51 protein-coding genes (1 of these 51 running past the window's edge) are annotated in these 57,671 nt (G+C 46.4%); 22 read left to right on the forward strand and 29 right to left on the reverse strand.

The window, feature by feature from the left end; genetic code table 11:
* The 6 genes from F3I09_RS19080 to F3I09_RS19105 all read right to left on the reverse strand — a co-directional run.
* Positions 1 to 2,366 carry the start of a hypothetical protein gene (locus F3I09_RS19080; protein WP_149696634.1) on the reverse strand. 5,059 nt of this gene lie to the left of the window's left edge, so the window shows 2,366 of its 7,425 coding nt (coding positions 1–2,366); its start codon is at positions 2,364 to 2,366; its stop codon lies off the left edge, out of view.
* Positions 2,363 to 2,866 carry a hypothetical protein gene (locus tag F3I09_RS19085; protein WP_149696635.1) on the reverse strand — a complete coding sequence of 168 codons (504 nt, stop codon included), beginning with the start codon at positions 2,864 to 2,866 and terminating at the stop codon, positions 2,363 to 2,365. Before F3I09_RS19085 ends, F3I09_RS19080 begins: the two co-directional genes overlap by 4 nt.
* The gene (locus F3I09_RS19090) at positions 2,866 to 3,963 is read right to left on the reverse strand and encodes a DUF928 domain-containing protein (protein WP_149696636.1); all 1,098 of its coding nucleotides are present in this window, start codon (positions 3,961 to 3,963) and stop codon (positions 2,866 to 2,868) included. The genes F3I09_RS19085 and F3I09_RS19090 overlap by 1 nt, the downstream gene beginning before the upstream one ends.
* Before the next feature lie 7 nt (positions 3,964 to 3,970).
* The gene (locus tag F3I09_RS19095; protein ID WP_149696637.1) at positions 3,971 to 6,370 is read right to left on the reverse strand and encodes a hypothetical protein; all 2,400 of its coding nucleotides are present in this window, start codon (positions 6,368 to 6,370) and stop codon (positions 3,971 to 3,973) included.
* Positions 6,371 to 6,439: 69 nt separating this feature from the next.
* Positions 6,440 to 7,147 carry a hypothetical protein gene (locus tag F3I09_RS19100; RefSeq protein WP_149696638.1) on the reverse strand — a complete coding sequence of 236 codons (708 nt, stop codon included), beginning with the start codon at positions 7,145 to 7,147 and terminating at the stop codon, positions 6,440 to 6,442.
* A gap of 20 nt (positions 7,148 to 7,167) precedes the next feature.
* Complete coding sequence (locus tag F3I09_RS19105) at positions 7,168 to 7,881, reverse strand: hypothetical protein (protein WP_149696639.1); 714 nt, start codon at positions 7,879 to 7,881, stop codon at positions 7,168 to 7,170.
* A gap of 819 nt (positions 7,882 to 8,700) precedes the next feature.
* Here F3I09_RS19105 and F3I09_RS19110 point away from each other — a divergent pair.
* Entirely contained in the window at positions 8,701 to 11,859 is a 3,159-nt protein-coding gene (locus F3I09_RS19110; protein ID WP_149696640.1) for a TonB-dependent receptor, read from the forward strand.
* 576 nt (positions 11,860 to 12,435) lie between these two features.
* Here F3I09_RS19110 and F3I09_RS19115 read toward each other — a convergent pair.
* Entirely contained in the window at positions 12,436 to 14,754 is a 2,319-nt protein-coding gene (locus tag F3I09_RS19115) for a family 20 glycosylhydrolase (RefSeq protein ID WP_149696641.1), read from the reverse strand.
* Positions 14,755 to 14,832: 78 nt separating this feature from the next.
* Positions 14,833 to 15,468 (reverse strand): pseudouridine synthase, encoded by a 636-nt coding sequence (locus F3I09_RS19120; RefSeq protein ID WP_149696642.1) that lies wholly within the window; start codon positions 15,466 to 15,468, stop codon positions 14,833 to 14,835.
* A 107-nt stretch (positions 15,469 to 15,575) separates the two neighbouring features.
* Here F3I09_RS19120 and F3I09_RS19125 point away from each other — a divergent pair, with 107 nt between their 5' ends.
* The 3 genes from F3I09_RS19125 (at position 15,576) to F3I09_RS19135 (ending at position 20,226) form a co-directional block, all read left to right on the forward strand.
* Positions 15,576 to 17,981 (forward strand): glycoside hydrolase family 127 protein, encoded by a 2,406-nt coding sequence (locus tag F3I09_RS19125; RefSeq protein ID WP_149696643.1) that lies wholly within the window; start codon positions 15,576 to 15,578, stop codon positions 17,979 to 17,981.
* A gap of 29 nt (positions 17,982 to 18,010) precedes the next feature.
* The gene (locus F3I09_RS19130; protein WP_149696644.1) at positions 18,011 to 18,832 is read left to right on the forward strand and encodes an MBL fold metallo-hydrolase; all 822 of its coding nucleotides are present in this window, start codon (positions 18,011 to 18,013) and stop codon (positions 18,830 to 18,832) included.
* An 86-nt stretch (positions 18,833 to 18,918) separates the two neighbouring features.
* A complete protein-coding gene (locus F3I09_RS19135; RefSeq protein WP_149696645.1) occupies positions 18,919 to 20,226 on the forward strand; it encodes an acetyl-CoA hydrolase/transferase family protein in 1,308 nt (435 codons plus the stop codon).
* 4 nt (positions 20,227 to 20,230) lie between these two features.
* Here the strand turns inward: F3I09_RS19135 and F3I09_RS19140 are convergent, their stop codons facing one another.
* Positions 20,231 to 20,629, reverse strand: a complete 399-nt coding sequence (locus F3I09_RS19140; RefSeq protein WP_149696646.1) for a helix-turn-helix domain-containing protein — start codon at positions 20,627 to 20,629, stop codon at positions 20,231 to 20,233.
* Between the two features lie 98 nt (positions 20,630 to 20,727).
* On the opposite strand from F3I09_RS19140, the gene F3I09_RS19145 reads away from it, so the two are divergent.
* The 3 genes from F3I09_RS19145 to F3I09_RS19155 are packed head-to-tail and all read left to right on the forward strand — an operon-like array spanning position 20,728 to position 23,917.
* A complete protein-coding gene (locus tag F3I09_RS19145; protein ID WP_223233296.1) occupies positions 20,728 to 21,447 on the forward strand; it encodes a DsbA family oxidoreductase in 720 nt (239 codons plus the stop codon).
* Positions 21,448 to 21,504: 57 nt separating this feature from the next.
* Positions 21,505 to 22,569, forward strand: a complete 1,065-nt coding sequence (locus tag F3I09_RS19150; RefSeq protein ID WP_149696647.1) for a winged helix DNA-binding domain-containing protein — start codon at positions 21,505 to 21,507, stop codon at positions 22,567 to 22,569.
* A gap of 19 nt (positions 22,570 to 22,588) precedes the next feature.
* Positions 22,589 to 23,917, forward strand: coding sequence for a S41 family peptidase (locus F3I09_RS19155; protein WP_149696648.1), 1,329 nt, complete (start codon positions 22,589 to 22,591; stop codon positions 23,915 to 23,917).
* A 6-nt stretch (positions 23,918 to 23,923) separates the two neighbouring features.
* Here the strand turns inward: F3I09_RS19155 and F3I09_RS19160 are convergent, their stop codons facing one another.
* The 4 genes from F3I09_RS19160 to F3I09_RS19175 form a co-directional block, all read right to left on the reverse strand.
* Positions 23,924 to 25,090 carry an efflux RND transporter periplasmic adaptor subunit gene (locus F3I09_RS19160; RefSeq protein WP_149696649.1) on the reverse strand — a complete coding sequence of 389 codons (1,167 nt, stop codon included), beginning with the start codon at positions 25,088 to 25,090 and terminating at the stop codon, positions 23,924 to 23,926.
* Between the two features lie 12 nt (positions 25,091 to 25,102).
* The gene (locus F3I09_RS19165) at positions 25,103 to 29,461 is read right to left on the reverse strand and encodes a CusA/CzcA family heavy metal efflux RND transporter (protein ID WP_149696650.1); all 4,359 of its coding nucleotides are present in this window, start codon (positions 29,459 to 29,461) and stop codon (positions 25,103 to 25,105) included.
* Between the two features lie 43 nt (positions 29,462 to 29,504).
* Positions 29,505 to 29,780 (reverse strand): hypothetical protein, encoded by a 276-nt coding sequence (locus tag F3I09_RS19170; protein WP_149696651.1) that lies wholly within the window; start codon positions 29,778 to 29,780, stop codon positions 29,505 to 29,507.
* A 123-nt stretch (positions 29,781 to 29,903) separates the two neighbouring features.
* Entirely contained in the window at positions 29,904 to 30,860 is a 957-nt protein-coding gene (locus F3I09_RS19175) for a YeiH family protein (RefSeq protein WP_149696652.1), read from the reverse strand.
* Positions 30,861 to 31,046: 186 nt separating this feature from the next.
* Here F3I09_RS19175 and F3I09_RS19180 point away from each other — a divergent pair, with 186 nt between their 5' ends.
* From F3I09_RS19180 to F3I09_RS19195, 4 genes are all read left to right on the forward strand, one after another.
* Positions 31,047 to 31,631, forward strand: a complete 585-nt coding sequence (locus tag F3I09_RS19180; protein ID WP_149696653.1) for a TetR/AcrR family transcriptional regulator — start codon at positions 31,047 to 31,049, stop codon at positions 31,629 to 31,631.
* Between the two features lie 60 nt (positions 31,632 to 31,691).
* The gene (locus F3I09_RS19185) at positions 31,692 to 32,432 is read left to right on the forward strand and encodes an SDR family oxidoreductase (RefSeq protein ID WP_149696654.1); all 741 of its coding nucleotides are present in this window, start codon (positions 31,692 to 31,694) and stop codon (positions 32,430 to 32,432) included.
* Positions 32,433 to 32,499: 67 nt separating this feature from the next.
* Complete coding sequence (locus F3I09_RS19190) at positions 32,500 to 34,041, forward strand: DHA2 family efflux MFS transporter permease subunit (RefSeq protein ID WP_149696655.1); 1,542 nt, start codon at positions 32,500 to 32,502, stop codon at positions 34,039 to 34,041.
* Positions 34,042 to 34,134: 93 nt separating this feature from the next.
* Positions 34,135 to 34,782, forward strand: a complete 648-nt coding sequence (locus F3I09_RS19195; protein ID WP_149696656.1) for a class I SAM-dependent methyltransferase — start codon at positions 34,135 to 34,137, stop codon at positions 34,780 to 34,782.
* Between the two features lie 109 nt (positions 34,783 to 34,891).
* On the opposite strand, the gene F3I09_RS19200 is transcribed toward F3I09_RS19195, so the two are convergent.
* The 6 genes from F3I09_RS19200 to F3I09_RS19225 form a co-directional block, all read right to left on the reverse strand.
* Entirely contained in the window at positions 34,892 to 35,788 is an 897-nt protein-coding gene (locus F3I09_RS19200; protein ID WP_149696657.1) for an SDR family oxidoreductase, read from the reverse strand.
* Between the two features lie 17 nt (positions 35,789 to 35,805).
* Positions 35,806 to 36,009, reverse strand: a complete 204-nt coding sequence (locus F3I09_RS19205) for a hypothetical protein (protein ID WP_149696658.1) — start codon at positions 36,007 to 36,009, stop codon at positions 35,806 to 35,808.
* Positions 36,010 to 36,167: 158 nt separating this feature from the next.
* Positions 36,168 to 36,569, reverse strand: coding sequence for a hypothetical protein (locus F3I09_RS19210; protein ID WP_149696659.1), 402 nt, complete (start codon positions 36,567 to 36,569; stop codon positions 36,168 to 36,170).
* 182 nt (positions 36,570 to 36,751) lie between these two features.
* Positions 36,752 to 37,156, reverse strand: a complete 405-nt coding sequence (locus tag F3I09_RS19215; protein WP_149696660.1) for a hypothetical protein — start codon at positions 37,154 to 37,156, stop codon at positions 36,752 to 36,754.
* A gap of 37 nt (positions 37,157 to 37,193) precedes the next feature.
* Positions 37,194 to 37,616, reverse strand: coding sequence for a helix-turn-helix transcriptional regulator (locus tag F3I09_RS19220; protein WP_149696661.1), 423 nt, complete (start codon positions 37,614 to 37,616; stop codon positions 37,194 to 37,196).
* Positions 37,617 to 37,623: 7 nt separating this feature from the next.
* Positions 37,624 to 38,004: a hypothetical protein gene (locus F3I09_RS19225; RefSeq protein WP_149696662.1), complete on the reverse strand. Its 381-nt coding sequence runs from the start codon at positions 38,002 to 38,004 to the stop codon at positions 37,624 to 37,626.
* Between the two features lie 340 nt (positions 38,005 to 38,344).
* On the opposite strand from F3I09_RS19225, the gene F3I09_RS19230 reads away from it, so the two are divergent.
* From F3I09_RS19230 to F3I09_RS19260, 7 genes are all read left to right on the forward strand, one after another.
* Positions 38,345 to 39,064, forward strand: a complete 720-nt coding sequence (locus tag F3I09_RS19230; RefSeq protein ID WP_149696663.1) for a pirin family protein — start codon at positions 38,345 to 38,347, stop codon at positions 39,062 to 39,064.
* An 81-nt stretch (positions 39,065 to 39,145) separates the two neighbouring features.
* A complete protein-coding gene (locus tag F3I09_RS19235) occupies positions 39,146 to 39,724 on the forward strand; it encodes a nitroreductase family protein (protein WP_149696664.1) in 579 nt (192 codons plus the stop codon).
* Between the two features lie 10 nt (positions 39,725 to 39,734).
* Complete coding sequence (locus F3I09_RS19240) at positions 39,735 to 40,046, forward strand: hypothetical protein (protein WP_149696665.1); 312 nt, start codon at positions 39,735 to 39,737, stop codon at positions 40,044 to 40,046.
* Between the two features lie 26 nt (positions 40,047 to 40,072).
* Complete coding sequence (locus tag F3I09_RS19245) at positions 40,073 to 40,933, forward strand: pirin family protein (RefSeq protein ID WP_149696666.1); 861 nt, start codon at positions 40,073 to 40,075, stop codon at positions 40,931 to 40,933.
* 17 nt (positions 40,934 to 40,950) lie between these two features.
* Positions 40,951 to 41,883, forward strand: a complete 933-nt coding sequence (locus F3I09_RS19250; protein WP_149696667.1) for a ring-cleaving dioxygenase — start codon at positions 40,951 to 40,953, stop codon at positions 41,881 to 41,883.
* 19 nt (positions 41,884 to 41,902) lie between these two features.
* Positions 41,903 to 42,208 (forward strand): GNAT family N-acetyltransferase, encoded by a 306-nt coding sequence (locus F3I09_RS19255; protein WP_149696668.1) that lies wholly within the window; start codon positions 41,903 to 41,905, stop codon positions 42,206 to 42,208.
* Between the two features lie 17 nt (positions 42,209 to 42,225).
* Positions 42,226 to 42,846: an alpha/beta hydrolase gene (locus tag F3I09_RS19260; RefSeq protein ID WP_149696669.1), complete on the forward strand. Its 621-nt coding sequence runs from the start codon at positions 42,226 to 42,228 to the stop codon at positions 42,844 to 42,846.
* A gap of 315 nt (positions 42,847 to 43,161) precedes the next feature.
* Here F3I09_RS19260 and F3I09_RS19265 read toward each other — a convergent pair whose 3' ends face one another.
* A complete protein-coding gene (locus F3I09_RS19265) occupies positions 43,162 to 43,743 on the reverse strand; it encodes a Crp/Fnr family transcriptional regulator (RefSeq protein WP_149696670.1) in 582 nt (193 codons plus the stop codon).
* A gap of 118 nt (positions 43,744 to 43,861) precedes the next feature.
* On the opposite strand from F3I09_RS19265, the gene F3I09_RS19270 reads away from it, so the two are divergent.
* From F3I09_RS19270 to F3I09_RS19280, 3 genes are all read left to right on the forward strand, one after another.
* Positions 43,862 to 46,315 carry an MG2 domain-containing protein gene (locus tag F3I09_RS19270; RefSeq protein ID WP_149696671.1) on the forward strand — a complete coding sequence of 818 codons (2,454 nt, stop codon included), beginning with the start codon at positions 43,862 to 43,864 and terminating at the stop codon, positions 46,313 to 46,315.
* Positions 46,316 to 46,433: 118 nt separating this feature from the next.
* Positions 46,434 to 47,603: an MFS transporter gene (locus tag F3I09_RS19275; protein WP_149696672.1), complete on the forward strand. Its 1,170-nt coding sequence runs from the start codon at positions 46,434 to 46,436 to the stop codon at positions 47,601 to 47,603.
* 2 nt (positions 47,604 to 47,605) lie between these two features.
* On the forward strand, positions 47,606 to 48,271 hold the full coding sequence (locus F3I09_RS19280; RefSeq protein ID WP_149696673.1) for an HAD-IA family hydrolase: 666 nt from the start codon (positions 47,606 to 47,608) through the stop codon (positions 48,269 to 48,271).
* 159 nt (positions 48,272 to 48,430) lie between these two features.
* Here the strand turns inward: F3I09_RS19280 and F3I09_RS19285 are convergent, their stop codons facing one another.
* From F3I09_RS19285 to F3I09_RS19320, 8 genes are read right to left on the reverse strand one after another with little or no spacing between them, the layout of a single operon-like run.
* Positions 48,431 to 48,970 (reverse strand): 4'-phosphopantetheinyl transferase superfamily protein, encoded by a 540-nt coding sequence (locus F3I09_RS19285; protein WP_149696674.1) that lies wholly within the window; start codon positions 48,968 to 48,970, stop codon positions 48,431 to 48,433.
* Positions 48,967 to 49,221, reverse strand: coding sequence for a phosphopantetheine-binding protein (locus F3I09_RS19290; protein ID WP_089831408.1), 255 nt, complete (start codon positions 49,219 to 49,221; stop codon positions 48,967 to 48,969). Before F3I09_RS19290 ends, F3I09_RS19285 begins: the two co-directional genes overlap by 4 nt.
* 5 nt (positions 49,222 to 49,226) lie before the next feature.
* Entirely contained in the window at positions 49,227 to 50,498 is a 1,272-nt protein-coding gene (locus F3I09_RS19295; protein WP_149696675.1) for a beta-ketoacyl synthase, read from the reverse strand.
* Entirely contained in the window at positions 50,491 to 50,937 is a 447-nt protein-coding gene (locus F3I09_RS19300) for a 3-hydroxyacyl-ACP dehydratase FabZ family protein (RefSeq protein ID WP_149696676.1), read from the reverse strand. The genes F3I09_RS19295 and F3I09_RS19300 overlap by 8 nt, the downstream gene beginning before the upstream one ends.
* The gene (locus tag F3I09_RS19305; RefSeq protein WP_149696677.1) at positions 50,934 to 51,734 is read right to left on the reverse strand and encodes an SDR family oxidoreductase; all 801 of its coding nucleotides are present in this window, start codon (positions 51,732 to 51,734) and stop codon (positions 50,934 to 50,936) included. Before F3I09_RS19305 ends, F3I09_RS19300 begins: the two co-directional genes overlap by 4 nt.
* A complete protein-coding gene (locus tag F3I09_RS19310) occupies positions 51,728 to 52,780 on the reverse strand; it encodes a type III polyketide synthase (protein ID WP_149696678.1) in 1,053 nt (350 codons plus the stop codon). Before F3I09_RS19310 ends, F3I09_RS19305 begins: the two co-directional genes overlap by 7 nt.
* Complete coding sequence (locus F3I09_RS19315; protein ID WP_149696679.1) at positions 52,777 to 53,490, reverse strand: methyltransferase domain-containing protein; 714 nt, start codon at positions 53,488 to 53,490, stop codon at positions 52,777 to 52,779. Before F3I09_RS19315 ends, F3I09_RS19310 begins: the two co-directional genes overlap by 4 nt.
* Positions 53,480 to 54,622, reverse strand: a complete 1,143-nt coding sequence (locus F3I09_RS19320; protein ID WP_149696680.1) for an NAD(P)/FAD-dependent oxidoreductase — start codon at positions 54,620 to 54,622, stop codon at positions 53,480 to 53,482. The genes F3I09_RS19315 and F3I09_RS19320 overlap by 11 nt, the downstream gene beginning before the upstream one ends.
* 727 nt (positions 54,623 to 55,349) lie before the next feature.
* Between F3I09_RS19320 and F3I09_RS19325 the strand changes: the two genes are divergently transcribed.
* A complete protein-coding gene (locus F3I09_RS19325) occupies positions 55,350 to 56,321 on the forward strand; it encodes a glycosyltransferase family 2 protein (protein ID WP_149696681.1) in 972 nt (323 codons plus the stop codon).
* A 107-nt stretch (positions 56,322 to 56,428) separates the two neighbouring features.
* Here F3I09_RS19325 and F3I09_RS19330 read toward each other — a convergent pair whose 3' ends face one another.
* A complete protein-coding gene (locus tag F3I09_RS19330) occupies positions 56,429 to 57,478 on the reverse strand; it encodes a glycosyltransferase (protein ID WP_149696682.1) in 1,050 nt (349 codons plus the stop codon).
* Between the last annotated feature and the right edge of the window lie 193 nt (positions 57,479 to 57,671).

Below are 57,671 nucleotides of genomic sequence, written 5' to 3' on the forward strand. Positions count from 1 at the left end.
AGATCATTCTTTGAGTATAACCTGATCTCTTTCAGTAATTGCTGTTTAACAGTAGTGTCCTTCACTCCCAACCAATTACAGCCAAGCGCATCCTCACGATCTTCCGTAATGAAATATGCGATCATTGTTTTAGACTCAATGGAATGCAAATACCACAACTCCTTTTCACCATATACGAATGACCCTTTGTCATCGTCCGGATCAGCGTTTAAGCCACGGTTAAATTGCGCCTGGTTAGGATCTTTTCCGTATGGTGTACGCCAATGGAAATCCTTCTCCAGCTTAGAGTAGTTGAATTTGAAAGCAGTTCCCCGATCATCCTCCGTGATACCATCGTCTGTCATATCTACATAATCCGGCGAGAGTATGCCCGTAAGCAGATAAGAGGTGGCATATGCAGGCTGGGATTCCTTATGATAATATTGATCAGTAGCACTTGATGAACGATAATCAATCTCATTGCCTGTCAGACCAAATGTTGCCAGATTAGTGGTTTGATCAACAGTAGATCCTGCGGGCATTGCAAATGTGTATTCATCCTGCCGTTTATTATAAACAGGTATTCCATATACCATTCTCTTACCATCATCTCCTGTAACGGACATTTCAGAAATATGATGTGTTTTACGGACCGTATCTATCCTCGACATCTCCTTGTATGACATAGCATTACAAGGCTTCGGATTAAATTTTCCACTATCCTTTCTATTCAGGTCATAACTTCTGATCACTTTGTCAAGCCCTGCAAAACGTGCCTCTTTGGCCGTCAGATACGTCACAGCAGCACGGCGCACCTGCCTTCCAACCTTTTTATATGCCGAATCAGAGGTTACGGTTCCCCATATTGTCGAAGTTAATTTACCTTCCGCCACTTTTCCTGATAAAGGAACACTGACAGGATCTTCTCCCAGTATTCTGGACAAAAAGGCTGGATCGTCCACATGTTTCTCTCCTACCTGCTGGAAATATGCCGGTTCTTCCTCCAACGTACTTTTTGGGGCAAAATCTCCCTTCCCAAGAAAACCATTATCCTCTGTCCACTTACCGTTTATGTTGGTAATATCCTGCTGATATACGGAGGTTCCACCATGAAAATAAGCTCCCGCCCCATATTCGAGGCTGAAGGACTTATTGTCGGAAATATCTTTTGTTTCGTTATCGAAAACAACGCCACTACTATGCCTGTATAAACGAACCTGTCCTCCTCCCAACTGACTGCTATAAGAAAAAATATCAGGGGTTGTGATTGGTAATGCGAGATTATTCATGTCAGGGATCACAGGATTGTCTTTCTCCCGCGTGAAGTCCATCATTGCATCTGGAATGTTTGAGCCTTTCTCTGCATAAAGAAGGCCATAGGCCCTGTTCGCTTTCGTCCGGTCCAGTACTTCACGTTTTGTTTTATATCCCGTTACGCCAGCCCCAGTGAAAATACCAACGGCCGTGCCACCAATGTCTCCACTATATGTTGAGTTTGTCGACTTAAAAGTAATATTGCTTTTGGGATAAAAAGCTGGCGCATTATAGCTGATAGATGAACTGAAAAGTTCACCTGATGTAGAACCTCTTTCACTGTGCACCGTTATATGGCGGTTTTTATCCTCTAGCCAATTCCTTGTCCCGTTGATGGAATAAGAGGTGCTCAGCGTTAAGCCCTTTAACCCTTCCCTCGTATTAAACCCAAGGCTTAATGACTTTGAAGCAGAAGCCGTGTTCCCTCCGCTCATAATATATCTGAGTGATGCAGAAATATTCGGAGTAACAGAAACACCATCTGCTGTACTGGATGTCAGCCCTACACCCGCGCCAACGCCCGCTGTTAACAGGCCACAGTTCGCTAATGACAATGATGCACCAGCATTGGCCCCAATTTCAGCACCATACCCCGTATAGTTGTCGCAAAATACCCCTAACGATAATGAGCCCTGAATCCCCTTGCCAAAAATTTCGCCCCGCAGTGTCAACTTCCCTCCGCCTGTGATCTTCGGCTTCATGTAGCTCTCGGTTGTTACAGTATCACCATTCGCATCATCAGCAATCCCTCTGATATTACGGTTCATTGCTCCCATATTCAGGTTCCAGCCAAGTCCCACCCAGCTGGCCTCATCATCCATTCCTGACCCTCCCTGATAGTTCAGGTTCACAGGATATCCTCCTACATCAAGCAATGGAATGTTATACTTAAAATCACCTGTAAACAGGTCCACCATATCACTGGTCCCTGCAGCCTGAAACTGTTTAGTTTCGGGTTGCACAGGGCCTGAGGTCAAAGCCCAGGCTACAGTGGGCGTCAGCCCCTGCACTAATAACAAAACAAGAAAAAAGCAAGCGATCCGTACACGGGTACGCGCATTTCTGATCATCATATCTTCTGACTTAAAGAATCAATATGGGCAATAGCACTTCCCTTCAGCGGGAAGGAAATGAACTGGTGTGTGAACAGCCAGTCCCTGAATAAAAGTTTACAATCCGGTTCTGCATATACCTTCGCACGGTCAAAAACCAGCATATATTCTACGCCGTTGACAGTGCCGTTGGCAATACGTGTGATGTCTACAGCGCTAATAGTATCTGCAGCATTTACCAGCGAAAAAAGCGTATCCAGCCCATAGCTGTAACTGAGATCACCTGTTCCCTTCATGGGGACGCCGCCGCTATTAGAGACATTCAAACGGAAGTATGCCAAAGAAGTATCGTCTCCTGCTCCCTGCACAGATGGCATGTATTGCAATCTGAATACATAATCATTGACAGTTTTCTCCTGCACCAGATCATTATCCTTCATGGATTGCACAACTTCCTTCCTGCTGGCGCCACAGGCACAAACTAACAGTATGAAACATCCGGCTATAAAATGCTTTATCATCACTCCTCAGGTTGTTTATAAATAAATCTCAATTGTTTCTGCTCTCCCGATGGCAACTTCACATCCATGATATAGAAATAGCCATCTACAAAACCGCTCTTGCCAGACAAATCGATCACCACCTGGTTCATTCCTCTACCAATCTTCACGGTCGGCAGTTTCTTTATTTGCTGGTCCGGTTTCGTCAGGCAGTGAATACTGTATTGCAGCTTAGTCTCCGCATAGGTATTATTGAATGCAAACAGTAGTTGTCCGCGGGCGATGTAGAAGTTCCCTTTAGTCAGGTCTTCCAGGTTTCTGAATGCATCCGGAACCGGATCAACGGGTGGTTTCTCACACGCTACCGTGAAGTCCCATATTTCTGATTCTACCAGCAGCAGGTCGTTTTTGTACGCAGATACCTGCCAGGCATATTTCTTACCTTCTACCAACTCGTTGGCCAGTGAAGGATATAATAGTATTGGCATTGGGATCTGGCGCTGGTTAATAATAGCCAGGTTCATGCGCAGCGCCTCCGCACGTTGCTGATCTTCTTTTACCTCAACAAGCAATAAGCGGTACATCACACCATTAACAGCAGGCACCAATGGCTGCCAGGAGAATGTGGGACGTTTGTCGCAAAGCTTATCGCCATCGTAAGGCTGTATCAGCTGCATAGCACTGAATGGCTGCAGATTATAACTGAAACATTGTTCCTCAATCGGAGCAGTGTTATGACTGTTACCCTCATACAGCTGGAAGCAATAATCATAGTCGCCTTCGGGGAAGAAACCACTCTGTCTTACCACAGTGGCTATCCTGCTGCTACCAAACGATACACCTGCATTGTACACAGCTCCCGGAGGAACGGTATTCATACCCGGCATCAATTCAAAAGCGTTGGTACGAATGGTTGCCACTGCCCCGGATTTCGCTTCGGTAATATTGATAACAAGATTGACCGTCTGCCGGGCGGCGGGATTACTCATTCTCACTTTATAGACATTCTCCAGTGTGCGTCCCTGGATCTCAGGCATAAACGAAAATGTGATCTGCGCTTTCAGGGGCAACAACACACACAGTAACAGCCCTGTCAATAATATTTTATATCCTTTCATATTGCTGTTAGTTTATCTGGTAATGCAAAGACATTGCGGTATTAAATCTGCCATAGTAATAATTGGCAGTGGTGTTTCTCAGGTTCTGACGACCATCAGCGGAAATGCTCAGGCTCCAACGTTTGAAAAGCTGCGCCGCAACCTGCTGACGGAGGCCGATCTGTGTTACTACATCCTTACTATCCATATAGATGAGTGAACTGTTACAGGATAATTTCCACAGGAGATACTGATAACCCGCTTCTGTATTCAGCAGGTTATTATATACAGCAGCGTTATTTACATCGCGGCTATATAAAGCACTGACCATGACCATACCTGGTCCCGCCATCCACGTTTGCATAGATGTCGCGTTAATGAACAGGCTTTTCACCGGCGCATCGGGCTGCAAATAATTCAGCTGCTGTAGACCCAGGCTGCTGTTATTGCTAAAAGATTTACCGGCTAGTTTACCATTCGCCTGGCTGGTAAAAGATATCTTCCTGTTGAGGAAGGCGGTATACTTTCCAGCATCAGTATTCTCTTTCAAAGTATTCTGCAATACGTTCATGCTAAGCGTAAAGCGGCGGGTAAACCGGTAACGCGCATCCAAAGCATATTGCAGACTTTTACGTTTATTGTCTGTCAATGGTGACACTGCCAGATCGCGGATATCCGTCCGTAAGCTGACAGTAGCACGGTTACGCAGCCAGCTGCGCTTCACAAGAAAACCATACTGTAATGTTCCCCGGCTGGCAAATGGTGCACCTGGATTCACATATCCCAGGCCTGCGTAATTGAAGTAGACTTTATGGGTAAGCCCTATTTTCTTTACATCTCCGTTATATGCCATTCCGATAGAAGCAGTAGCCCATATATCATCCAGGAACTGCCCGGCGGCAGATTTAGAAACTGCTGCTGCGTCCTTGCCACCACTACCAAACTGACTGGAGGATTTGGACAGCTCAAAATCAAGCGTTCCCAATTCACCCAGGCTTAATTGCTGGGAAACAGATCCTACGAACACGTTCCTGCTGATAGCTGCTGTATTGAATCCATATTGTCGCTGTGGTTTAGCATTGGCATTTAACACCGAAACATGGCTTTGTTTGTTACCAATATCTCCGCGGCCAAGACGTAAAAACTGCATGCCGTAACTGCCATGGCCTGTAGCCGATTGCAAACCAACATCCTGGACACCTAATTCATTACTCTTACCTGTCGCAAGCATGATGAACTTATTGCCTTTCAAAAAGGAACCTGCGGCACCCGTCATGAAGAGATCAGATAAGGACCCCTTGCTGGCATTAGCACCAATGCTTCCCACCTTCAAATCTTTCATGTTCATCATCAGCCTTTGCAATGGACTCATATGTAATAAATTTCCTGCTATCCGGGAGGTATTCTCAGGCTTTTGCAGCCATCCTTCAATGTCTCCCTTTACCCTTTGCTGGCCTCCAAGCATCTTGTTCATCTCTTTCACCCCTCCCAGCTGCTTTTTCAAGGCCATGATCTTATTATAATACGTAGCAGATGTATCCCGGTTCCGGATCAGCACATTCCTCAACTGGGCACTATCCAGATACATGAGTTGATCTGCAGATAACTTTCCTCCCAGACTGTCTGTACTACCCTTGATGGCAGACAGTTGATCTGCAGCATATTTTTTCATACTGCTTTTCACGTCAAGATCTTCCAGGAAGTATTTCTTCAGATCATATTTCTTCTGTAATTGCTGATTGATTTTCTCCAGGTATGCCTCACGATCAAAGGATATCTTCATAAAATGAGCATCCTGTAAAGCCGTGTTTGTATAATCATATCCTGACAAAGTGGAATAATTCAGCTGAAAAGGAATACTTCCTACAGAAAAAACATCCTGTATTGTTCCCTCATTCCACCAGCCAGACATCATCGCAGTAGAATCACTGTAGGTCGAGGTCCAGGAGATACCTTTCACTTTGTTCTCTGGTTTACCAGGCAAAGTAAAATTTGCAGGGAGTTGCCCTTCCTTCAATGCATAGAATCCACGCAGCTTATTATCGATATATCGTGTCTGTTTTGTGCTGTCCTTCATACCATCGAAGATCTGCTGCATTTTCGCGATCCCTGTAGCCGTGTTGCCGGCTTTCATATACTGCACAAACTGCATTCTGGCTCCCTGATGAAGACCGGATAATCCCAGCCTGTCAAAAGGAAGTGCAGGCAATGTTGTATCCGGTGAATGGAGATCTGCTACCTTATTATTAATAGCATTTACAACCGCCGATTTTAACACAGGTTGATTCGTCAGGCTTCTGGCAGCCAGATCATTGGGTAAACTATCCTGTAAGATCAGGGGTATGGAGGGGTCAGCAAAAGCGGCAGGCTTCAGCCATGCCATAAGGCACACCATTACAGGCAATGCCCTTTTGTATATTTTATACATAATGATAAAGTTCTTAATAGGTATCAGGAAACAGACATAGGTATACGAGAGAATACTTCCCTCCTCTACTTACTCACTTCCAACTTTTGCCTCCAGCGCTGACAGGCGCTTTTCCCGGTCATTCAGCAATTGCTGCCTTTCCTTTATTCTTTGTTCACGTTCCTCCAGCACTTTCTCCTGATCTATCAGGTATAAGGTCATTTCTTCGATCTTCTGCAACAACTTCGCCTGGTTCTGACCAAGCTCCAGATCGCTATCGCCTACCTCTTTTGCAGAAGGAATATCTGAAAGATGTTTATGTTGTGCAATAAAGCGCTCTACCTCCCGCAATGAGGGTAAATGGTATGAAGAATCGAACACAAAATCTGCCCAGTTATTGGGTGTAACCCTCACTTTCTTTGCCAATGCTTCTCCATTTACAGCCAGTCTCACCTTAGGATCAGTCGTGCCTATTCCAACATTACCGGTAGCTTGCCTGATATAAAACAGGGATTTATTCTGATCTGAATTATAAAACTCCCAACCCGCGGTAGCAGCAGAAGACGTACACTCAAAACGTACAACTCCCGGATCTACAGGAGAACCTTTTAGCCAATGTGACTTGAGTGCCTGATTCACAGGATCAGTGGTAAAGACGAATCCTTCCAGGTTCCTGACCGAAATACTGTTGGTCGTAGTATTACCCGCCGTAGTAACTGCCAGCAAATTAGGAGTCTGCGCGTACCCTGTCAAAGCAGCTCCTACCAAACCAAATATGAAAAGTAACTTGCGATTCATAACTAATCTTTGCGCCCCGCTTATTTATGATCTATTCTTTTTTCCAATTCTTTCAGGCGGTCTTCCTGTGCAGCAAACGTTTTATCCTGTGCTTTCATCAACTCCTCTTGTGCCGTAAACTTTTTATTCTGCTCAATCAGATATAATGTCATCTCTTCTATCTTCTGCAGCAGTTTTGCCTGATTCTGCCCAAGGTCAAGTCCCTGTTCATTTATTTCTTTTGCTGAAGGAATACCTGGAAGATGTTTATGCTCCGCGATAAAACGCTCAAGCTCCTGCAATGAAGGAAGCTCATAAGTGGATTCAAATACGAAATCAGGCCAGTCATCCGGTGTTACCCTCACCTTCTTCGCATAGATGTCCCCATTAACCGCCAGCCTTGCTTTAGGATCTGTAGTACCGATACCTACAAAACCGGAGCTCTGCTTAATAAACATCACAGACCTGGCCTGCACCGCATTATAAAATTCCCAGCCTCCCGTTGTTGTAGTTGAAGTACAATCGAAACGTAGCGTTCTCGTTTCTGTTGGTGAAGGTCTCAGGTAATGCGACACCGTGCTATAACCTGTACTCGCATCAACACCGATATTTAATCCATCTTTGTTCCAGAGGTATATACTCTTTGTTGTTGAATTCCCCGCGTCCGTCACTGCCTGAAGCGTTGGGGTCTGCGCACGGGCAGTCAAAGCAAATACGCCGGATATAAAAAAAGCAAACGCCGATTTACTATTCATAATCATCACTGTTATAAAATCAAATAGTTGTCCTGTTAAAATATATTGTCCCAATTGTTATCTCTTAAATCCCCCCGGGCTGCACCCTGGGCCACCAACATGCAATCCGCCAGGGCGGGCTAATCTATGCACCCCTCCCTTAAGTTTTCGACTTGCTCCGCAATGTCTCCTATCTCAAAATAGCAGGCATTACCATGTCCTCAGGACACACCACTACATGCAATGCAATGCCGTTTGTACATTGTACATCAGATTGACAAAGTCAAAAAAGCCCGGGAAACACACATAGGTATACGAAAGACATTGTCCTTCAGTAATAGATATAGAGTCCCTAACAAAATATTGTAGATCAGCTTATAAGGTTGTAATCCAGGACCTTTAATCCTGTTGCATTGAAGTACGGAAATCCTCAAGCATTCGCATAATACAAATGTGGGTAGTTAACAACGCTTGATAGATACGAACATTATGACTTAACCATAGGTATACACTGACTAACTTACTGCAAAGAAAAATAATATTCTTAATATTAGAAAATTTCTTATCAAATTATCAAGACATTTTTTTTAAAGGCGATCTGATTTTCATGCTGATGAGTGATTATTCAATTAAAGATAAATACCGGGTACGCATTGAATATGCGTACCTGCTGGTGTAATACTATCCCATCTTCCTAACTCCCACGGTATACAGTCCCGGCGCACTTCCCTACTCATTTAAACAATAATTACTTTACCAAAACTTAATACTCCGCTAAAACTCCCATAATATACGCGCACCACCTTTGCACCTTCACATTACTCACCAAAATCCACTACGATGACGAATTGTCAAAGACGGATGTTCTTTACCTTTTTTCTGTGCTTAGCGTCCATTTACTCATTCGCACAAGCCAACCTCGCCGGCATTTCCGGTAAGGTGCGTGGAGCTGATGGCGCTCCTTTACCAGGAGCAATGATCCTGGTAAAAAACGAATCTACCGGTTTTCAGACCAGGGCCATTTCGAATGACAAAGGGGAGTTCCTGTTGAAGGAGCTGCCATTAGGTACACCATATTCCGTTACTGTTGAAGCGATGGGAATGGTGTCACAAAAACAGACGGGATATTCCCTGAACCAGGGCGACCTGCTGGCAGTAGCTTTTAAAATGGAAGAAAAAACCACAGAGCTGCAGGCCGTTGTTGTTACTGCAGGTTCTAACAAAAACAAAATAGAAAATATCGGTGCGGCAACAGCTGTAACAGCAAAGGATATTGCGAAACTGCCGGTGAACGGACGTAATTTCACCTCACTGATGGATCTCTCTCCTTTGAGCAGTGGATCGAACCTCTCCGGTCAGCTCGCTTCTGCTACCAACTTTACTATTGACGGTATGGCAGCAAGAGGTACTATTTCCGGCGGACAACCAACAGGCGCCTATTCCATCTCGATGGAAGCTGTAAGGGAATTCCAGGTGGTGACAAACCAATATGATGTTACCTATGGTAACGCCGGTGGAGGAACTGTTAGTACAGTTACGAAATCAGGTACCAATACACTGACAGGTAACGCCTTTACATTCCTCAGAACCGACTGGCTCTCCAGCAAGTACGGTCTCAACGGACAAAAACGTAATCAGCCATTCTCTACTTATCAATACGGTTTCTCTATCGGCGGACCAATTATCAAAGACAAGGCGCACTTCTTTTTTGCATGGGACCATCAGGCCGATTCCCGCCCATTGAGTATCGCCTATATTCAGTCGCCCGATGATGAAAAGAGATACAATATCACACAGGCAGGCCTGGACCAGTTCCTGGCTATCGCCAGAAGCAAATATGGAGTGGCTAACAGTCCTCAGGTCGGTCAGTTCGACAAAAAGAAAAACACGCATGCCCTCTTCGGAAGAATAGACTGGCAGCTGAATGCAAAGAACCTGCTGACTATCAGGGACAACTTCATCTATGACATGGACGACCAATCCGATGGAGACAATACTGCGATCAACATCTACGAAGTATACAGCAACCGTAAGAGCATCAACAACAGTATTATGGCGTCTCTGCGTACTTCTATCAACTCAGGTGTGACAAACGAATTAAAACTGCAACACTACTGGGAGTATAATAAACTGTTTGCCAACTCACAGCTCCCGGCTGATAACATCCCAAGAGCCATTGTACAGAGTGTGAAATCTTCTTCCAGCGAAGGCTCTTCTCTTAGTACCGCGATTCAATTAGGAGGACAACGTTACGGCGGCGACTACTTCAATAACCACCAGGTACAGCTGATAGATAACCTTTACTGGAACGTTGGAAAATCACACTTTACCTTCGGTGGAGGTGTTACATTTACCAATCAGAATTCTATATATGGCAGCGAGACCAACGGACGTTTTTACTTCACCGGTCTTACTAACTTCGACAACCTGACACCATACCGTTATGCACGTGATGTATATTTAACCGATGATCACAATATCAAATTCAATATACTCGTTCCTAATGTATATGCCCAGGTACAAACAACAGTAGCTCCGGGACTCGACATCACCGGGGGTATACGTGTAGATTACACTGCCTACCTGGACAGGGCTAATTATAATGAAACAGTAGATAGAACACTTGGACTGAATACATCCAATAAACTCAGGACACTGCAGGTACAGCCTCGCGTTCAGGCAACATGGGATGTAGGACAGAACAAACGTGATATCATCCGCGTTGGCGCCGGTATCCTGGGTTCTGCACTCAACCCGTATTCTATGATCAACAATATGCTGTTCGACGGTTCACATATTGTTGGTGTGGATCTGACCGGAAGCCAGGTACCTACACCAGATTTCGTTTCATACAGGAAAAATCCAGCTACAGCACCGGGTATGAACCTGATAAATGATCCGAATATTCCGAAGCTGGCCACCATCAACATGAATGGTAAAAATGCCAAAGTACCTACCGTTTACAAGGCCAATGCATCCTATTCCCACTTCTTTACAGAGAATTTCAGGGTGAGCATCAACGGCTACCTTACACTGGGACGGAACAACTATACTTATGTTGACCGTAACATGGTGGATCAGCCTTATTTCCGTATTGCTCAGGAAGATAATCGCGGTGTGTACGTTCCCGCTAATACTATCAGCGTATCCAATGGCGCGGCCGACTGGACAAAGAGCCGTAAAACCACTGAAGTAGGCCGTGTACTGGAATTACAAAGCACAGGAAAAGTGAACCAGATGGCCTTCGTACTTGATGGAGCCTACCGTTATTTCAGAGACGGAGAAATTGCATTCTCTTACACATGGAACAACAGTAAAGACAATACCTCTTATAACGGTAACGTTGCGAATACAGCAACACTGGTACAGTACGTAAAAGATGATCCCCGCGACCTGAGTAAGATGTCATACTCTGATAACCAGTTCAGGAACAAGGTAGTTGTTTACGGTACTGCTCCAACGTTCTGGGGTATCAGTGTAGGTGTCCGTTTCTCCGGTATCGGCGGTACCCGTTATTCCCTGACCGTGAATGGCAACATGAATGGCGACTTCGTTGCTACCAACGATCTGGCTTATATATACGATCCCAAAGCGGCCAGCACTCCACAATATATAAAGGATGGCATTACTGCTTTGCTGAACAACCCTAAAGTAGAAGAGAGCACCAAGAAATATATCACCAACAGCTTTGGAAAAATAGCTGAGAGAAATGGTGGTGAGAATCCATTCTATGGTGTGTTCGATATCAGGGTGAGTAAGAAAGTAAAGACGTTTAAGAAACAGTTCTTTGAAATATCTGCAGATATGTTCAACGTTGCGAACTCATTGAATAAGTCATGGGGCGTGAATCATAACGTAGGTACCACAAGCCTGTACACCATTACCGGCTTTGATCCGAATACCAATACCTATAATTACAACGTAAATACCAATGCAGGGGTTTCCGGCTTAAGCGGTAATCCTTTCCAGGTACAGATCGGGTTAAGGTATGGATTTTAATTTCACAGGAAATATCAATGGTAATAAACAAAACGGCTTCGCTTAAGCGAGGCCGTTTTGTTTATTACCATAAAAAATCAGATTGCTATGTAAAGCCTAAATGGTGCATCTGTAAAGTCCATACTGAATTTACAATCAGCTGTAAAGTCAATCCTGGACCTCACTATAAAAACTGTAAAGTTTTTATGGACTAATACACCTTACGTTTGAGACTCGTTACAGATTCGTTTGAGATGGCTTTATCTTACGTTTATCTTACGTTCATGAACGTAGGATAAACGTAAGATAAAGCCATCTCAAACGAATCTCAAAGCCGTCTAAAACGAAGTTAAAGCATAATATACCCGTCCCCTCATTTTTGCGTCCTATGCACATGATTTTGCGTCTTGTGTACATTCCTCAAAATCGCTTCGAAATCTTTTCTAACATTGTATCGTAAAGTGCGTAAAAGTACTTCAATATGAGACACTTACAGGTGTTGCCAGAAAACGTTCTTTGACATATCGAATCCTATAAACGATAAAAAAACCGCCTCATTTTTCAATGAGACGGTCTATTCTTTTTACAGTCGATTGCTTATTTCCGTTGGAACCAGGCATCCGGCACTTGCTGGATCTTACCTCCATTCACCCTGTATTCCAGCTTCAGCGTATACCCGCCGCCGCCTTCAACAAACAGCAGTTCGAATGGATGCAGGCCTTTCTGCAACGCTACCTGTCCGCTCTTCTGTACGGGCGCATGCCAGCCGTCATTATCCACGACCTTATCCCCTTCTATGTTGAGAATAGCACCATCGTCTGCTGTCAGGAAGAAGCTGTAAATAGCCGTTTCAGGAACATCGATATAACCGGTCAGTTTAGCGCCAAAGGCTTTACCGCCTTTACCCATACCTTCAGGAATGATCGCGTTATTGACGTTTACGAGGCTATCGGCTGTTGCCGGCAGCTTACCTGCACTCTTGTAAGAGCCATTGAAATACTGCAGTTGCAGGCCATTCTGTAAGCCGCTTACATTTACCGGCGGGAAGAATGATTGCTGACGGTAGTTCAGGGTATAAATATCGCTCATACTACCAGAAGGACTGAAAGAAGCCAGTTTGATAGTACCCGGACCAGGAATGATATATGCTGCCGGCAATTCGGGAGATTTCATCGTAGGTGCTGTACCATCAGTAGTATAACGGATGGTAATGTCCGGCGCTGGTTTCTCCAGTTTCAATACGGTCTTGCCAACAAGCACATTGTCGTCAGTGAAGCCGTCCAGGTCAGGCATACGGTAATGCACTTTCAGCTTGTCCAGTCTTTTATATTGACTGTTCAGTCTTTTCAGATAATTATCATAATCCTGTTTATGCGTCCACAGTACTTCAGCAAGCGCTGTCATACGCGGCATGAACATGAAGTCAGCGCGTTTCTCGGAAGGGATCCATTCTGTCCAGATGTTTGCCTGTGCACCAATGATCACCTTTGCCTCTTCCGGTGTCAGACCTTTAGGGATCGGATCGAAGTGATACACATTGGATACAGCGTTCCGGTCAGGGATACCATCGAAGTACAGCGGATTACCCGGCGTCATGATCACGGTATTGCCGTTCTTTGCTGCTTTCACCGGAGCATCAGGTACCCAGCTACGCCAGTACATGAGAATAGCGGTAGGACTGATACCACCTTCCAGGATCTCATCCCAGCCAATCAGCTTCTTACCTTTCGAATTGAAGAACTTCTCCATCCTCTTTACAAAGTAGCTCTGCAGCTCTTCTACGGTAGACAGGTTATTCGCCTTCATCACAGCTTCACATGCAGGTGATTTTGCCCAGCTGCTTTTCTCTACTTCATCAGCACCAAGGTGAACATATTCTGAAGGGAAGAGTGCGAAGATCTCTGAGTATACATTCTCTGCAAATTCAAAGGTCGATTCGTTACATGGGCAAATAGGCGTGGTGAATAACGGGCCCCAGGTGGAACCGCCTGCACAGCTCAGGAAAGGATAAGCCTTGATAGCGGCCATCATATGACCTGGCATATCTATCTCAGGGATGATGTCTATATGGCGGGCTGCCGCATAGGCAATCACGTCTTTCATCTGAGCCTGTGTATAGAAACCGCCATAGAGGGTTTTACCATTTTTCTGAATGATATGGGATTTGTCGATCTCCATATCAGGATTGGTTTTCGCCTTCTGCATACATACGGAGTCCTGGTTGTTGAATGCACGCCAGGCCCCCTGTTCTGTCAGCAGCGGATATTTTTTGATCTCAATACGCCAGCCCTGATCGTCAGTCAGGTGCAGGTGGAACTTGTTCATTTTGTACAGAGCCAGCAGGTCGATGAACTTCTTCAGGTAATCAACAGAGAAGAAGTGCCTGGATACATCCAGGTGCATACCACGCCAGGTATAGGAAGGATGATCGGTGATCTGTACAGCAGGCACAGTGATCTTAGCCAGTTTTCCGGCTTTAACACCTTCAATAACAGGTGGCATCAGCTGGCGAACAGTCTGTACCGCACGGAACATACCGGTAGGCGTCTTTGCAGAGATCACCAGTTGTTGTGGCGTTACATCCAGGGTATAATCCTCTTCACCTGTCAGCTGATCATTTTGCTTCAGGACGATAGTACCTGTACCAGCTTTCGCAGCAACAGGCAATGTCTTTCCCAACCCCTGTTTTACCAGCGCCTGCAATTGTGCAGCTTCATTACTGAAAAACGTTTTGTTGGCGGGTAATACCAGTTTAGTACTCGCGGTGATCACAAAGTCTCCCTGCCTGGGCACCAGTTCCTGTGGATAGGGAACCAACGCATAACGCGCAGGATCTGCCTCCTGCGCCCTGGCAACGGATACGCCCAATAGTGCGCTGAGTGCCACGACGCCTGTAAGCCTGAATGATTTGAACATAATAGATTCTTTAAGCATGATAAAGGAAGCAGGCAAAATAACAAGAGTCTCAACAGTAAACTGATACCATATTGCTCATTACTGCGGTAATATTGACGCTTCGGGCTGCCAGTTTTCGATCTTCAGCAGGCGGAAAAACTCCGCTTCTTCCATTTCCCTTACGCCTCCCGGTGGCAGGTCGCCCAGCTCCATGTCTTCAATGGAGACACGTATCAGGCGGTCGCAATGGTGCCTGATGGCTGACATCATTTTACGTACCTGGTGATATTTGCCCTCGGTGAGTGTGATCAACAGCCAGGAATGCGGGAGGAATTCCTTCAGCGGATATTGCTCCCTTGGTTTGATATAAGCCGGTTTCTCCACGATCTCTGCCAGACAGGGAGTGGTTACCCAGTCTACACCTCCCTTGATGCGGATGGTCACGCCCTGCTGTAATTGTTCAACTGTCTCCTGGCTCACGATATTCTTTACCATCACCAGGTAGGTCCTTTTATGCGGCTGCTCACTTTCAAATAACAGGCGGGTTACTCTTTTGTTGGTGGTGAGGATGAGCAATCCTTCGGAATGGTTGTCCAGTCTTCCCACAGCATGCGTACCTTCGGGGAAGTCAAAGTCAAGATCTCCCAGCAGCCTGACCTTGTCAGGGCTGATAAACTGAGAGACCATGTTGTATGGCTTATTGATGATAAAATAACGGTGACCGCTGTTACTCATTTTTTAATTTATTTCAGATAAAATCCGCCCAATTCTGATTAATATATTTCCATCAGACTCACATAACTATCTATAATTTTAGCCATCGCCAAAATTATCTTCATTGTATGAAATTATTTGCTTTCATTTTCGCACCATTCGCTGGTTTCAGCATATTGGCACAGGCCCAGTTGAAAAAAGACTATCCCATACAGCCTGTCGCTTTTACCCAGGTGCATGTGACCGATAACTTCTGGGCGCCAAAAATACGGGTTAATGCCGACGTCACAATACCCTATACGTTGGAACAATGCAAGCGCACCGGCAGGATCGATAATTTCAAACGGGCGGCACACGTATTACCGGCCGATACAATGACGGAATATACTTTCGACGATACTGACCTTTACAAAGTAATAGAAGGCGCTTCATACGGCCTTCAAATGAAGAAAAACCCGGAACTGGAACGGTACCTGGATACCCTGATCGCCATTATCGGCGCAGCCCAGGAAAAAGACGGTTACTTATATACTTTCCGCACCATGAATGCTCCTAAACCACACCCGTGGATAGGTACTAAAAGATGGGAAGAAGAGGAAGACCTCAGCCATGAACTATACAATTCCGGCCACCTTTTTGAAGCCGCAGTGGCCCATTACCAGGCTACAGGCAAAAGGAACCTGCTGGACATTGCGATCAAAAATGCAGACCTGCTGGTAAAGACATTCGGCTTCGGAAAAGAAGAACGCTTTCCCGGCCATCAGATAGTGGAAACAGGGCTGACAAAGATGTACAGAGTAACAGGTAACAAATCTTACCTGGACCTGGCGAAGTTCTTCCTGGATGTTCGCGGACCAGGCAAAAAATACAGTGGTGAATATAACCAGTCCTACAAAAAAGTGGTTGACCAGCATGAAGCCGTAGGGCACGCTGTAAGGGCCACTTACATGTACACTGGTATGGCAGATGTAGCGGCACTGACAGGCGATCAACAGTACCTGCATGCTATAGATGACATCTGGCATGATGTGGTAGAAAGGAAACTGTACGTCACCGGAGGGATCGGAGCCACCGGTAATGGTGAGGCTTTTGGTAAGCCCTACGAATTGCCAAACATGTCTGCCTATGCGGAGACCTGCGCGGCTATTGCCAATGTCTACTGGAACAGCAGAATGTTCCTCCTGCACGGCGATGCGAAATATATAGACATCCTGGAGCGTACCCTCTATAACGGGCTACTGTCAGGGGTATCCCTGAGCGGAGACAGGTTCTTCTACCCTAATCCGCTGGCCTCTATGGGACAACACCAGCGCAGCGCCTGGTTCGGATGCGCCTGTTGTATCTCCAATATGACACGCTTTCTGCCCTCTATGCCCGGATATATCTATGCGCAGGATAAAAATAATCTCTACATAAACCTGTTTGCAGGCAATACCGCCGATATTCATTTGCCAGCAGGGAAAGTTACCGTTACGCAGCAAACAAACTATCCCTGGGACGGGAAATTAGAAATCGCTGTTAAACCTGCTCATACTGCTGCTTTTGCACTGCATATCCGGATCCCGGAATGGGCAAAAGGGAAGCCGGTACCAGGAGATCTTTATTTTGATGCAGATAGCGCAGCTAAAAAACCGATCGATATCCTCCTGAATGGTAAATCCGTGAAATATAACATGGTGAAAGGTTACGCTGTCATCCAACGTAGCTGGAAGGCGGGCGACAAGATCAGCCTGGAATTCCCTATGCAGGTAGACAAAGTGCTGGCAAATAACGCCGTGAAGAGCGACACCAACCGCTTTGCGCTCGAACGCGGTCCGTTGATGTACTGCCTGGAGGGGCCGGACAATAAAGACGCTACCGTGCAGAACATCGTGGTAGACAAAAATGCGGCTGTCAACGCTGTATATAAGTCTGATCTGCTCAATGGCGTAACCGTACTGGAAATGCAGGGATCATCCACCAGCAGGCAACTGAACTCAGACCAGTTGATCAGTTCAACACAGACAGTCACCGCTATCCCCTATTACTCCTGGGCCAACCGCGGTCCCTCAGAGATGACCGTATGGATTCCTTACGAGGCTTCCGCAGCGCGGCCTAAGCCAGCACCTACCATTGCCTCAAAAAGTAAGGTCAGCGCCTCAGTGGCGAATAAACGGATGTACCTCGCCCTGAATGATCAGTATGAACCACTGGACTCTCATGATAATAATTCCATGTACCTCCACTGGTGGCCTAAACACAATACAGTGGAATGGGTGCAGTATGATTTTGATCAGGAATATACCGTATCGGAGTCACAGGTTTACTGGTACGATGACAGTCCGTTCGGGGATTGCCGTATCCCGGCTTCCTGGCGCATCCTGTATAAACAGGGCGACCAATGGATACCGGTGAAGAACGTTACGCCCTATACGGTTACGAAAAATAAATACGACAGTGTGCAGTTTGAACCCGTGAAAACTACAGCGTTGAAGCTCGAAGTACAGTTACCGGCAGAAAATGCTTCGGGCATTCATGAATGGATTGTTAAATGACTAAAATTTTTAGCTAATATTGCAGTGCTATGTCACTGCAAATTACATCACTCAATTCTGGCAGCAACGGAAACTGTTATTATATCGGGAATGCAACAGAGGCCGTCCTGATAGATGCAGGCATATCCTGCAGGGAGACGGAAAGAAGGATGAAACGCCTGGGATTGCGTATGGACAGTGTCAAGGCCGTCTTCATCTCTCATGAGCATTCCGATCATATCCGTGGACTGGAAGTCTTGTCGAGAAAGTATAGCCTTCCCGTATACATCACGGAAAACACCATGCAACATGGTAACCTGAACCTCGATACGCTGCATGTACGAAGATTTGACGAATATGCACCCGTAGCAGTAGGAGATCTCAGCGTGACCGCATTTCCGAAGTTTCATGATGCCATAGAGCCCCGTAGCTTTATGATCAGCAGCCAGGATATCAGGATAGGTGTATTTACAGATATCGGCGCTCCCTGCGATCATCTGATCCGCCATTTCCAGCAATGCCATGCCGCTTTCCTCGAGGCCAACTATGATGAACAGATGCTGGAAAAAGGCAGATACCCTTTCTATCTGAAAAAGCGTATCCGTGGAGGGAAAGGTCACCTGTCCAATACACAGGCGCTGGAATTGTTCAAAGCGCATAAACCACCTTACATGAGCCATCTCCTGTTATCTCACCTTTCCAGAGATAACAATAACCCTGAGCTGGTACTCGAACTCTTCCGCCCGCATGCAGGACGGACACAGGTTGTTGTAGCTTCCCGTGATGTGGAAACTGCTGTTTATCACATCAATGCTACTCATCAGCCGGCAGCTCCCAAAGTTGAATATATACAGGGACAACTCTCCTTCTAACAAATATCATATTCTGCACTAACCATTATCATATTTCCTCTCTCTTCCAGGGCGTACCTTTGTAGTATCGATTAAAAAATTATACTATGATAAATATGCCATATATCACAGCTGCAGAAGCTGTAAAATGTGTTCAATCCGGTAACAGAGTGTTTATTCATGGCAGCGCGGCGACTCCGGTTCATGTTCTCAGGGCCTTGCAGAACAGGCATGCAGAACTGAAAAACGTGGAACTGGTAAGCATTACTACCCTGGGAGATGTAGATTTTGATAATCCTTTATACAGAGAAAGCTTTTTTATCAATTCGTTGTTTGTTTCCGCCGCCAACCGGAATGTTGCAAATAGTGACGACGGAGATTATGTGCCTGTTTTCCTCAGCGAGATCCCACAGTTGTTCAAGAGGAACATCCTGCCGCTGGATGTGGCCATTGTAACAGTGTCTCCCCCTGATGATCATGGTTACTGTTCCCTTGGTACTTCGGTTGATATTGCCCGCGCGGCAGTGGATACAGCTAAATACGTGATTGCACAGGTTAATCCACTGATGCCACGTACACACGGACAGGGCTTTGTCCATATGTCCAGATTCCATGCCGCGGTATGGCAGAAGGCCACTCTTCCTGAACTGGATTATTCCAGGCAGGCAAATGCAGTTACGGAACAAATAGGCCGTAACATTGCCCAGCTGGTGGAAGACGGCGCTACCCTGCAATTGGGTATTGGCGGTATTCCTGACCAGGTGCTGAAGAACCTGACCAATCATAAGAATCTTGGTTTACATACTGAAATGCTGTCTGATGGGGTTATACCGCTGATTGAAAATGGTGTGATCAATAATAGTCAGAAAAAGCTGAATACCGGCAAATCAGTGACTGCCTTCATGGCGGGAACCCGTAAGCTGTATGATTTTGTGAATGATAATCCAGCTATACGTGTAATGGACATCAGTTATGTGAATGATACCTCTATAATAAGACAAAATCAGAAGGTAACGGCTATCAACAGTGCAATTGAGATAGACCTGACCGGCCAGGTATGTGCGGATTCTATCGGTACCTACCAGTATTCCGGTATCGGCGGACAAATGGACTTCATCAGAGGAGCATCCCTGTCAGAAGGAGGTAAACCCATTATTGCCCTGCCGTCTGTTACCAATAAAGGCATTTCCCGCATCGTACCTTTCCTGAAAGAAGGCGCCGGTGTGGTAACCACCAGGGGCCATGTACATTGGGTGATCACTGAATACGGTATGACAGACCTCTTCGGAAAAAGCCTGAAACAACGCGCGAAGGCGTTGATAGAAATTGCGCATCCGAATCATAGAGAAGAACTGGAACGGGCTTATTTCGACCGTTTCGTCAAAAACAAAGAAGTAGTCCCAGCATTGATATAGTATGTTAAAGATGGCTTAGTGCATCCTGTAGGTCTAACTGATTTACGGGATGCATAATCCTTTTGCGGTGTGCCCGTCCCCAGTTAGCCATTTCATCAATGATGGTCTCCAGCGTCTTACCGTATGGCGTCAGCTCATATTCTACGGTCACCGGTTTGGTGTCATAAACAGTCCGTTTCACCAGCTCATTCAGTTCCAGCTCCCGCAATTCCTTCGAGAGCATTTTGGAGCCTACCCCTTCCACTTCACGCTGTAATTCCATAAAGCGCTTTTTACCAAAACGCAGAGAGCCGATAATGGCGATCTTCCACTTTCCATTCAACACGTCCAGGGTGTCGTGGATGGCACGGAGGTGCTCCGTACATACTTCTGATTTTTCTGATGTTCCTGGTTTCTTATTCATAATCAATATAGTTTCCCCAGAGAAACCACTTTCCTCCGGGATACCACTTTCGAAAGTAAAGCATCTTTCGGAACTTTACAAGCGAAAAGAGAACTATTATGAGTAATACTAATAAGATGAAGGTAGAGATCTGGTCGGACATTATGTGTCCATGGTGTTATATCGGTAAGCGGAGATTTGAGGCTGCCATGGCCCAGTTCCCCGATGCCGGCGCTGTGGAGATAGAGTGGCACAGTTTTCAGCTGGACCCTGCGATACAGTCCGGCCATGGAGATAACCTGTATACCTATCTATCAAAAAGGAAGGGCATTCCTTATGAGCAGGCAGAACAAATGAATAACCAGGTGACAGCCCTGGCAGGTACCCTGGGATTAACCTATAACCTGGACCAGGCAGTAGTGGCCAACTCTTTTGACGCACACCGGCTGATCCAGCTCGCAAAAAAGCACCAGCTGGGCGATGCTGCTGAAGAACGTCTTTTCAGGGCTTATTTTACCGAAGGAAAGGATTTTAGTGATCCAGCTACCCTTGTCGCCCTCGGTAAGGAAATAGGCCTGCAAGAAAGTACTTTACAGGAACTGGTAAGCGGACAGGCTTACGCTGGCGAAGTACGTAAAGATATTGCCGAAGCTGAAGCCCTGGGTGTCAGAGGTGTTCCGTTCTTTGTTTTTGACCGCAAATATGGCGTTTCCGGCGCCCAGGCAGCTGAAACATTCCTGGAAGTGCTCAATAAATCTGTCGGGGAATGGAAACAAACGCAGCCTTCCGGACTGGAAATAATAGAAGGACAAACCTGCGGTCCTGACGGAGACTGCTGACATACTGTTGTCATCTTCGTATCTTTCCTTTGTACTGTTAAAAAAACAGCACTCCGGATGACAGCAAAAAACCTCCTTCAGCAAAGACTGGCAAACCAGCAATTGATAGATCCTGCCTTTGGTTCCGCACCTGAACTGGTACACTGGTGCGGGGCCATACAGGCGCAGGATTATGAAATGTCAAAATGGGCAGTGGGCATGCGCCTGCCGGCCGGCACTACCGAACAGATAGAATCCGCCATCAGCAAGGGTGAACTTGTCCGCACCCATATTTTGCGCCCTACCTGGCACCTTGTACATCCGGAAGACGTACGCTGGATGATGACGCTGACAGCACCTTACATAGAGCAACCAATGGGCACCTATAACCGGAAACTGGAACTCGATGACACCCTCTTCCGGAAAAGTAATAAAGTGTTTGAAAAAGCGCTGAGAGACGGCAAACAACTAACCCGGTCCGAACTAACAGATATTCTGAATAAAGCAAAGATTCCCACCAATGACCTCAGGATGAATTTCCTGCTCATAAAAGCCGAACTGGATATGGTGATCTGTAACGGGGGTAAACGGGACAAACAGATCACATATTCGCTGTTTGAAGAGCGTGTACCTGCTACGAAACCATTAACAAGAGATGAATCACTGGCAGCATTGGCACTCCGCTATTTTAAGAGTCATGGCCCTGCTACACTGAAAGATTTCACCGGCTGGAGCGGCTTGCCAATAACTGCTGCAAGACAAGGGCTCAACCTGGTAAAAGATCAACTAAATAAATATGCCGTTTACGACCTGGAATACTGGGGCCTAACCAAAGTACCAGATATAAAAGGCACTGATAGTCAGGTCCGTCTGCTACCGAACTATGATGAGTACCTTGTCGCCTATAAAGACCGGGACATTATCTACGACGGTCAGCACGACAATCACCTGAGCAGGGAAGGCAATCCTCTTTTTAATAACATCATCCTCATCAAAGGACAGATAGCAGGCGTATGGAAACGTACTATCAAAAAGAAGGAGGTTGCAATGGAGTTACAAACATTTACTCCTCTCAATAAAACGGAGCAGGCTAAACTGGATAAAGAGGTGGCAAGATATAAGCAATTCATCCACTTACAATAATATGCGTTAAATTGGGTACATGTTTACCCGTTTAATCAAACTATTACCTGCGGTTATCATTATCTGCAGTTCTCAGGTCGTATCAGCGCAACGCGGTGATTCACTGAAAGCTGACCTGCAACTACTGAAAACGAAACTGGAAACGATTCATCCCGCGTTATATGCTTATACTTCCCAGGTGCGGATGGAACAGCTGTTTGACAGTTGCTACCAGCAGCTGAATGACGATACGGACGACAGGCAGTTTTACGGCATTATCAAAGTACTGCTAAGTGCTGTAAGAGATGGACATCTGTCATCAGGCGCTTCTCCCCGCTTTTCTCAGGTCATTCATTCGGGAAATACCTATATCCCCCTGATCACGTATTTCAAGGGTGACAGCATCTTTATTATCAACAGTATTGATAACAAAATACCAGCAGGCAGCCGGTTAGTCAGTATCAATTCTCATCCTGCCACTGCCATCCGGCAAAAGTTGTATGATTACCTGATGTCGGACGGTTACAGTACAAGTAAGCAGGCGCTGATCCTTAACCAGATCTTTTATTTTTATTACTACCTCGCCTATGGTTATTCGGCTGGATTTACTGTTGAGTATATTTCCCCCTCCGGGGAATCCGCAACTGTGGCACTGCCTGCCAGTGAAGAAAAAACTATCAATGCATTGAAGACACCTGAAGAAGAACAGCCTTTATTATCCGCCACTTTTACGGAAGACCATATATGTATACTTGGTATCAGGACATTCAATGCAGCAGATCTCCAACAGTCACGGCTGAATTACCCTGCCTTCCTTGAAAAGACCTTCCGGAAAATAAAACAGGACGGGGTCCAAAAACTTATCATTGACCTGCGCGACAATGGTGGTGGCAGGGATGAATATGGTGTTATGCTGTATGCTTATCTTACAAAGCAGGCATTCCGTTATTACCGTTACCTGGAAAAAGATAAAAAGAAATTGTCAGGCAGACCGGGGCTGGGCAAACAACAGCCAGCCAAATTATCCTACAATGGGAATCTCTGGGTATTAACAGGTGGTTATACCTTCTCTGCTGCTGCAGAATTCTGCTCCGTTGTTTATAGCAACCACAGGGGTACTTTCATCGGACAGGAAACCGGCGGCGCTTATGAAGGGAATCACTCCGGACAATTGATACAATTCGAATTACCTTCCAGTAAAGTCACTGTCTGGATACCGACTACACAATATGTCATGGATGTGATTCCCGCTAAATATCCTGGTCATGGCATCATTCCACATCTGCAGGTACAGGCATCAGTGAGCGAATACCTACGCCATGAAGACAGGGTGCTACAGGAAGCCCTGCTACAGGCCCGTTCAAATTAGTTGCCACTAATGCTCATCTTCCTCTCCTGCGTTCCTTAATTTGGAGAACAACGCATAAGCGCCCTTTACAACTACATCTGCCCCTTTGCTATCAAAGCCCGGCGGCATGATAACTTCTGTATAGCCTAATTCGCTGTTTCCCTTTTCAATGGGCAACATCTCATAGAGATAATTTCCTTCTGCCCCTGCTTCCCGGCCTTTCGCGATAAAGATGCAGGGCTTACCCTCAAACTGGATAATCGCCTCATCCGGCAAGGCATTTACCATGGCATTGCCTGTCTCGATCCAGGCAGTCAGATACATACCGGGCAACAGCTCCCGGTCTTCATTGTCCAGATGACAATGCACCTGCACGGTACGCTCATTGCTGATCTCGCGACCGATGAGGTATACCTCGGCGCTACGTTGTGTGGTTTCATTGGCCAGTGTGAAGCGTACACGCTGCCCCAGTTTTAGTTTTGGAATGTCCTTCTCAAAGACAGTCAGTTCCGCATGCAGGTGTTCTGTATTGACAATCTCAAATAGTTTATCAGTCGGATTCACGTAAGCGCCAATGTTGGTATTCACGGCAGTCACATAACCTGTAATGGGGCTATACAACTGGATCGTGCTCTGGATATTTCCTGCATCCAGGGCCGCCAGGTCAATATTGAGCAGCTTCAGTTTCTCCTGTAATCCTTTGATACGGGCTGCATTGGAGAGATAGTTCGCTTTCGCCTGTTGGAACACTTTCTGTGCATTGACATTCTCTTTCGCCAGCGCTTCCTGCCGCTGATATTCTGCCAGCAGGTATTCCTGCTGGCCTTTATTTTCCAGGTATTCCTGCTGTAACTGGATGAGATCAGGATGTTGCAGGGAAACAACTACCTGTCCCTTACGGATAAAGGAGCCCTGCAACAATTCTGTATTCTTGACAAAAGCCCCGAATGGCGCAGAGACACTGATCATACTCTGCGGAGGCACATCCAGTTTACCGTTGGCGCGGATATTACTGCTGATCTGTTTAGGTTCGATCTTGCCCGTTTTCACTCCGACGGTGGCATACTGCGCAGGCGTTAATTCCGTAACCATTCCTTCAGCTGCGGCATGTTTTTCTTCCTGCTCCGCTTTTTCTGTTTTATTGCCGCAGGCAGTTAAGGAAATGATCAGGGCACTATATATGAGATACTTCATGATTTCTGTTGATTATTGTTGAGCATTCAGCATTTGTAAGGACAATACCGCATTGTTATAGTCACGGATGGTTTGCAGGTAGGCCTCCCGGATGTTAAATACTTCCTGCAGACTTAAGAGATAGGTAGTATATCCCACATCCCCTTTTTCATATCCCAGCAATGCCTGTTTTTCGATGAGCATAGCATTGGGTATAGCCGTTTCCCGGTAATAATCCAGACTGCTCTTATAGCGGGAGAACTGTGCAACTGCCTGCTGCCATCTGCTTTTCAGTTCTACATTTGACTGCTGATAGTTGAAGTCAGCCTGTATCCTGCGTTGTTCTGCAGCCTTCACTCTTGCGCGGAAAGGTCCCAGCCATAAAGGAATGGAAACCCCGGCATGCCATCCCTGAAAACGGTCGCCACCTTTGGCGATAGCCGTTCCTGTACTGTTGAGAGAAGTACCTGTCAGCGACTGGTTAAAATAACCAACTGACAGATCAGGCAATAGTGCGTTCGCTTCCAGCTTTTTCTCTTTTTCCTGGATGACCACCTGCTGCTGTTGCCACTGTAACGCAGGATAATGCTGCAGTTGGGCAGAATCGCCGACAGCGCCAACGGTTAAAGGCTCCAGTGTTTGTTTGACGATAACCAGTGGAGTATTGCTGCCAGACAATCCCTGTAAGCCCGCCAGTAATACCTGTTCTTCCGCAAGGCTTTGCCTGTTGAGATGTTGTATCTCAGCTAATCTTGTCGCTGCGGAGGTTTTCTCCAATAGCCCTGTCTCGCCTGTTTTGAACTTCAGGTCGGCAGCTTTTACAAAGCGCTGGTAGATACTATCCTGTTGTTCCAGCAGCTGCCTGTATGCATACAGGTATTGCAGCTCGTACCAGCCTTGCTTTACATGGAATACCAGTTCGTGTTTAGTGGCGGCCTGTTGCAATTTGCTACCCTGCAGCTGTGCATCGTATAGTGAGGCCTTTGCACCAAATACAGAAGGGAAAGGTATCTTCTGGGTGACCGTAATATTATTATCGCTTTTGACATAGCTGTTATACTGACCATATTGCAGCCCTATATCCGTTTTAGGCAGTTCTCCTGCTGTGCGTTTCAGTTGTTTATAATAGTCCACACCAGCTCCTGCAGCCTGTAGCCCTTTATTCTGCTGTAGTGTGAGCTGTATCAGCCCGTCCAGGGTGAGCGGCTGCTGTGCATGTGACAGCATAGGAGCACTTGTCAGCAGCAACAGGATCATTACTGTTTTACTCATGTTTCCGGCGCCTTTTATTTTTTCAGATAAGATGTACAGGCAGGGCAATACAAACAAGGTGAGCAGGGTGGCAGTTATCAGTCCGCCGATGACCACTGTGGCCAGTGGCTTCTGTACTTCGGCGCCACTGCCCTGCGACAAAGCCATGGGCAGGAAACCCAGAGAAGCTACTGTAGCTGTCATGATCACAGGGCGTAAACGGGTGCCTGTACCCCGTATTACGATTTCCCGCAGATCAGTCAGTCCTTCTTTACGCAGGCGGTTAAACTCAGCAATGAGCACAATACCATTCAGTACGGCCACACCAAAGAGCGCTATAAAACCGACAGCGGCTGAAATGCTGAATGCCATTCCCCGCAACCATAAAGCAACAATACCACCCACTGCAGATAAAGGAATAGCTGTATAAATGAGTAAGCCCTGCTTTACCGAACCAAAAGAAAAATACAGCAGAATGAATATCAGCAGCAAGGCTACCGGTACTGCTACCTTCAGCCGTGACCGGGCCTGTTGCAGATTTTCAAACGAGCCTCCATATGTTACATAGTAGCCGGGAGACATCTTTACTTTCTGACCTACTTTCTGCTGCAACTCATTCACGATACTCTCCACGTCTCTGCCACGCACATTAAATCCTACTGTGATACGCCGTTTGGCATCATCGCGCTGGATCTGGTTAGGTCCTACTTTCAGGCTGATATCCGCCACCTGGTTCAAAGGCACCTGGTTGCCATTGGGCGTTGTGATGTATAATGCAGATACATCTTCCAGGCCTGCCCGGTTCTGTTTATCCAAACGGACCACCAGGTCATATCTTTTCTCTCCTTCATAGATGATACCTGCACGTTGACCGGCGAAAGCCGTATTGATCACCGTATTGATGTCTTCTATATTCAGACCGAACCTGGCAATCTGGTCACGGTGATATTGTACCACGATCTGCGGCAGACCGGAAGATTGTTCTACATAAACGTCCGTCGCGCCACGTATGCCACTCACTACACTCCCAACCTTGTGGGCATAGGTGGCAAGCCTGTCCAGGTCTTCGCCGTAGATCTTTACAACCACATCCTGCCGGGCGCCGGTCATCAGTTCATTGAAACGCATCTGTATAGGCTGTTGGAAGCCAAAGCTGACGCCGGGGATCGCCTCCAATGCTTCCGTCATTTTATCCGCCAGTTCATCCCTGTTCTCAGCCTTCGTCCATTGGGAGCGGTCTTTCAGGACAATGATCAGGTCACAGGATTCCACCGGCATAGGGTCCGTTGGGATCTCAGCGCTACCTATCTTGCCTACCACTTCTTTCACCTCATCCGGGAACTGCTTCAGGAGGATATCTGCCCCCTTACCTGCAACATCTATTGTTTCATATAGGCTGCTGCCTGTCAGCAATCTCGTCTCCACGGCAAAGTCTCCTTCATCCAGGGAAGGAATAAATTCTGCCCCCAGCCGGGTGAACAGTAGCAGACTGGCGCCAAACAACAGTATTGATACTACGATAACAGCACGCTTAAAGCCTAGTACAAATATTAAGGCCCTGGCATAAATACGATGGAAAAAATCCATGATCCTGTCGGACAGCGTACGTTTATGCGTGGCCTTTTTACTTAAGAACAATGCGCTGGCCATCGGCACATAGGTCAGCGAGAGAATAAAGGCCCCTAAGATGGCAAAAGAAACCGTCTGCGCCATTGGACGGAACATCTTCCCTTCCACGCCTGAAAGCGCCAGAATAGGCAGATAAACGATCAATATGATGATCTCGCCGAAAGCAGCGGAGGTTCTGATACGGCTTGCCGCAGTATATACTTCCTCATCCATTTCCGACTGTGTAAATGCGGTGCCTGTTTTCCGTAATCCCAGGTGATGCATGGTAGCCTCCACGATGATCACTGCGCCGTCCACGATCAGGCCGAAGTCGATGGCCCCAAGGCTCATCAGGTTGCCGGATACATTGAAGAGCTGCATCATGCATATGGCAAACAACATGGCAAGCGGGATGACGGAAGCCACGATCAGGCCTGCCCTGAGGTTTCCCAGCAACAATACCAGCACAAATATGACGATCAGCGCACCTTCAGCCAGATTGCGCACCACGGTTTCCACGGCATTGTTCACCAGTTTAGTCCTGTCCAGGAACGGTTCTATCAGCACACCTTCCGGCAGGGTCTTCTCTATCTGTCTGATCCTTTCTTTTACATTCCTTATCACAGCAGAAGAGTTGGCACCTTTCAGCATCAGCACGATGGCTCCTACCCTTTCCCCTTCCACGTTACGCGTCATGGCGCCATAACGGATAGCGTGTCCATAACCTACTTTCCCTACATTATCGATCAGCACAGGAATACCACTGCTATGTGTTTTTACCACTACGTTCCCGATATCTTCCAGACTGCCTATCAGTCCTTCGCTACGAATGAACCAGGCATTGGGCCTTTTATCAATGTAAGCGCCACCTGTATTCTGATTATTCTTTGCCAGGGCATTGAACACATCAGTGATGCTGAGGTCCATACTACGTAGCTTTTCAGGATCGAGGGCAATCTCATATTGTTTGAGATATCCACCGAAACTGCTTACATCCGCCACACCGGGTACGCCCAGCAACTGCCGGCGGATGATCCAGTCCTGTATGCTGCGCAGCTCCATGGCATTGTATTTCTTTTCGTAGCCCGGCTTTGTATGGACTACATACTGGTATATTTCTCCCAGCCCCGTGGTGACGGGCGCCAGTTCCGGGTTACCTACCCCTGCGGGTATCTGGTCTTTGATAGTCGACAGTCTTTCGCTGACCTGCTGCCGGGCCCAGTATACGTCTACATTCTCCTGGAAAACTACGGTTACTACACTCAGGCCAAAGCGGGAAAACGAACGGACTTCCGTGATATCGGGAATGGAAGCAACAGATTGTTCCACCGGGAAAGTAACAAGACGTTCTATGTCCTGTGCAGCCTGTGAAGGCGCAGTTGTGATGATCTGCACCTGGTTGTTGGTAATGTCGGGCAACGCGTCTATAGGCAATCTCGTGACGGCATATATGCCCCACGCGATCAGCCCGACGACAAAGAGTATAACGATCAGTTTATTCCGTACGGAAAAACCAATGATCTTATCGAGCATGGATTTAGTTTAAATGATGAAATAAAGGGATAATATGGACGTATTATGCCCTGGGAGGGTTCCAGCATTTCGCTGTATAACCGGGTAGAGAGATGGCCCGGTATTCAGTATAAGGGGTGTAAATAATGTTCGTAACAGGCTCTATCTGTACAGTTTTTTCCAGTACCACAGGCACTGAGCAGTTATGACAACTGAAGAAAGGAGAACATATACCTTGTGGCGCATCATGCCTGTCACCTTCGCAATTATCAAAATTGCAACAGGGAATGACTGCCATCAGCAGCACATAGATCGATATGATCAATGTAAATACTTTCATAATGCCGGGTCAAATATAGTTCAATCATCAGATTAAATTGTAATGAAAGATTGCAACACTGTTGTCAGTCGGTATGAAAGGCTCATAAATGTCCCTGTCTTACAGACATCTATGGCCTCCTGATTACTTTGTCAGCTGCAGTACTGCCCACAAAGCTGCACCGGAAATGATCATCCATAAGAGGAGCCCCTGTATCAATGGTTTTATGCCTACACCTCTGAGCACCGCGGCGGACAATCCTGCACCGATCAGGAACAGGGTCAGGGTCAGGCCGGTCTTTGCAACATTTACAATCACATCGCTGACAGGCTGCATAGGTATATAGGTGTGTATAATCATAGCCAGGATAAACAACCCGATGAAGTACGGCACTTTCACTTTCTGCTTACCTGTCTTGAAACAAAATGCGGTCAACAGCACAACCGGGATGATCCAGAGTGCACGGGCCAGTTTTACGGTAGTTGCTATTTCGAGTGCCTCAGGACCATATTTGCTGGCTGCCCCTACAACAGAGCTGGTGTCATGAATGGCAATTGCGCTCCACAGACCGAACTGTGTCTGGGTCATATGCAAAAGGTGACCAACAAAAGGGAACAGGAACAGTGCGGCAGAGTTTAGAATGAAAACCGTACCCAGCGCTACTGATAATTGCTTCTCTTCCGCCCTGATAACAGGGGAAATTGCAGCGATAGCACTTCCTCCGCAGATGGCGGTACCACAGGAGATCAGGTGTGATGTCTTACTTTCTATTTTCAGTAACTTCCCTGCTATATAACCAATGACCAGTGTGCCTGTAATAGAGGCCACAGTAAACAGGAAACCTTCGCTTCCAGCCTTCACTGCACTTTGGATATTCATGCCAAAGCCCAATCCAACAACGGAAACCTGTAGTAATATATGTGTGGCCTTATGATTAAGATGAAGGAATGGATGACCTATAAATTGTGCGATGACCAAACCTATTACCAATGCCACGGGTGGAGATACCCAGGGCGTCAGGCAGGCGGTAAGCGCTATTACAAATATCACTTCGCGGGTAGTGATACGAACTGTTTTTCCATTGTGCTGTATTGTATTCATAGCCGATCTTTTGATGGCACAAAGTTGCGCTACATCTTCTGCTAAAGGAAATCACCATTCGTAATATCCAATAACCTGAAGTTATAGGTTCATAGTCCTGAAAGTTATCTATCCGTCAGCAGGAAAAGATTTATTTGGGAAATAATACCAATTGGTATATTTTTACATCGTCTTAATGAAAGCGATATGAGTAAGGCAGAAAGAACGAAAGAGTTTATAGTAGAGAAAACCGCTCCCATCTTTAATACGAAGGGGTTTGCCGGTACTTCTCTTTCTGATATGACGGAGGCGACGGGTCTTACGAAGGGTAGCATTTACGGCAATTTTGCGAATAAGGATGAAGTGGCCCTGGCCTCGTTTGATTATAATCTCCGCAAGCTGAGAGCATATGTCTATGCAGAGGAGGAAAAAGCGAAAACCATCAAGGAAAAGCTGATGGTACGCACCATGCTCTTTGGAAAAGAGCGCCCGATAGCTTATCCGGTGGGTGGTTGTCCGCTCATCAATACCGGTCCGGAAGCAGACGATACACATCCTGCCCTGAAAGCAAGAGTCGCAGATGCGATTGAAAGCTGGAAAGAAAGGACTGTTAGCATGATAGAAGAGGGGATCAGGAACAAAGAGATCTCTCCGGATACGAACGCAGAGCAGGCAGCGCTTACACTGATCTCCATGATCCAGGGAGCGATATTCGTTGCCAGGTCAACCAGTAAACTGGAATATGGCAGAAGTGTCATGGAGATGGCCAGAAAATACATAGCGTCACTCTGACTATTTTTTTAACTATAAATATACCAATCGGTATAATTCACAAAGCATAAACTGAACATCATGAAAACGAGCAACAATACTGTCCTTATAACAGGCGGTGGAGCAGGTATCGGCTTTCAAACAGCCAAACTATTATCTGAAAAAGGCAATCATGTCATTATTACCGGCAGAAATGCAGGCACTTTAGAAAAAGCAGCGGCACAGCTGAAAAATGTAACACCGATAGTTTCGGATGTATCAAAAGAAGAAGATGTAAATGCACTGGTAAAAAAGCTTAAAGCAGAATTTCCAGCCTTGAATATTGTGATCAACAACGCTGCGGCAGCGGAAGTATACAGACTGGAAGCTGGTGCGAATGCTTATGATAAAGCATCTCAGGAGATTCATACCAATTTTCTTTCTGTAATAAGACTGAATGAATTGTTACTGCCATTGCTGGAAAAACAGGCAGCATCAGCGATCGTGAACGTTTCTTCTATCGTAGCCTTCTCTCCAGGCGCAAGACTCCCTGGTTATGCCGCCAGTAAAGCAGCCCTGCACTCTTATACACAGGTATTGAGACATACATTGTCTGATACCAACGTGAAAGTATTTGAACTGATGCCTCCATTAGTCAATACGGAATTTTCAAAAGAGATCGGCGGTGAGAATGGTATGCCTCCGGCAGCAGTGGCAGAAGCATTCGTGGAAGCGCTGGCTACAGATCATTATGAAATACATGTAGGAAATACCGCTGACTTTTATAAATTATTCCTTTCCTCTCCTGCTGAGGCTTTCGCAGTAATGAACAGCGGAAGATAAATCGTGCTTTTTTTTGACAGTTATTATACCGATTGGTATAATAACTGTCTTCATATAATTCTTTTACATGAAAAGGACTATACTGCTGATCACCGTTATTGCTGCTGCGGTAATGGAGCTGATAGACACATCCATCGTCAATGTGGCATTATCGCATATGAGTGGTAACCTGGGTGCTACACTGGAAGACACTTCCTGGGTCATCACCGCATATGCTATCGCCAATGTGATCATTATTCCTATCACCAGTTTCCTGTCGAATAAACTCGGCCGGCGAAATTATTACATCGGTTCCATCATCGCATTTACCTTCTTTTCATTCATGTGTGGCCAGGCCTCCAATATCTGGGTACTGATCATCTTCCGCTTCCTGCAGGGCATCGGTGGAGGCGCCCTTTTATCCGTTTCACAGGTTATTGTGTTTGAACTTTTCCCTAAAGAGAAACAGAATGTGGCCAGCGCCTTATTTGGCATCGGCGTATTCGTTGGTCCTACTATTGGTCCTACCCTGGGTGGTTACATCACGGAGTTCTACGACTGGCCATGGATATTCTTCATTAACGTTCCTATCGGTATTGTTGCTGCAGCCATCTGTTATGCACTATTGAAAGAACCGGAGGAGAAAGTAACAACAAGTAAAATTGACTGGGCAGGTATCATCCTGCTGGCGATTGGTATCGGATCCCTCCAGACAGTGCTGGAACGGGGTGAGACTGACGACTGGTTTGAAGCAGGATACATCATTTTCCTCAGTGTTACCGCTTTCTTTGGATTATTACTGTTCATATGGTGGGAACTCACTACGCCAACACCGGTCGTTAACCTCCGGGTACTTAAAAGCAGGAACCTCAGTCTGGCCGCCATGCTGACCTTTGTCTCGGGCGTGGGCCTGTTCAGTTCTGTATTTCTGACGCCCGTATTTGCGCAAAGACTACTGAATTTTACCCCTACACAAACAGGCCTGCTATTGCTGCCGGGCGCCATACTCGCTATCGGGGGACTGATCATCTCGGCCAGATTGTTACAAAGAGGCGTCTCTCCCATCGTTATGATCACCGCTGGCATGCTGATGTTTGTCGTCTTTAGCTGGCAGATGTCTGGCTATAACCTGGATGTCAGCGCCGGCAGTCTGACAACTACGCTGATCTGGAGAGGTGTTGGACTCGCTATGACAACGGTGCCGTTGTCCGTATTAGCGGTATCATCGCTTGCTCCGGCCGACTTTGCACAGGGAGCTGCTTTGAATAATATGATGCGGCAGCTGGGAGGTTCTTTTGGCCTCGCGATGGTAAATACTTATCTGGCCAACCGTAATGCGGTACACAGGTCAGACCTGGTATCAAATATTACAGCCGATAATCCGCTGGCGGTAAAGCGGCTGGCCGACTATACACAATTCTTCATATCAAAAGGCGCAGGCGTGGCGGACGCTCATGCCAAGGCATTGCGGCTCGTGGATGCTGGTATTACCAAACAAACTTCGATGCTGAGCTTCGATGATGCTTATATGTTAGTAGGGCTGGTGTTTTTGTGTTCATTGCCCTTATTACTCATGGCATCACCGAAGAAGAAAGGCGCAAAAGTACAGGTGGTACTCGCAGATCATTAGGGATGTTCTCGCTTTGTCAAGTATACCAGGGCTGGGGAAGTATTTGGCTCCCTGGCCCTTTTCGGCTAATTTACAGGCCATACCTGCCGGTGAATGAAGAACAACTACGACAATATTGCCAGATACTATGACTTCCTCAGCCGTATGGTATTTCGTACCACACAACAGGATGCACAGACGGCTCTCCTGCCCTATATTGAAACACACAGTACAGTACTGATTGCAGGTGGAGGGACAGGCTGGATACTGGAGGAAATGGCAAAAATATGTCCATCGGATTTACACATTTATTATGTGGAGATCTCTGCGAATATGATAGCGCTTGCAGAACAGCGGAAATATCAGCATGAGGTAACGTTTGTCAATATGGCGATAGAAGATTTCAACAACGATCTTTCTCATACTTTCGATGTCATCATCACACCTTTTCTTTTTGACAACTTTTCCCGGGAGAGAGTAACCCCTGTTTTTCTTCATCTTCATAACATGCTCAAACCGTCCGGCAGATGGTTATTTACCGATTTTCACTATCAAAAACAGGCGCCGCTGTGGCAGCGCGCATTACTGCGTAGCATGTACGTGTTCTTCCGGATATTATGTCATGTGGAAGCTGATGCACTGGCAGACATTGAGCCCTTATTCAAAGAGCACCATTACACAGGTATTTTCGAGGCATTCTATTTCAGCAGGTTTATCCGGACGGCCGTTTACGGCAAGGAGGGACATGTTAATAATTGTTAAATAACAGCTACTGCGAAACCGTTTCATGGATGATTCGTGAGATTTAATAAAAATTTCATGCATTCTATCCTGAACAACCACTAATAAAAAAGAGGGATAGGCTTATTGCCTATCTCTCTTTCAAATCTCCAGACTCCCGGCCTATAGATTCACGTTCTTTGTGGGAAGCACTATGGCCAGAAGCCGTTCTCCCATCTTCTTTCTCTGACGGCTCCATGAGCTTACGCATGTTCACGGCATTTGTTTCATCACTCAATAAATTCGCCATATAAACATGCATCTTTGTTTTGCCGCCGGATATTACACGACTTTCCCCACTCATTAGTGCTTCATAACCATCATGGGCTACGTCTTCCGGTGTTTGCAGGGACTCTTCACGATACGCCTTTGTATACTCCATATTCGCTTTATGGAAAAAGTCCGTATCTGATGCCCCTGGCAGTAGTACAGTAACATTTACACCGGTTCCTTCCAATTCATTACTAATGGCGGCGCTGAATGAAATGACAAAAGCTTTTGTGGCTGCATAAACTGACAATAATGGCATAGGCGCTTTACCAGCCTCAGAACCCAATTGCAGTATATGCCCATCACCTCTCGCTGCCATATCAGTAGCAAAATATTTTGTCAATGCTACCAGCGAACAAATATTCAGCTGGATAATATCAAGGCTGCGCTGCAGATCAATATCTATGAAACGCCCCCACTCTCCCTGTCCGGCGTCATTCACCAGGTAATTCACCACGATACCCCGAGTCCGTACTTCATCATATATCTCTTTCGCTGCAGTCGGCCGGAACAGATCACTGGAAATAGGTGTCACCTCGATATTATATTGCTGCTTCAATTCATCAGTCACTTCCTGTAGCCTTTCCTGCGATCTCGCAACGATCACCAGGCTAAAGCCATCCTTTGCAAACAACTTTGCCAACTCATATCCGAAACCGCTCGTGGCGCCAGTGATCAGTGCATATTGATTACGGTTGTTTACATTAATTACTGGCATACATTTCAGTTTAAATATCAACGGGAATTCTTAAGACTCTCCGGAGCTTCTTTCAGTTCGTCCTTTCGTTTTTTTGCTTCAGGAGTTACATCTTTTGCGCCTTTATTATCACGTTCCCATTCGGTCTGCTCTGGAGATGCTTGTGAAGCCTCAGCTGCTTCTGATTGTTCAGCTTTGCCGGTAAGGTCTTCTTTTGTCATCTTTACTTTATCCTGTCCCATAACTTAAAATTTAAGCGTGAAGAATAATTTATAAAGATCAAACAACAAGCCATGTATGCTGTTGTGTGGGAGCAAGCGTAGTCAACCGGCATATTTGTATACATGCTGGTACAGCAGTGTGGAAATAATTACTGGGTAACAAACCTGCGGCAATCTCTTCAATCGGCAGGCTGAACAGGCGCTTCTTTCTCTGTTCCTGCAATCAGGCTTTCCCTTCCTATCAGGTTCTGTTCTCCCAGAGACAGGTTATCTGTACGTGTGGTTTGCAACCAGCCTGTCCTGGAGCGTCTGAATATCTGTATGGCAAGGCCCATGTCCCTATAAAAGTCTCTTTCTACTTCTGCTACAGTACGGTGTTCGCTAATATCTATCCAGCCAAAACTATGGATCAGACGGATCTCCTCGATAGGAGTATCGCCAGAAAGCTTTTTATTGTTTGCGGTGCCTTCCCCCTGTTCATGCGGACAGAGATAACATTCCAGTTTCAGGTAAGGATACACCTCGTGAAACTTATTCTGGATGTTACGCAAAACATCTTCTTCACTGATATATATTTCCATCTTGTTGCGTTTTAATGAGTTAATGATACACCCGTCATCCTTTCCTGTGCATTCCCTTTTTTGTAAAACAAACAGGTGAATTATTAGTTGCAGGAGTGTGACAAGATGTTTCAAAGTTAAAGCGCCGGAGATGGGAGGGCAATGATGGAGGTTATAAAGAAAGATGTTTATAATCAGGGCAATTATTCTCCCGGCAACAGCGGAAGAATACAATCCTGCAGGTAAGAACCTCTCAACTGACTGTAAAAGATACCACGGGTTATGCCGGTGGCAACCCTGGAAACGGCCTGCCCGATGTCGGGAGATATCAAATATTCTCCGCTTGTTTGACGCGTCAGTGTTCCGTCAAACGAAGAAATACCGAAGCCACATGCCGCCGTTACGGTAGCAAGAGGGAGGGTATAACCGGATTGTATTACTGTTATAGTGGTGAATACGATGACCAGTTGTTTGTCGACGTTTGTCTTTTGTTCCTGTTGAACATTGAACTCATAACTAAGCTGTTTTTCCTTGCTTCCGGCTGGCGGTTCCGGTAACAGAGAAAAGGAAAGCAGTTCAATGCCATGTAAGTTAAAGGAGGTTTCCAATTTGAGCCTATTATATTAAAGAAAAAACAGCCTATGCTCAGGCATTAACAGGGGTGCCGCTTTGATCGGCTATTTTATACAATGGTCCCTGAATAGCATCCTTTAAGGATGAAGGGACCACCGGAACAGTAACATTGACTTTCAGTGGTGACCGTGTGGTTGTCATGTCGGCATCCAGTAGCCTGATACCCAGTACCCGCTGAATATCTACTAATGTATCCATGGTAAAATTGTGGGTACCACTCAACCATTTAGATACCAGGGACGGGCTTTTTAGGTGGAGCTCCCTGGCGAGATCAAGGCTTTTCCAGCCCTTGGCTTTGAGGCCCGCGTGGATCTTGGCGGCCATCTTCATTTTGTGATCTATCTGATCTTGCTCTGTGGGAGTGATATGACTCAGTAAATTGTTTACCAGATCACTGGTGTAGTCAGTCTTGTTTGCATCAAAGTTTTCCATCATGTTGTTTTTAACGAATAAGTAATAAATCTCCTTCCAGTTTTAACCGGTTGAGGGATATTCTTAAAGTATTATCCTTTAGCCGGGTACGGATTATTTTCGAATAATGCATCATCTCATTCACTTCCCGGGCCAGCTTGGGATCATCCTGCCAGGCCCGTACCTTTTTAGGGCCTCCGCCTCCCACGATAATCATCTGCTCACTCAGGCGAATACAGTACAAACGCAGATGCTTATCAGGAATATCATAAAGGGCACAGACCTGGTCATTCCATTCAAGTCCTTCATCCAATTTAAAATAAGTACTGACTGCCCCGGTTACATTGCCAATACTCTTTAACCGCCCCATAATACTTAGCAGATCCTGAAAGAACTCTTTTTGGTATTCCATTACAAACCGGTCTAAAAAAGCATGCTGACTTTCTTCAGTGACAATGCTATAGACCGAAGCCTTCCTACCTGAAAGATTAGTCAGGTAAACCAATTTTGATTTCACTTAAAGATGAACTTTTACGAAGTTAACAATATTAAATCACTTTTGAGTGATTTTTTACCAATTTTTTTTTACCTAAAAGTAAATTACAACATATATCGGTAATTTATCACTTTGGTACTCATACTTTCTTTTTTCCTTCTCTTAAACCGGGTCGCTTTCTTTTCTTAAGCTAGGTTAATGGATTGCTCCTCTTTTCCGGCGTATATTTGTTGCAACATATAAATACAATCTGATCATGGCAAAAACAGTATTACATAAGGCAGCAACACGTGGACATGCAGACCACGGATGGCTAGACAGCCATCATACCTTCAGTTTTGCCAACTACTACAATCCTGAAAGGATGCAGTTTGGCGCCCTGCGGGTACTCAATGATGATATAGTAGCTGGTGGAAGAGGTTTTGATGCTCATCCTCATGATAATATGGAAATCATCAGTATTCCCCTGGAAGGAGCCCTCGAACACAAGGATAACCTGGGAAATACGGTGATCACCAAAGCAGGTGAGATACAGGTAATGAGTACAGGAACCGGTGTTTTTCACAGTGAATACAACGCCAATACCGATATACCTGCTGAATTCCTGCAGATCTGGCTATTTCCCAATCAGCTGAACGTCACTCCAAGATATGACCAGGTAACAGTGGATATTAACAACAGGCCTAATCAGCTGCAACAGCTGATCTCCCCTGATCCCAATGGAAAAGGTACCTGGTTGTACCAGAACGCATGGTTCCATATGGGCCGGTTTGACAAAGGTGGAGAGACGACTTATGAAATTAAAAAACAAGGGAACGGTGTCTACTTCTTTGTTATCAAGGGAAAATTCATCATCAACGGGCAGGAACTGGATAATAGAGACGGATATGGGGTGGAAGACACAAGTCAATTCACCATCGTTTCACAGGAGGAAGATGCGCAGCTGCTGGTGATAGATGTACCAATATTCAGTTGAATTTGACAACTTATTGCTGAAAAAACATTCGTTGTTACATATACCTTTGCTTAACATAAACATTAATATAAATCAAAACATATGTCTCCAATTAAGATTGCCAACACACAAAATGAAGTACTGGATCTGATCAAAAACAGGTGGAGTCCCCGTTCATTTTCCACCAAAGATCTGAGTACGGCAACAGTTGAGACCATCCTTGAAGCAGGATCATGGGCGCCCAGTGCAAACAATTCACAACCCTGGCGCTTTATATATGCATTACGTGGTACCCCGGGTTTTGACAAGCTGCTTTCAACACTGGCTCCCGGTAACGTACCCTGGGCTAAAAATGCGGCTGCACTGGTGGCTTCTGTAGGCATCCGTGAGCTACCTGACACCCAGCAGAAAAATCATTATTACATGCACGACGTTGGTATGGCTACATCTTTTATGCTGTTACAGGCTTTAAACATGAGTGTTTATGGGCACGTGATGGCAGGATTCAATAAACAGCATGCTGCAGAACTAATGGGTTTATCTGCCAATGAAGAACCAGTATCCATGCTGGCGCTGGGATATATTGACAGCGCGGAAAAACTGGATGAACCTTACAAAACAAGGGAATTAACTCCCAGAAGCCGCAATCCGATATCTGCGATTGCAGCCCACCTGGACTAAATCGTGTTATATGGAACCAACGCAACTGCGTATACTCGCTGTAGGTAGAAATGCCGAGATCATGACGGTGATGCATAGATTGCTCAATGCTCCCGACAACTGGACAGGTATAACCGTTACGGCAGACGAAGCTGCCAGGGCAGCTTTTGAAAAAGAAGCGTTTGATATTGTGTTGATCTGCGCCGGCGTTAGTACTGAAGAAGAAGCAGTGCTTACTGCTTATTTCAAACAGCATTCGCCAGCCGTCATTGTCAAAAGACATTATGGTGGAGGCAGCGGTTTACTGAAAAATGAAATATTATACGCGCTGGAGAACAGATGAAACTCCGGTATTATAAAAGACCTGGTATGAAAAAGAATATTGCACACATCCTTGCGGGAAGAGCAAAAAACATCACCCCTACCCAGACGGTATTACAACCTTTACCACATGCAGACTTTCGTTTCGCTAATCCGTTCATTGTCCTGCATCACGGAGGACCGGATACCGTAGCGGCGGGATCGGATGACAGGATACATCCCCATCCACACAGGGGTTTTGCTCCCGTTACGTTCCAGTTACAGGGACAGGCACATCACAAAGACACTGCCGGCAACGATCAGTTACTGAATGCAGGTGATGCACAATGGATGTTTGCAGGGAAAGCCATTCTCCACAGTGAGGGGCCTTCCGCACAGATGCATAAGAATGGCGGCATATCAGAAATATTACAACTATGGGTAAACGTACCTGCGGCCCATAAATGGGATGATCCCCGTTACCAGTTTGTACGGAAAGAGGACATGCCCGGAATACTTGAACAGGACGGTGTCAACCTCCGCCTCGTAAGCGGACAATTCGACGGTAAAACAGGACCGGTGAACATTTCTTTTACCCCCGTTATTTCAGCGGTAGGTGAAATTGCGGGTGGTAAGGAAGTGGAGTTCAATGTAACTGAAGATTACTGGACCCTGCTATACGTTGCACACGGCCGGGTGACCATCGATGACATCACACCGGTACCGGAACATTCCCTGATCGTCTTCAAAAGAGAAGGCACTACTTTCTCAGTGGCTGCCAATGAAGACAGCCAGGTACTTTTCCTCTCAGCTGAAGTCATTGACGAACCGGTAGCTGCCAAAGACAATTTCGTTATGAACACCATGGCAGAAGTAGACCAGGCAATAGAGGATTACAAGAATGGCCGCTTTGGCATATTAGCTTACTAAACATTAAAAACTTTTTTATGGAAGATAGAATCTTAGGCCTTCATCACATTACGGCCATTGCAGACAATGCTAAAAGAAACCTTCAGTTTTATACAGAAACCTTAGGTCTTCGCTTCGTGAAGAAGACTGTGAACTTCGACGATCCCGGCACTTATCATTTTTATTTTGGAGATGAACATGGCACTCCGGGTACTATTCTGACCTTCTTCCCATGGGAAGGCATAGGCCGCGGCCGTACCGGAACAGGTATGGCTACAGAGATCGGTTATTCCGTACCTGCAGACAGCCTTGATTTCTGGACAGAACGCTTCAAAGCTCATAATGTCACTCATGGTCCGGTGGCCGAAAGGTTTGGCGAGCTGTATCTTCCTTTCGAAGATCCCGATGGCCTGAAACTGAACCTGATCGTGCCTAAAACTGCTGACAACCGTCAGGCATGGGAAACTGCTGAAGTGAAAGCACCCCACGCTACCAAAGGGTTCCACAACGTTGTGCTGAACCTGAGAAGCATAGGCCCAACTGCCAGCATCCTGACAGACGTACTTGGCTATAAATTCCTGGCGCAGGAAGGCGATCGTCACCGCTTTGTTACCGACGCCATTCCAGAAGCGTCTATCGTAGACCTGATAGAATCTCCCAAGGAATCTGCCGGCAAAGGAGGTGGTGGTACCAACCATCACGTGGCTTTCCGTGTAGAGAATGAAGAAGTCCTCATGAATTTCAGGGAAAAGGTGGCAAAGAAAGGGCTCAATATCACCCAGAAGATAAACCGCGACTACTTCTTCTCCCTCTATTTCCGGGAACCAGGAGGCGTACTGTTTGAACTGGCTACCAATAACCCTGGCTTTACAGTAGACGAACCGCTGGATCAGCTGGGACAACATCTTAAACTGCCGGTACAGTATGAATCTATGCGTGCCGACATTGAAAAAGTATTACCTGTACTCTAATAGTAACCTACACATGGATATGGATGAAGTAGTAATCAGGCTCAATGCCAAAAACCACGGTGCTTTCTACCTGATGCATGAAGGAGAACAGTCCGGTGAAATGATCATCAGCATTGCTGATAATGTACTCACCGTTTATCACACGGAAATAGATCCAAAGTTTGAAGGCAAAGGCCTCGCAAGGATACTCCTGAATGGTATGGTGGCCTACGCCCGTGAACATCAGCTGAAGGTAAAACCATTGTGCGCTTATGTACATGCACAGTTTAAGCGGCATCCCGAGGAGTTTGCCGACGTCTGGCTGAAACAGGAAGCGGAGCAATGATCACACAAACACAATTTATGCATAGCAAGAAGATAATAACAGCAGGGAAAAAGACAACAGAAGCAAAGAAGGCGCTGATTATGATCCATGGGCGCGGAGGGAGTGCGGAAGATATCCTTACTCTCTCCAACTACCTGGAGGTCAAAGATTATGCACTGGTAGCCCCTCAGGCTACAGGAGGTACCTGGTACCCTTACTCATTCCTGATGCCTCCTGCACAGAATGAGCCATGGCTCTCATCCGCCCTCTCTGTGCTGAAAGAAATAACAGCAGATGTAGTGGCTGACGGTATCTCCCACGAAAACATCTATTTCCTGGGATTCTCGCAGGGCGCCTGCCTTACCCTGGAATTCGTAACCCGCAATGCCGATAAATACGGCGGAGTGGTTGCCTTTACCGGAGGGCTGATCGGCGACAAAATCTATCCGGAGAACTATACGGGCAATTTTGGGAATACCCCGGTCTTTATCGGTACCAGTAATCCTGATCCTCATGTGCCGGTGGAACGCGTAAAGGCCAGTGAAAAGATGCTGAAGGAAATGGGGGCAGATATTAAGGTCAATATTTATAATAATATGGGTCACACTATCAGCCAGGATGAGATCAACCTGGCCAATGAGCTGGTGTTCCGTAAGTAATATTTCCGCATCCGGCTATAGACACTTACTGTCCGGCTATTTACATGAACGTCAGGTCTTACGTAGCGTTTTTGTCTGCTAAATGTTGTAACTTTAATTGACTTCTCTAACATGGCTTTGGGATTTAAAGTGATTAAATTTGCTTTCTATCCCGAAGCCTTTGTTTACAAACATACCAACCTGTAAATCAAATCCACCTCTTCTTCGTCCCTTCTTCGTCCCTTCTTCGTCCCTTCGCCGTCCCTTCTTCGTCCCTTCTTCGTCCCTTCGCCGTCCTTTCTTCGTCAATATGAGGCGCTTAAAGAAGTCTATAACTCAATGCTTTCTGTACATGGTACTCCTCACCTTACTCAGGAATTCGGGTGATACGCCAATATACCTGGCTATATGATGCTGGGGGATACGCTGCACGATGGCCGGGTATTTCTCTATAAAGGCCAGGTACCTCTCTTCTGCCGTCTGGGAAATGGAGGCATATATCCGCTGCTGCATTACGCCAGCTGTGCGCTGCAGCAGCATACGGAAAAGCTTCTCGAACTTCGGCACCTTCTGGTATAAGGTATTCTTATCTTCATAAGAGATCGTCAGCAATTCACAGTCCTCCAGTGTTTCAATATTCTGCCGGGAAGGCTGCTGTTCAGAAAAACTGGAAATATCCGCCACCCACCAATCTTCCACAGCGAAGGTCAGATTCGTTTCTACTCCCTGCTTGTCCACATAGAAGGTACGCACGCAACCTTTGAGTATATATGCTTCATAATCACATATTTCTCCCTCTTTCAGGAGAAAGCTCTTTTTCTTTACCTTCCTGAATTGCAGAAGGGAATGGAAGATCTCCAGTTCCTCCGGGGTAAGCTGTATATACCTTGCAACGAATTGGTCAATTGGGCCGAACATAGTAAATTGATGGGCGGTTGTCTTAAATTTTGCTTAAAAGCTTACTTTCAACCGCAATAATAAGCAAAGCACGTATCTTTTGATAGTAAATTAGATAAGTATTAATAAATCGTCCCGCATGGAATTTTCATCTCTAAAAAAGTACACCCGGCTGAAATGGCTTATCCCTGTCTTTTCAGTGGGCATGCTTACTGCATTCTCCCTGGTGCCGGCCGACGACTGGCAGGATAAGGTTACAAACGCTCTGGCTATTTTCGGCAAACGCTTCCCGCAGGAAAAGGTATACCTGCATTTTGACAAAGACTTTTATGCCTCCGGTGAAACTATCTGGTTCAAGGCATATATCATGATACAGAACCAGCCCTCTCTGACCGCCTCCAACCTGTATGTGGAGCTGCTGGATAAAGACGGCAACGTGGTAATGAAAAAACGTCTGCCTGCAGCCGGTGCTGCGGCAGCAGGGGATTTTGAACTACCTGAAACACTGAAAACCGGCCAGTACCAGATAAGGGCTTATACCGCCTGGATGCTTAACTATGACCCGGAATTCCTGTTTTACAAGAACATAGAAATCTTCGACCCGGCCAAAAAGAACACCCTTCCTTCACGGGACACAGCCATTGCACGTGACTTTGCCGTGCAGTTCTTCCCAGAGGGTGGCAATATGCTGCAAAATGCGCCAGGTGTGGTAGCCTTCAAGGCCATAGACCAGAATGGTTATCCTATTGCCGTTGCAGGTACAGTACAAAACAGTAAAAAAGAGACCGTTGCCGAGATCAGGACTGCGCATGATGGCATGGGCTCCTTTGAATTGACACCCGCCGCCGGGGAAAACTACCGGGCAATAGTAAGAGTAGCTACCGGACAACAGAAAGAAATAGCACTCCCGGCAACACAGACACAAGGAGCTGTGCTTAAAGTATATAACCGTGGCAGCCGTATCTTCTACCAGGCCGCCCTTGCCAATGCTGACGATTCAACCTACTATCGCATGATGGTGATAGCCCAGGTACAGAACCAGATGGTATATAAGGCCGTACTGGATGCCGGCGAAGGCAGGATCAGCGGATTTATTCCCACACAGTCCCTTCCCTCCGGTATTATACAGGTGACCCTGTTCAGCGATAAAGGTCTGCCGCTCTCCGAAAGGCTCGCGTTCATCAGGAAGAGTGACCAGATCGACATCAGCTTCATGAATGCGGAAATAAGCAGTGCTCCCAGAGGCAAAAGTTCTATCGAGCTGTTTGCTCCGGATAGTGTACAGACCAGCATGTCCATCTCTATTACCGATGCCGACCAGGTGCTGAAAGATCCGGATGAGCACAATATTATTTCCAATATGCTGCTTACCTCTGACCTGAAAGGGTATATCTATAATCCGGCCTGGTATTTCCAGGACACTACCAAAGAGAAGCTGCAGGCGCTTGACCTGGTGATGCTGACTAATGGATGGAGAAGGTTCAGCTGGGAGAAGATCCTCAACAATGATATGCCGAAGATCAGGTTCCCGTATGAACAGGGCATGTCACTGAAGGGAACAGCAGTGACCAATACCGGCCGTTATCCGCTGGTAGGTGGCAAAGTGGATTTCATCTTCAAACAACCGCTGGATAGCAGTACCTCTTTCGCCTCTGCCCCTACCAATGACAAAGGTGAATTTGAAGTGCCCAATCTCCAGTTCATGGATACGGTATTGGTATTCTTCCAGGGAAATGACAAACAAAAAAGGTGGAAAGATGTACAGGTTACCTTCGAACCACACTTCTTTGATAAATCGCCCCAGGTTACATTACCCTACCCTATGCGGGTGCCGGAAGGTCTGGACAATGCAGCTATGACCCGTTTCCTGAACACAGCGAGTGAAAGTAATAAGGTTAACCGTTCCATGAGCAACAAGACGGTTTACCTGAAAGAGGTGAACATCCGCGACAAGAAGATCACTCCTCAGCAAACTACAGAGCAGCGTTATACTTCCGGTATGTTCTCTTCGGGCGATGGTTATACTTTTGACCTGACGAAGGAAACACCTTACCAGACGAACGTGTTCCAATACCTGCAGTCCAAAGTTGCCGGTTTGAACATTGCCGGGGATATCAATAATCCAAGTATGTCATGGCGCGGAGCGAAACCCTCCCTGTATCTGAATGAGATGCCGGTAGATGTCAGCATGCTGGCCAACGTCAATATCAATGACATCGCCCTGGTGAAAGTATTCCGTCCTCCGTTCATGGGAGGCTTCGGCGGAGGCGCAGGTGGCGCTATCGCGGTATACACCAAAAAAGGTGGCGATAACAAAGGAGATGAAACGATCCGTGGCTTCGAGCGTATGAAGAAAGCAGGATACAGCCTTGTGAAGGAGTTCTATTCTCCGGATTATGCTGTGAAGAAAGAAGTGCATGCGTTGCCTGACAAGCGCCTTACACTTTTCTGGAGCCCATATATCACCGTGGATTCCATCACCCATGCTTCTACCATCCATTTTTACAACAATGACTTCTCTAAACATTTCCGTATTGTGGTAGAAGGTATTGCTGCAGATGGCCGCGTAGGACGCGCGGAGCAGGTGTATTAAAGACCTAATCTCAGTTAAACGATAGGGATTAAATAACAAGGAATTGGGAAAAGCATCCGGAAGTATTCTTCCTGATTCTTCACACCCAATTCCTAATTATTTTTAGCTTTGAGCTCTTATGAGCAAACCACGATCTGCGCGTATAGCAACAGCGGTATTCTTTTTTATTTCAGGCTTCAGTTTCTCCAGCTGGGCGTCCAGAATTCCGGACATTCAACGCCGGCTTTCCTTAAATAAGGCAGAGTTAGGCTTCTTTCTCCTGGCTTTGCCTACCGGACTGGTACTCACTCTTCCCGTTACCGGTTACCTCTTACAGCGATACAGCAGCAGGAATATCATGATGATAGGAGTATTGGTATTCAACCTGATGTTGAGTCTTATCGGGGTTGTGACCCTGCCCTGGCAGTTGGGTCTGGTGCTTTTCTGCTTTGGTTCCTCCCGGAACCTGATGAATATTTCTGTAAATGCTCAATCTGTTGCCGTTCAGGCATTGTATAAACGGTCAATAATTACTACTTTTCATGGCGTATGGAGCCTGGCCGGTTTTGCAGCGGCGGCACTCGGAGCTATTATGGTGGATTTCAGGATGGCGCCTTCCCGGCATTTCTTTTTCGTGTCCCTGGCCATGACCATTATGGCGATCATTGCCTTTCGCGACAGCCCTCACCTGCCTCCATCCCGGGAGGCCGATACCAAACGCTTTATATGGCCTGACAAGCCTTTGCTGAAATATGGGTTAATATCGTTTGCCGTAATGGCTTGTGAAGGGACAATGTACGACTGGAGTAACATCTACTTTCAGGAAGCAGTACACCCTCCTGAAAAACTCATTGCAGCCGGATATGTTATCTATATGATCGCTATGACCAGTGGACGGTTTACCGGCGACAGTGTGGTGAACAAGCTGGGTGTTCCAACCATGATCAGGTACAGCGGTATACTGGTGCTTTGCGGATTTATGGTGGCTGCCCTGATGCCTTATACAGTATCCACCAGTATCGGTTTTTTAATGATCGGGTTTGGCGTATCGTGTGTAGTACCATTGGTGTTGCGCATGGCTACGCAAACAAGCAGCATGGGTAGCGGACCTGCAATAGCGGCAGTGTCTACCGTTGGATATATGGGCTTTCTGATAGTACCGCCTTTAATAGGCTTTATAGCTGAAGCGGCAGGATTGCGCTGGGCATTTGCATTAATGGCCTTGTTCGGCTTACTGATCACAATTTTGATCTTACAGGTAAAGAAATCAACACAAATAACGACTCTAAAAGAAAGTATAAAAGCATAAGTATGAGAAAGCCAGGATGTATCATATTTGATTGTGACGGTGTATTGGTAGATAGCGAGGTATTAGGTGTAAAAGTATTGCTCGATATGGCATCCCAGTATGGCGTTACTATGGACCTTCAGGAGGCCGTGGAGGAATTTAGCGGCATCCGCCTGAAAGAAGGTATCAAGATCCTGCAACAGAAGGCCAGTAGTCCGCTTCCGGAAGACTTTGAACAGGCCTTTCGCACCCGCTCCTATGAGATCTTCAAAACAGAAATGCGCCCGGTAAATGGCATTAAAGAGATCCTCGATAATCTGACCATTCCATTTTGCGTAGCATCCAGCGGACCGGTAGAAAAAATGAAGCTGAACCTGACCGTTACAGGACTGATCTCTTACTTTGAAGAAGGTAACAGGATATTCAGCGGCTACGAGATCAACAGCTGGAAACCAGATCCTGGTATTTTCCTGCATGCCGCCGAAGTAATGGGCTTTTCTCCTGCTGAATGTGTAGTGATTGAAGACAGCAAAGCGGGCGTTATTGCCGCACATAGAGGAGGTTTCCGGGTATTTGGATATGCCAAACCTTTTAACGGCGAGGAACTCAGAAAAGAAGGCGCCACTGTTTTCTATGCAATGAAAGACCTCCCTTCGCTTCTTTCGCTTAATAATACTGGCGAACTTTAGTGTACACAGTGAAACACTGTAAATACCCACAGGAACGGGGCAGCCCATTGCCCGATAAATAAACTGATATGCGCGCACGGCAAAGCCAGGGAGAGTTCCATAGCTCCTACGGCTGCCTATACCAAACATACCATACTTTTGGGACATCTTTTCCGGCCTTTACAGCACAGCTTTCTGCTGCACCAAACCGACGTAATTACCATGATGACTGATAGAAACAGGTATTGGGGAATACGTGAAGCAATTCATAAGATAGGGTATGCCATCCTGGTTTTTCACCAGTGATTTATTGGTAAATAAATCCAGTGGCAGGCTGCCCCCTGTATAAACATCAATACTGCTGAGGAAGATATCGTGAGAGACTGCTACCGTATGGATGCAACTACTATTGCGATAGCTGATGAAAGAATAGGTCTGGGCTTCATGCAGTACGCTGCCTCTGACAGTATCACCCTGGTCGTCCGGGAGTGAGCAGCTAAACTTTGCGGGATTATATATTCTTACATTTGTAAGGCGGTTAACAATCTTGTAGGCAGCTTCTTTACAGCTCCAGAGCAGCCATACCATATCTGAAGGTACGGAAGCCTGACAGATCATCTCCTGCTCGGCAGCTGTAAAGATCTTGCTGAGGTATCCTTTTCTTTGCCAGTTACTTTCCTGGCCTGCAAGATGGAGATCTATGATATCGTTACCGATCATTGCGCGCCTAATTTGGCTTCTATGATCTCTATTGCAGATTTTACATTCAGCATACGCTCCATTGATTCATTGTCGATCACAATATTGAATTGTTCTTCCACATCCAACACCACATCTACCAGGTTGGCAGAGTTGATCTTGAGGTCATTAACAAAATCTGTGTTTTCATTAATGTTCAACAACGCTTCCTCGTTCTTCGCATAGGGTTTTACGATTTCCTTTAATTGTGTTATCAGCGTTTCTTTATCCATTGGTTTTATTTATACTTCTTTAATATCACACAGGCATTCACATCTCCAAAGCCAAAGCTGGCTTTCGCAATCAAATTTAATTCTTTATGAAGCAACTCCTGAGGTATTTTTTCCGGATCAATAATAGCAGCTATATCGGGATGCAGGTCTTCGCAATTGATATTAGGGAACAGGAAGCCTTCGTGCAGTTGTAATACAGCAGCTACCAGCTCTATACTGCCGGAAGCGCTGAGGCAATGCCCGATCATACATTTCAGGGCATTGATATAGGGGAAGTCCTTTCCTTTTCTTCCCAGTGCTATACTCCAGTTCTCAATTTCCAGTGCATCCTTTCCCGTAGCTGTCAGATGTCCGTTAATGGCATCTATCTCCTGCGGCGCTACGCCTGCGGCTTTAATGGCCTCACGAATACAACGCTGTACAGCTGTGCTGTTGGGCGCCGTCATAGAGCCATCGCCTCTTTGTGCACCTGCGTTAATATGTCCGCCCAATACTTCTGCGTAGATAACCGCGCCACGTTCCAATGCACTGTCCAGCGATTCCAGTACCAATGCTCCTGCTCCACTGCCCGGAACAAAGCCACCGGCGGAAGCGCTCATAGGACGGGAACCAGCAGCAGGATGATCGTTGTGTTTAAAAGTGCAGACTTTCAGTCCATCGAAACCACCCCAGATATAAGGCCCCGCATCACTGGTACTGCCAGCCAGCATCCGCTTTGCATATCCATTACGAATACGCTCATAAGCCATCAGCACACTTTCCGCCCCCGTAGCACAGGCAGATGAATTGGTGGTCACCTGGTTAGCAAGGGCCAGCTTACCTCCCAGCCACGCACTAATACCACTAGCCATCGTTTGAGGTACTACCGTACTACCCAGCCGGCGTACCTGCAGCGCGTCTACTTTATAAATAGCCTCACGCATTTTATCCACCCCGGCCGACCCTGCGCCAAAGATAGTACCGCTATCCCAGTCAGGGTCCAGGTCAGCGCCCACCGGTAGCTGAGCATCTTTCCAGGCATCTATGCCGGCAATGAGCCCGTAAAGGATGCCATTGCTGTTGAAATTCCTCAGTTCGAGCGCCTCCAGGTATTGTAACTGCAGTGATTCCGACACTTCAGGTTTTCCTGCTATCTGGCAGGAGAACTGTAAAGCTGCCAGCTCATTATCATGGCGGATACCGGAAGTACCTGTTTTGATAGCTTCTGCAAAAGCGGGAATGCCAACACCATTTGGAGCGGCTACACCGAGGCCTGTTACAACTACTCTTTTATTCATGTGGTTTGCTAATGATCATTCCGGCAATAGTACCGGTGCATACGTCCTGCTGTGCTTCGTTTTTCAGTGTGACCCGGCACTTCAATTTTCCGAAACGGAAATACACCTTTTCTGCATAGACCGTCACTTTCTCTCCGGGAAAAACAGGGCGCAGGAATTCTATTTCTGTGGATGTCAGGCCAAAGGTCATACTTTCCGCCAATACTTCATCGCCCAAAAGATAAATACCCAGGCAGACCAGTCCTGTCTGTGCCATTACTTCCGTTAGCAGTACGCCGGGAGTAACGGGATATCCTTTGAAATGGCCTTTGTAACAGTCCATATCTTCCCTGAAGATAAAGTGTCCCTGTACTTTCTCACTGTCGATATGGTCCAGTCCATCTACAAAGAGGAAGGGTGGCGCAAAGGGTAATTTCTGCAGAATCTCTTGTATTGTCATGCCTGACTGATATGTTCACCACCATTCACCGGAATCACCGCCCCATTGATCCATGCTGCTTCATCTTTACACAAAAGATAAACGACATTAGCTACATCTTCAGGGGTAGTAAGGCGATGAAAGGGGTTACGCTGTTTTGTATATGCGATAATGTCTTCACTGCCGGGTATCAGTTGCATAGAGCGGGTTTCAGTTACACCTGCCTGTATACAGTTCGCCCTCAGACCCAGCGGTGCAAATTCCAGGGCAATATGACGGCTGATCGACTCAAGTGCCGCTTTGGCTGCCGCTACGGCGCCATAGTGTTTCCATGCCTTACTGCTGCCTTCACTGGTAAAAGAAAGTACTCTTGCATCAGGCGCAAAGAGCTGTTGCTGTACCAGCTCCTGTGTCCAGTCGTACAGGCTGATAGCCATGTTGTCAAGCGTAATGTGAAAGTCGTCGTTGTTTAGTCTGGCCTTGTCACTGTTCATAGCTTTGAGATTACCTTTTGCAATACTATGCACGAGCGTTCTGACGCGGCCCTTTTCGCCCATGGCAGACTTCAGCGCTGTCAGTACTTCCTGTCGTTTAGCGGGGTTGACAGCATCAACATTGAACGCAAGCACCTGTACACCGGAAGCGCTGATAGCGTCAAGATCTTCGCTGATGCGCTCCATATCCACCCGCGTGTCCCTGTGTACAATACAGACATTCATGCCATGCATTGCAAGCTTACGGGCCGACGCCCGCCCTAAACCACTGCTACCGCCAAGTATTAAAGCCCAGTAATGATGTGATGCAAATTCCTTTACCATTGTAACAATATTCGCTGTGCGGAAAAGCCCGGGCCAAAACTCAGCAGCAGTCCCTTCTCACCGGCCGGCACACCTCTGTCCATAAAACGTTCCAATACATACAGCACGGTAGCGCTAGACATATTGCCGTATAAACGCAGCACTTCTTTTGTATCGTCAATATTCTTTCCCATTTCTCCGAACAGTTCTTCCACGGTCTGGATGATCTTCTTTCCCCCGGGATGGAAGATCAGGTGGTCAATGTCTTCTATACGGTAACCATATTTATCCAGGAACGGGTGTATAATAGCCGGAAAATGGGCTGCAATTGTATTTGGGACCTCTACATCCAGGACCATCTGCAAACCGGTATTAGTGAGCTTAAAACCCATTAAATGTTCGGCTTCATAGAAATGGTACATCCCATCTCCGATTATCTGCGGACCATTGTCATCTTCATGGGAAGAAAGAATTGCACAGGCGGCGCCATCCCCGAAAATAGCTGCGCTCACAATATTGGGCATGGAGTAGTCTTCCAGCTGGAACGTAGCGGTAGGCGACTCTATGGCTATCACTGCCGCCCTTTTACCCGGATTAGCTTCCAGGAACTTGTTAGCGTAGATCATCCCGGAGATCCCGGCAGCACATCCCATCTCTGTTACCGGCAAACGCACAATATCCTGGCGTAGCTGCAGAAGGTTGATCAGGTATGCATCCAGTGAGGGGATCATGATACCGGTACAACTGACAGTGATGATGTAGTCCAGGTCCGTTGCTTCAAGACCTGCTTTTTCCAATGCGTTCACCAGACACTGGCTACCCAGTTTAATCACTTCTCTTACATAAATGTCGTTCTTTTCTTCAAAGGAAGTGCTCGTAAACACTTCTTCAGGGTTCATAATAGAGTAGCGTCTGTCAACAGCTGCATTCTCAAAGATCTTTTTAACTTTTCTGGCAAAACGGTCTTCCTGGCCGGACAACCAGATATCAAGAAAGGGCATGATCTCTTCCGTGCTTCTGGTATATGGAGGTAAGGCTTTCGATACTGCTGTTATTTTAACGCTCATACATTAGTAATTATCCACTGATAACGGAAAGCCCATTTCCATCTGAGTGTATATTGGTTGAAATTCAATTTTCGTGACAGTTCCTGTATTTCTTTTCTTTTAAATCCGCGCAGGATGGATACCAGTCCATCTTCCTTCGGCATCCTTCCCATTCCCGTCAGCCTGCTGAAAAGCTGGAACAGACGGTATGCCAGTGCGCTTCTGTGCAAGTCATTAATAACAATCCCGATAGTAGCATTCCTGCGGAAAAGTGACATCAGTTTTATGATTTGCCGGTCTTCAAAGTGATGCAGTGTAAGCGTACATAATACGATATCGTATTGCATTTCCCTGAATTTTTCGCCCAGGATATCCATACAATAGTAAGTGATTTCCGGGTATTGTGCGGATAAAACGCCCGCATAATTAACAGTATATGCGTTAGCATCGACACCGACAAGCTTTATCCGCCAGCCTTTTTTACCAGCCATCTTAGCCAGTGCGCGCAGCATGTCGCCATTCCCACAGCCGATATCAACGATAGTCACTTCCTTTCCCGGCGGCACATTCTCCATCAGCAGGCTTATACCTTCCAGTGTGATGCTGTTTCCTCCTAACAGCTGATTAATATCTGCGATCTGGTTCAGCGTGTTCCTCAGCTCCTCCCCCTCCATTTGGAGGTCATCCATGATCTCGGGTGCAAGAGTTCTCTGATTGGTATTAACGAACATACGTAGTTTGCATTTTAAAAGGTTTTCCATGTGTCTGCCTGATTATGACAGGCAGCAGCGCCGGGAAGAGCACCAGGCCACTCATAATACCTGCTGCCAGCTCCTGTTTCCGGAAAACAGCAGACAGTATCTTGCCTGCCTGCATCCGTTTATTAAATTCTTTTTTCCAGGCCCTGGCATAATTCATTTCCAGTTCCTGCCTGGAAGGCAGCTGACCTGAAAAGAAGGCCAATATCTGTTCTGCGGCGATCTTTGCACTGTGTATAGCCATCGCCATGCCGTTTCCGCAAAGCGGATGGATAAGACCTGCTGTATCGCCTGTCATCAGGATGTGCTTGTCCACTTTCTGCTTTTCCGCAAACGATACCTGGCTGATGCTAATCGGGCGCTCAAACAGCGGCCGGCTATGTTCCAGGATTTCTTTCAGATGCGGATTACGGTAGAGCACTTCCTGCTGATGTGCGGTGATATTTTTAAACCGTCTGAAACTATCATAACTGACGAGGTAGCAGATATTGATGATATTATTCTCCACTTTGGATACACCGCAATACCCACCCATGAAATTATGCAGTGCTACCAACCCGTCCGGAAAATCGCCTTCATAATGGCTCTTAACTGCCAGCCAGGGGGACTTTTGAGAGGAGAAGTCCCGTAACAGCTGTTGATCCAGTCCTGACCTTTTCCCATAGGCCCCTATTACAAAGCGGGCAGCCAGCTGCTGGTCGAGGGCTGTATTAACCGTAAACCGGTCATTTTCAAAGGAGATGTCAATCACCGTGTCTTCCAGCAGTATCCCTCCGGCTGCCACCATCCGCTGCATCAGGAACTGGTCCAGCAGGTAGCGGCTGATACCAAAACCACCCAGGGGCAACCCGGCTTCCACGCTTTTACCGGAAACTGCCGAGATCCTGACCCGGTCGATCCTGGCAGGTTGCAGCACCGCAGGATCCGCTCCCAGCCATTGCAGGTAAGGCAATACCTCGTTGGAGATATATTCTCCGCACACCTTATGTCTTGGAAACGGGTATTTTTCAATAACAGTAACCCGCAGCCCTGCACGCAGCAGGTGCAAGGCGCCGGTTAAACCGGCTAATCCTCCTCCTACAATAATGACGTCAGCCCCCGGCATTTATTAACTAATTGATTTTAAGCACCTGAATATTAAATATCAAACTACATGTTGCAACAAGTGTACGTTATTTTCCTGATATGAAAAACCAAATATTATTCTTTATATATGTCGTTATGATACAACTGTTGCACTTAAAAAAATGTCGCTTAATCACAGTCATGATCAGCAGATAAAACCGGAAGCGCCCCTTTCCGGCTTTAAGTACAACCCTGCTGATCGCGGTTGCTGAGACAGTATTAACAAGATTATTTACGCCATTGGGACCCATGTCCACAGAACGCAAAAACGAGGGAAGGGGAAATTATAAATGGCATTAAGCGGGTCTGATAAACCATTGCCACATTCTCTACATGAGTACGTTGTTGCCTTAGCCTGTCAGTAACGTTCATTTCTGCTCACCAGATTTTCTTCCGGCTATAAACATGCCATATAACACTTCCTTCAAGTGTTTCACGATAACTGTTTCTCATTTTACATACGTGTGTAGATAACCTTTCCCTTTCACCGGAGCAGACAACGCATTCTTTACGGACGGGCGTCATGGCGTAATCTTTGAACGCTGTCAAATGTACCCTTGATTTGTAATTTATCACTTCACTAAACAGATCCGTATGCAAAAGACAAACATCTGGATATTCCGTTAAGACAACCATCGCAATTTGTACCGAAAAGTGGGTACCTCCATGGGACCCGCTTTTTCTTTCTGCTCAAAAATAACCCGCCAATGGAAAAGAAGATCACTGTGGTAGTACCCACTTACAAACGTCCGGAATTACTGTCCCGTTGCCTGAGGGCATTAGAGGAACAGGAGTTTGACAAAAGCGCCTTTGATGTAATTGTGGTCAGTGATGGTCCGGATAAATACACCCGGCAACTGGCCTGTAGCTGGAAATATGCCGGGCTGATAGAAGTAAAGTATCTGCTGCTGCCTGTTAAAAGAGGTCCCGCTGCTGCAAGAAATGCGGGATGGCGTGCTTCTGATGCGCCAATGATCGCATTTACTGATGATGATACTATTCCTGATCCATACTGGCTGCAGAACATCTGGCAGGCATGGAAAGGTGAAGCTGCCGCAGTTTATACAGGGCACATAGTAGTACCTATAAAAGGGCGCCCCACGGATTATGAATGGCATACAGCTCAACTGGAAAAAGCAGACTTTGTGACCGCCAATTGTGCCTGTACAAGACAGGCTTTAGAAATGGTTAATGGTTTTGATGAATCTTTTGAAACAGCCTGGCGGGAAGACAGTGATCTTGAGTTCAGGTTATTACAACAGCGCATTCCCATTTATCATCTTAAAAACGCCATCGTGCTACATCCTGCACGGAAAGCCCGCTGGGGAATAAGTATACGTGAACAGCGTAAAAACATTTTCAACGCATTGTTATATAAGAAATTCCCCAAACTGTACAGGGAAAGGATCCAGCCGAGGCCTGCATGGAATTACTATCTGATGATCTGTTGTTTTGTACTGGCTGTCATTTTCGCGCTGTATGCTGCATACACCGCATCAGTTGTATTACTTGGTGCATGGTTATTGATGATTGGTCTCTTTGCAGGTAAGCGGCTGAAACATACTTCGCATGCCGCTTCACATGTTCTTGAAATGATCATTACATCAGCAGCCATTCCCTTTGCGGCTACTTACTGGAGCCTCTACGGGGCATGGCGTTACAAAGTATTTTACCTGTGATGCCTCAATCATCATAAGATAGCGGTTTTCCGCGCATTACAATTGGGAGATATGTTGTGCAGGCATGTTCACTGATGAACGCAATCCTCCTTCCCATATACTTATTTTCAGATCAGTTTATCGCTGGCAATAGTGCTGTGATCAGACTCTATTGCCGGCTTTCCAAATAGTTGGTCTGTATAAATAATCTCGTTCATGTTTCCACTACAGACTGTCTCAAACAATCTTTCCCAGTCTGCTGTAAAGCGATCTATATTAAACCGTTTCATTGCGGCAGCTCTCGCTACCTCCCCCATTTGTGCTGCCAGTTCCGGCTCATTCAGCAACAGCTTCATTTTTTTGATCAGATAATTAATATCTGTGTGAATGAATCCATTCCTGCCATTTTCGATCACTGTCACCAGCTCGGTGGTTGCCAGGCCTACAACAGGCATACCTTGCATCATCGCTTCACAAACAGCCAGCGCCAGGCTGGTATGCCTTACAGGATGGAAATAGAACCGGTACCTGCTTCTGACTGATGGCAGTTGCGGATATAATACCTCTCCAAGACCATCCTTCCCGTTGCCCATTCCTACGAGGTCGATGGGTAATATATTACGGACATGCTGGAAGATGTCCCAGCCCAGCCCTCTGCCCCGCTGCGGCAAATGATTGATGGCAACAAGTCCCTTGGCCAGTTCTCCTGTGTATGGCACATCAGGCATCGTCACACCATGTTCGATCACAGTAGCCGGTGTGCGATTATTATCCCACATCAGCCGGTTGTAGTGTGTTACATGTACCAGGCAAATGCGGCGGTCATTTACAACGTGTCTTGTAGTGACAGGATTCTTGGCAGGTGTATTGTGTTCCAGGTAGACCCTTGGCAACCTGCGCTGGGCGGGAGATAAAATATCATACTGCTCCACCAGGTAATCTTTTGTAGACTGATAAAGGATGACATCAAAGTCTAAATCTTTCACCATTCCCACCGGGACCTCATGTACATTATCACCGAATGGAAACGTCTTTCCTCTACCATAGTACCCTGGAGTACGTTGATCGTTGATAGGAATATAAATGTCAAAATTGCCTTGAGAAAGGTAATACAGGTAGCTTCCATGGATATGCCAGGTAAAGATCTTCAGCCTTGGCTTTTGTTGTGTAGTCGTCATATATGTCATTAAATAGGATTGACTTTTATAGTAACAAAATGTGCTCATAACCTTTTTATCATTCACCAGGCAAACTCTTTCTCACGCTCGTCCTGGTGCAAGATCAATAAACAAACCAAAGATGTGATGCTGGAAATAATTGATTTTTAGACAATTATTTTCTGCTACCGTCAATTCTGTGTAAGTGCTGCAT

The sequence above is a fragment of the Chitinophaga sp. CF418 genome (genome assembly GCF_900142925.1).
In the GTDB taxonomy this organism is placed as follows: domain Bacteria; phylum Bacteroidota; class Bacteroidia; order Chitinophagales; family Chitinophagaceae; genus Chitinophaga.

Bases quoted from the DNA above. Each gene is read 5' to 3' on its own strand.
- F3I09_RS19135 (WP_149696645.1), top strand. From the start codon at position 18,919: ATGATAAATATGCCATATATCACAGCTGCAGAAGCTGTAAAATGTGTT.
- F3I09_RS19190 (WP_149696655.1), top strand. From the start codon at position 32,500: ATGAAAAGGACTATACTGCTGATCACCGTTATTGCTGCTGCGGTAATG.
- F3I09_RS19270 (WP_149696671.1), top strand. From the start codon at position 43,862: ATGGAATTTTCATCTCTAAAAAAGTACACCCGGCTGAAATGGCTTATC.
- F3I09_RS19140 (WP_149696646.1), bottom strand. From the start codon at position 20,629: ATGAATAAGAAACCAGGAACATCAGAAAAATCAGAAGTATGTACGGAG.
- F3I09_RS19185 (WP_149696654.1), top strand. From the start codon at position 31,692: ATGAAAACGAGCAACAATACTGTCCTTATAACAGGCGGTGGAGCAGGT.
- F3I09_RS19090 (WP_149696636.1), bottom strand. From the start codon at position 3,963: ATGAAAGGATATAAAATATTATTGACAGGGCTGTTACTGTGTGTGTTG.
- F3I09_RS19260 (WP_149696669.1), top strand. From the start codon at position 42,226: ATGCATAGCAAGAAGATAATAACAGCAGGGAAAAAGACAACAGAAGCA.
- F3I09_RS19100 (WP_149696638.1), bottom strand. From the start codon at position 7,147: ATGAATCGCAAGTTACTTTTCATATTTGGTTTGGTAGGAGCTGCTTTG.
- F3I09_RS19275 (WP_149696672.1), top strand. From the start codon at position 46,434: ATGAGCAAACCACGATCTGCGCGTATAGCAACAGCGGTATTCTTTTTT.
- F3I09_RS19295 (WP_149696675.1), bottom strand. From the start codon at position 50,498: ATGAATAAAAGAGTAGTTGTAACAGGCCTCGGTGTAGCCGCTCCAAAT.
- F3I09_RS19235 (WP_149696664.1), top strand. From the start codon at position 39,146: ATGTCTCCAATTAAGATTGCCAACACACAAAATGAAGTACTGGATCTG.
- F3I09_RS19160 (WP_149696649.1), bottom strand. From the start codon at position 25,090: ATGAAGTATCTCATATATAGTGCCCTGATCATTTCCTTAACTGCCTGC.
- F3I09_RS19305 (WP_149696677.1), bottom strand. From the start codon at position 51,734: ATGGTAAAGGAATTTGCATCACATCATTACTGGGCTTTAATACTTGGC.
- F3I09_RS19250 (WP_149696667.1), top strand. From the start codon at position 40,951: ATGGAAGATAGAATCTTAGGCCTTCATCACATTACGGCCATTGCAGAC.
- F3I09_RS19310 (WP_149696678.1), bottom strand. From the start codon at position 52,780: ATGAGCGTTAAAATAACAGCAGTATCGAAAGCCTTACCTCCATATACC.
- F3I09_RS19265 (WP_149696670.1), bottom strand. From the start codon at position 43,743: ATGTTCGGCCCAATTGACCAATTCGTTGCAAGGTATATACAGCTTACC.
- F3I09_RS19095 (WP_149696637.1), bottom strand. From the start codon at position 6,370: ATGTATAAAATATACAAAAGGGCATTGCCTGTAATGGTGTGCCTTATG.
- F3I09_RS19195 (WP_149696656.1), top strand. From the start codon at position 34,135: ATGAAGAACAACTACGACAATATTGCCAGATACTATGACTTCCTCAGC.
- F3I09_RS19145 (WP_223233296.1), top strand. From the start codon at position 20,728: ATGAGTAATACTAATAAGATGAAGGTAGAGATCTGGTCGGACATTATG.
- F3I09_RS19175 (WP_149696652.1), bottom strand. From the start codon at position 30,860: ATGAATACAATACAGCACAATGGAAAAACAGTTCGTATCACTACCCGC.
- F3I09_RS19210 (WP_149696659.1), bottom strand. From the start codon at position 36,569: ATGGAAATATATATCAGTGAAGAAGATGTTTTGCGTAACATCCAGAAT.
- F3I09_RS19150 (WP_149696647.1), top strand. From the start codon at position 21,505: ATGACAGCAAAAAACCTCCTTCAGCAAAGACTGGCAAACCAGCAATTG.
- F3I09_RS19115 (WP_149696641.1), bottom strand. From the start codon at position 14,754: ATGTTCAAATCATTCAGGCTTACAGGCGTCGTGGCACTCAGCGCACTA.
- F3I09_RS19125 (WP_149696643.1), top strand. From the start codon at position 15,576: ATGAAATTATTTGCTTTCATTTTCGCACCATTCGCTGGTTTCAGCATA.
- F3I09_RS19300 (WP_149696676.1), bottom strand. From the start codon at position 50,937: ATGACAATACAAGAGATTCTGCAGAAATTACCCTTTGCGCCACCCTTC.
- F3I09_RS19230 (WP_149696663.1), top strand. From the start codon at position 38,345: ATGGCAAAAACAGTATTACATAAGGCAGCAACACGTGGACATGCAGAC.
- F3I09_RS19130 (WP_149696644.1), top strand. From the start codon at position 18,011: ATGTCACTGCAAATTACATCACTCAATTCTGGCAGCAACGGAAACTGT.
- F3I09_RS19170 (WP_149696651.1), bottom strand. From the start codon at position 29,780: ATGAAAGTATTTACATTGATCATATCGATCTATGTGCTGCTGATGGCA.
- F3I09_RS19180 (WP_149696653.1), top strand. From the start codon at position 31,047: ATGAGTAAGGCAGAAAGAACGAAAGAGTTTATAGTAGAGAAAACCGCT.
- F3I09_RS19240 (WP_149696665.1), top strand. From the start codon at position 39,735: ATGGAACCAACGCAACTGCGTATACTCGCTGTAGGTAGAAATGCCGAG.
- F3I09_RS19290 (WP_089831408.1), bottom strand. From the start codon at position 49,221: ATGGATAAAGAAACGCTGATAACACAATTAAAGGAAATCGTAAAACCC.
- F3I09_RS19220 (WP_149696661.1), bottom strand. From the start codon at position 37,616: ATGATGGAAAACTTTGATGCAAACAAGACTGACTACACCAGTGATCTG.
- F3I09_RS19225 (WP_149696662.1), bottom strand. From the start codon at position 38,004: ATGGAATACCAAAAAGAGTTCTTTCAGGATCTGCTAAGTATTATGGGG.
- F3I09_RS19325 (WP_149696681.1), top strand. From the start codon at position 55,350: ATGGAAAAGAAGATCACTGTGGTAGTACCCACTTACAAACGTCCGGAA.
- F3I09_RS19200 (WP_149696657.1), bottom strand. From the start codon at position 35,788: ATGCCAGTAATTAATGTAAACAACCGTAATCAATATGCACTGATCACT.
- F3I09_RS19285 (WP_149696674.1), bottom strand. From the start codon at position 48,970: ATGATCGGTAACGATATCATAGATCTCCATCTTGCAGGCCAGGAAAGT.
- F3I09_RS19120 (WP_149696642.1), bottom strand. From the start codon at position 15,468: ATGAGTAACAGCGGTCACCGTTATTTTATCATCAATAAGCCATACAAC.
- F3I09_RS19165 (WP_149696650.1), bottom strand. From the start codon at position 29,461: ATGCTCGATAAGATCATTGGTTTTTCCGTACGGAATAAACTGATCGTT.
- F3I09_RS19110 (WP_149696640.1), top strand. From the start codon at position 8,701: ATGACGAATTGTCAAAGACGGATGTTCTTTACCTTTTTTCTGTGCTTA.
- F3I09_RS19315 (WP_149696679.1), bottom strand. From the start codon at position 53,490: ATGTTCGTTAATACCAATCAGAGAACTCTTGCACCCGAGATCATGGAT.
- F3I09_RS19245 (WP_149696666.1), top strand. From the start codon at position 40,073: ATGAAAAAGAATATTGCACACATCCTTGCGGGAAGAGCAAAAAACATC.
- F3I09_RS19085 (WP_149696635.1), bottom strand. From the start codon at position 2,866: ATGATAAAGCATTTTATAGCCGGATGTTTCATACTGTTAGTTTGTGCC.
- F3I09_RS19205 (WP_149696658.1), bottom strand. From the start codon at position 36,009: ATGGGACAGGATAAAGTAAAGATGACAAAAGAAGACCTTACCGGCAAA.
- F3I09_RS19105 (WP_149696639.1), bottom strand. From the start codon at position 7,881: ATGAATAGTAAATCGGCGTTTGCTTTTTTTATATCCGGCGTATTTGCT.
- F3I09_RS19280 (WP_149696673.1), top strand. From the start codon at position 47,606: ATGAGAAAGCCAGGATGTATCATATTTGATTGTGACGGTGTATTGGTA.
- F3I09_RS19320 (WP_149696680.1), bottom strand. From the start codon at position 54,622: ATGCCGGGGGCTGACGTCATTATTGTAGGAGGAGGATTAGCCGGTTTA.
- F3I09_RS19330 (WP_149696682.1), bottom strand. From the start codon at position 57,478: ATGACGACTACACAACAAAAGCCAAGGCTGAAGATCTTTACCTGGCAT.
- F3I09_RS19155 (WP_149696648.1), top strand. From the start codon at position 22,589: ATGTTTACCCGTTTAATCAAACTATTACCTGCGGTTATCATTATCTGC.
- F3I09_RS19255 (WP_149696668.1), top strand. From the start codon at position 41,903: ATGGATGAAGTAGTAATCAGGCTCAATGCCAAAAACCACGGTGCTTTC.